Origin of the sequence: Microbispora sp. NPDC046933 (assembly GCF_040644635.1) — a bacterium.
GTDB lineage: Bacteria > Actinomycetota > Actinomycetes > Streptosporangiales > Streptosporangiaceae > Microbispora.
The window spans coordinates 1-55968 of sequence record NZ_JBEYWW010000049.1 but is presented as its reverse complement, the minus strand read 5'-3'; the positions used below and the strand labels follow the sequence as shown (position 1 = coordinate 55968).

The window sequence follows — 55968 nt, the reverse complement described above, 5'->3', positions numbered from 1 at the left end:
CCCGAGCGCCGACGACAGCTCGCGCCGGACGTCCGCCAGCATCGGGAACGGCAGGTCGCGCAGGTCGGGGTGGTTCTTGCGCCAGGCGTGGTGGACGAACTCGGAGTCGACGGAGACGCCGAGCACCTGGGCGTCGCGGTCGGCGAACTCGTCGTTCAGCCGGCCGAACTCCGCGATCTCCGTGGGGCAGACGAAGGTGAAGTCCTTCGGCCAGAAGAACACCACGCGCCACTTGCCGTCGTAGGTCTTGTGGTCGATCGTCTCGAACGCGTTGTCAGGGTCGAGCGAGACGCAGGCCGTGAGCTCGTACTCGGGGAACTTGTCACCCACGGTAAGCATGTCGATCCCCTTCCTCGGGACATCGTCGTCCCGGTCCTGAATCGCTGAATTTGTCCTGCTCAGATTGCCGGACCTACCATTGATCCGAGAAATTGAGCAGTTGGACCAATCTGAGAGGTGATCCCTATCAGTGAGCCCCTGCCGACCATAGCCCAGCTGCGGGCCTTCCTCGCGGTCGCCGACCATCTCCACTTCAGGGAGGCCGCCGCCGCGCTGCGGATGAGCCAGCCCGCGCTGTCCAGCGCGGTCGCCGCGCTGGAGGAGACCCTGCAGGTCCGGCTGCTCGAACGGACGACCAGGAAGGTGCTGCTGACCCCGGCGGGCGAGCGGGTCAGCGTGCACGCGGCACGCGTCCTCGCCGACCTGGACGACCTGGTGAACGACGCCGCGCGGACGCGGGAGCCGTTCAGCGGGCCGGCCCACCTGGGCGTCATCCCGACCGTCGCGCCGTACCTGCTGCCGCTGCTGCTGCCGATGTTCGCCCGGCGCTTCCCCCGTCTGAAGCTCATCGTGCAGGAGGCCAGGACCGAGACCCTGCTGGAGGAGGTCAGGGAGGGGCGGCTCGACATGGCCCTGCTCGCCCTGCCCACCGACGTGACCGGCCTGACCGAGGAACCGCTGTACGACGAGGACTTCCTGCTCGCGCTGCCCGCCGACCACCCGCTCGCGAACGACACCGAGCCGCTGGGCAGGGACGTCCTGCGGGGTCTGGACATCGTGCTGCTCAACCAGGGCCACTGCCTGCGGGAACAGGCCATCGACGTGTGCCGCGAGGTGGGCGCGAGAACCACCATGACCACGTACGCGACGAGCCTGCCGACTCTGGTCCAACTCGTGGCGGGCGGCCTCGGCGTCACGCTCATCCCCGAGATGACGGCCATGGCGGAGACCGGCAAGCCGGTCCCGATCGCGCTGCGGCGCTTCGCCCGGCCGCCCGGCCGCCGCATCGGCCTGACCTACCGCGCGACGGCGGCCAGGTCCGGCGAGTTCGCCCAGCTCGCCTCGGCCCTGCGCGAGGCGGTCCAGGCCGAGGGCCTGCCCGTCCGCGTCGTCTCCTGACCCGGGCGGAGGGCCGGGGGCGTCTGCCAGAATGATCGCGCTGCGCTCCTCTGCATCCCCCCACACCCCCTTCGGATGGAGATCCGCATGGCCACGCCGCAGGTGCGTCCCGGGCTCACCCACGAACGCGTCGGCGTGTTCGCCGACGCGATCTTCGCTATCGCGATCACACTGCTCGCCCTGGAACTCCCCCGCCCGGAGGCTGAGGACTTCGCGCGGCTCGGCTCGTTCCTGGGGGACCACCTCAGCTCCTTCATCGCCTTCGCCATGGCGTTCCTCATGCTGTGGTTCGCGTGGCGGGCCCATCACACCCTGTTCGACCAGATCGAGCGACTGTCCCAGTCCGCGGTCGCCCTGCACATCCCGCTGCTGTTCTTCGTGGCCTTCCTGCCGTACACCACGGCGATGTTCGGCGAGGCCAACCATCTGCCGGCCGGGGCCTCGGGAGGCAGGGCCCTGGTGATCGCCATGTTCGCCGCCAACGAGGCCGTCCTGCTGCTCTGCCAGGGCGCGCTGACCAGCCTGGTGATGGGGCAGCGCCTGTATCGGCCGGACACCGACCTGGCCCGGCTGCGCGTCAACGCCTGGGTCTACTGGGCGATCGGAGGCTACTGGCTGCTGACCGCCGTTGCGGCCGCCTGGACGTCCGACGCGGTCCCCTTCATGTGGCTGGCCACCCCGGTCGTGGCCTCCGGCGTGGTACGGCTGATCAGGAGGCGGTGAAGCCGCGCAGCACGTCGGCGATCTCGTCCACCTCGGTGAGCTTCCCCGACGCCACCGCGATCACGAAGTCGTAGGCGACGTCGTCGTCCCGCGGCTCGATCTCCACTCCGTTCTTCGCGCAGAAGACATACATCGTGAGCCATGCCGCTCGCTTGTTACCGTCCACGAACGGGTGGTTGGAGACGATCGAGTGCAGGATGGCCGCGGCCTTGGTCAGCACATCCGGGTAGGCGTCCCGCCCGAACAACGACGTCCGCGGACGCAGCAGCGCCGCCTCGAGAAGCCCGATGTCACGAACCTCGACCGGCGCTCCCGTCGCATGGCGGGCGATGCGCAGCGCCTGCTCAAGGCTGATGTAGCGGGTCACTCCCCCAGCCTTCGCAGGAGGTCCGCGAAACGCCGGGCCCCCTTCTCGGCCAACATATCGGTGTACTCGTCGTCGGCGACGCGCGCAAGGTAGTCGTCGATCGCGTGCAGGGCGATCTGCTGCATGCTCCGGCCTTCCTTCTCGGCGCGCCGCCGGAGGGCCTCGGTCTGCTCGTCGGTCAGGCGAAGCGTCATGGCCATACCTCCATCGTACGGCGCGGTATCACGCTGATACCATCAACCCAGAGTATAGGAGTGGTAACGCTGCGCTATCAAACTCGTCAGCCGGCGAGGCGGCGCAGGCGGGCGACCGCCTCGTCGATGACCTCGTCCCGTTTGCAGAAGGCGAACCGCAGGAAGTGACGGCCCCGCGCGGGGTGGTCATAGAAGACCTGGGTCGGGATGGCGACCACCCCCGCCAGCTCGGGCAGCCGCCGGGCCAGCTCCAGCCCGTCCTCGAAGCCGAGCGGCCGGATGTCGGTCTGCACGAAATAGGTGCCGGCCGGCCGGAGCACGTCGAACCCGGCCTCCGTCAGGCCCGTCACGAGGCGGTCCCGCTTCGCCTGCAGGGCCGCCCGCTGGGCCGCGACCCAGTCCATCTCCTCCCGCAGGGCGTACGCGACCGCGACCTGCCAGGGGGCGTTCGCGGTGAAGGTGAGGAACTGCTTGACCGCCTGCACGGCGCCCGCGAGCGGCGCGGGAGCGCACACCCAGCCGGTCTTCCAGCCGGTGACGCTGAAGGTCTTGCCTGCGGAGGAGATCATGACCGTGCGCTCGCGCATGCCGGGCAGCGTGGCCAGCGGCACGTGCTCGACGCCGTCGAAGGCGAGGTGCTCGTAGACCTCGTCGGTCACCGCGATCAGGTCGCGCTCACGGCACACGCGTGCCACGCGTTCGAGCTCCTCCCGGGTGAACACGGTCCCGGTCGGGTTGTGCGGCGAGTTCACCAGGATCGCCCGGGTGCGGGGGGTGACCGCGGCCTCCAGCTCGGCGGGGTCGAAGGTGAACCGCCCCGCGTCGACTCGCAGCGTCACCGCCCTGCGCACGGCTCCCGCGAGCGCGACGGCCGCGGCGTAGGAGTCGTAGTACGGCTCGAAGACGATCACCTCGTCACCCGGTTCGCAGAGCGCGAGGATCGCCGCGGCGATGGCCTCGGTGGCGCCGACGGTGACGAGGACCTCCCCGTCGGGGTCGTAGGCGAGGCCGTACCACTGCTTGCGGTGCTCGGCGACCGCCTGGCGCAGCTCGGGAAGGCCCGGCCCGGGCGGGTACTGGTTGAGGCCGCTCCGCACGGCCTCGACCGCCCGCTCCAGCATGCGCTCGGGTCCGTCGGTGTCCGGGAAGCCCTGGCCCAGGTTGATCGAGCCCGTCTCCACGGCCAGCTTCGTCATCGTGGCGAACACGGTCGTGCCGAACTCCCGCATCCGCCGCACCAGCGGCTCGCTCACAGGCGCCACCCTATCCGCCGGTACTCCGACTCTGAGCCCGCCCGGGAAAGACGCCGGACGGCGGGCGGGCGTTTATCGTGATTTCGCAAGAGGCCGAGAAAAGCGGTGCGGCGGCCGCCCGGCTTCCGGAGGGACTGACGGGTGAGCGTGGCGGTGGACAGGATCCGGCGGGTCGACGCGCTGCGCGGGTTCGCCGTGTGCGGGATCATGCTGGTCAACGCCTGGCAGCAGAGGGTGCGGCACGGGCCGACCTCGCTGGACTGGGTGATGGAGAACCTGTTCCAGAGCCGCTTCTACCCGATGTTCGCGTTCCTGTTCGGGTTGTCCTTCGCGCTGTTCCTGCGCTCGGCGCGGCGGCGCACGCGGCGGCCGCGCGTGGTCATGCTCCGGCGCCTGGCCGTGCTCGCCGCGCTGGGCGCGGCGCACATCCTGATCGACCCCGGCGAGGTGCTGCTGCCGTACGCGCTGCTGGGGGCGGTCGTCCTGCTCCCGGCGAGCCTCCTGCCCCGGTGGGCCGTGCTGCTGGTGGGTTGCGGCGCCCTGGTCGCCGCTGTGCTCGACCCCCGTCCGTACGTGCTGATCACGGCGCTGTTCCTGCTCGGCCTGGCCGCCGCCCCGGATGTGGAGGCGCGTGTGGAGGCGAGGAGCGGGCCGGCGCGCCTCGGCGGGGCGGACGGCCTGGGCAGCGGGCCGTTCCTCTGCGTCGTGTGCGTGGCGGCGGCCGTGCTCGCGGCCGGGCTGGGCTGGTGGTGGAACCACGCGCCGCCCGGCGGCGGGGTCTACCAGGCGGCGGCGCTGTGCGGCGCGGCGGCGTACGCGACGGCGTTCCTGCTGCTCGCCCGTCACGCGGCGGTGTTCGAGGCGCTGGGACGGATGACGCTGACCAACTACGTGACGGGCACGACGGTGATCGTGGTGGCGATGCCGCTGCTGGAGGCCGACGGCACGGGGGCAGCCGTCGTGGTGCTCGCCGTCGTCACCGTCGCCGCGCAGGCGGTCTTCTGCAGGTGGTGGCTCGCGCGGCACCGGTACGGCCCGCTGGAGTGGGTGTGGCGCACGCTCACCTGGTGGGGCACCTCGCGGGGCACCTGGTGGGGCGTGGCGACGACCGGGCAGACTGTGATCCGTGACCCGCGTAGCGCTGTGCCAGATCCCCGTCGACCACGATCCGGAGACCAACCTCGCGACCGTGCGTGACGCCCTCGCGCGGGCGCGCGGGGCGGACCTCGCCGTGTTCCCCGAGGCGACGCTCGCCCGGTTCGGCCCGGGGATCGTCGAGACGGCCCAGCCGCTGGACGGCCCGTTCGTCACCGGCCTGGCCGAGGCCGCGCGCGAGCACGGCACGGCCGTCGTCGCGGGCGTCTTCGAGCCCGCCGCGGACGGCAGGGTCTGGAACACCGCCGTCGCCCTGCGGGAGGACGGCTCGCTCGCCGCGGCCTACCGGAAGATCCACCTGTTCGACTCCTTCGGCGCGAAGGAGTCGAAACTGGTCGCGCCGGGGGACGCACCGGTGGTCGTGGAGCTGGCCGGGCTCAGGATCGGCCTGATCACCTGTTACGACGTCCGCTTCCCCGAACTGGCCCGCGCGCTGGTCGACCAGGGCGCGGACACGTTCGCGGTGATCGCCGCCTGGGGCTCGGGGCCGCTGAAGGAGGACCACTGGACGACCCTCGTGAGAGCCAGGGCCATCGAGAACACCACCTGGACCGTCGCGGTCGGCCAGGCGCCCAATCCCGCCATACCGGACGGGTTCGGTGTGGGCCGCAGCATGCTCGTCGATCCGATGGGCGTCGCCCGGCATGACCTGGGCGCGGGCCCCGGCGTGCTCATCGCGGAGATCGACGCCGCGTGGACCGGGACCGCGCGCGCCACCCTCCCCTCGCTCGAACACCGCCGGCTCGGAGTCCACAGATCGTAAACTTGGCCCCATGAGCGAGCCGGGACGCAGGACGCGGATGCAGAAGGTGGTTCCGCCACGGCTGCTCGTGCCGTACCTGTCGGGCCGTCGCACGATCATCTCCGGCTACGTGTACCGCGTGCAGGACTGCGACCGCCTCACCACCCCCGCCGCGCTCGTCGAGGCCCTCGACCTGTGCTTCGACGGATCGGAGCTGACGCCGGACGTGCCCGAGCTGTACATCATGCGCTGGGACGCGCGGGACATCGACACCTACGTCGTCCCGTACGGCCCGCACATGGGCGGTGATTGGAGCGATGCACCGCCCTTCACCGGGAACGGCTTCACCGCCTCGCGCGAGCAGGTGGTGCCGCAGTTCCACACGATGCCCATGCCGATCCCCGCGGGCGCGGAGATCGTCCACCTCACCGCGGCAGGGGAGCGTCCCTTCGCCGGGTACGACGGCCTGACCTGGCGGCCGGCGCGATGAGCGAGATGGAGCCCGCCGGCCTGGGATTCGTCGCCCGCTACCGCGACCGGGACTACGCCGCCGCGGTCGGGCCCGGCGGCGACGACGTGGTGCTGTTCAGCGAGACGCCGCAGGAGGGGTTCACCTCCGCGGGCGGCTACTGGCGGCTGCGGGTGAGCCGGTCAGCGCTGGAGCGGCTCACCCTGCTGCGTACGGTCGGGGCGTTCGGCGGCGAGCCGTGCCTCGTGCTGGACGAGGACGACGGCGGCGACGGCGGGGAGGGCGGCCTGCACATCGCCTACACCGGCCACAACGGCCTGAAGGCCGAGGCGCTCGGCTACTGGCTGGTGGACCACGGCGCGTACGAGGTGGTCGTGCCCCGCGACGAGGTCCACGCGATCCGGGTGGAACGCGTGCCGGTGCCGCTCACTCCTGACCGGGCGGACGGTCACGAGAACCCCTGAGGGACCCGAGTCGAGGCAGCTCGGAGGACGGTTCAGGAGCCGAGCGACCGGTAGCGGGCGAAGCGGGCCGCCATCCGCTCCCCCGCCGGGCGGTCCAGCAGGCCTGCGATCTCGTGTTCGAGCGTCCCGGCGACCCTGCGGCAGAACTCCTCCGGCTCGTACGCCGCGTCCGGCCGTTCCGGCACGATCCGGTCCACGACGCCGTCCCGCCGCAGGTCGGCGGCGCGTACGCCCTGGGCGGCGGCGATCTCGGGGGCGAAGTCGACGGTCCGGTACAGCAACGCCGACGCGCCCTCCGGCGGGAGCGGGGACAGCCAGGCATGCTGCGCGCAGACGACCCGGTCGGCCGGGAGCAGGGCCAGCGCGGCGCCGCCCGCGCCCTCCCCCAGCAGCAGGCACACGGTCGGCGCGTCGAGCATGACGAGGTCGGCCAGGCAGCGGGCGATCTCGGCGGCCAGACCGCCCTCCTCTGCCGCCTTCGACAACTCCGCCCCGCCGGTGTCGACGACCGTGACCAGCGGCAGGCCCAGTTCACCGGCCAGGCGCATGCCGCGCCGGGCCACCCGCAGCCCGGCCGGGCCGAGCGTGCTGCCCGCCCGCTGCCGCCGCCGGTCCTGGCCGAGCACGACGGCGGGCGCGGCGCCGAACCTGGCCAGCGCCAGCAGGAGGCCGGGGTCGCGCTCCCCCGTGCCGGTGCCGTGCAGAGGAGTCACGTCCCGTGCGCCGTATTTGAGCAGGTCGCGCACGCCGGGACGGTCGTCGCGGCGCGAGCGGGTGATGGCCTCCCACGCCGGGACCGGCTCGGCCGCCTCCTCGGGCTCCGGGCCGGGCTCCAGGCCCGCGCGCGGAGCGCAGAGCACGGCCAGCGTCCGGACGGCGATCTCCCGCGCGTCCTCGGCCGAGACCACGGCGTCGACCAGCCCGTGGGCGTAGAGGTTCTCGGCGACCTGCACTCCCCGGGGGAACGGGTAGCCGTGCAGCGACTCGAACACCCGCGGCCCGAGGAAGCCGATGAGCGCGCCCGGCTCCGCGGCCGTCACGTGCCCGAGCGAGCCCCACGACGCGAACACCCCGCCTGTCGTGGGATGGCGCAGGTAGACGACGTACGGCAGGCCGGCGGCGCGGTGGGCTGCGACCGCCGCGGTGATCTTCACCATCTGGGTGAAGGCCAGCGCGCCCTCCTGCATGCGGGTGCCGCCGCTGGCCGGGGCGGCGAGCAGCGGCAGGCGCTCGGCGGTGGCCCGTTCGACGGCGCGGACGAGCCGCTCGGCCGCCGCCACCCCGACCGAGCCGGCCAGGAAGGAGAACTCGCAGGCGGCGACGGCCACCCGGCGGCCGTCGAGCGTGCCCTCGCCGGTGACGACCGACTCGTCGTACCCCGTCCTGGCCCGGACGCGGGCGAGTTCGGCGGCGTACTCCGACCCGGGCGCGGCCCGGTCCCGCAGCGGCTCGTCCCACGACTTCCACGAGTGCGGGTCGAGCACCCGCGCGATCAGCGCCCGCGCGTCCGGCCTGCCCGAGTCGCCTTCGTTCATGGCGAACGCCGCTCCCGTTCGGCCAGCCAGTCGAGCACGGCGTCGTTGTCCTGGCCCAGGCCGGGAGGCGCGACATGCCTGTCATCCGAGGCTCGGCCGTCGAACCGCAGCGGCGGGCCGGGCAGCTCGACCGGGCCCAGCACGGGATGGTCGACGGTGACGAGCAGGCCCTGCGACCTGACCTGGTCCCAGGCGTACACCTCGTCGATCGACCGGATCGCACCCGCGGGCACGCCGACCTCCCGCAGCGCCGCGAGCCAGTGCTCGCGGTCGTGCGCCGCCAGCGCCTTCTCCATCTCGGCGATCAGCTCTTCCCGATGGGCGAACCTATCCCTGTTTGTCGCATATTTCGGCACTTCGGGATCGATGTCCAGTAGCTGCGCGACCTTACGCCACTGCCCGTCGTTGGCCACCGCGATCTGGATCATGCCGTCGGCGCAGCGGAAGGCGCCGTACGGGGCGATGGAGGCGTGGTGGTTGCCGCCCGCCTTCGGCACCGTGCCGCCGACGGTCCAGGCGGTGCCGTGGTAGGAGTGCACGCCCACGACCGACGCGAGCAGGGACGTCCTGACGACCGTCCCGCGCCCGGTGCGCTCGCGCTCGTACAGCGCCGCCACCACGCCGTACGCGCCGTGGATGCCCGCGAGCAGATCGGCGATCGAGGCCCCGACCCGGTATGGCTCGTCGGGCGACGGGCCGGTCAGCGACATCAGCCCGGCCTCCCCCTGGGCGATCTGGTCGTAGCCTGGCCGGCCGCCCTCGGGACCGTCGTGACCGAATCCGGTGATGGACAGGATCACCAGCCGGGGATTGAGCGCTTGGAGGCGCTCGACGGAGAACCCGAGGCGGTCGAGCACGCCCGTGCGGAAGTTCTCCACCAGCACGTCGCTCTGCCGTACGAGCCGCTCGACCAGGTCGCGGCCCTCCTCGGACTTCATGTCCACGGTGATCGACCGCTTGTTGCGGTTGGCCGCGAGGAAGTATGTGGATATGTCGTGGTCCGGGCCGACAAAGGGCGGGCCCCATCCGCGCGACTCGTCCCCCGACGGGTGCTCGACCTTGATCACGTGAGCGCCCAGGTCGCCGAGCATCTGCGCGCAGTGCGGCCCGGCGAGGGCCCGGGACAGATCGAGGACGACGATGCCGCTGAGAGGTCCCTGCACGGCCAGCCTCCACGGGGGTCGCTAAGGAGAACGTCCTTCGGTCTCCACCGGCAAGCCTGCCAGGCCACCCCGTCCGTACGACAGCCCGGCCCGTGCCGTACGGCTCGGCACTTCCGCCGGCCGCCGCCGGCGGCCGCGGACGTCCGGCCCCGGGACGTCAGCGGTGCGTGCGATGGCCGCGCATCTGGTCCACGAACCGGCGCAGCCGCTGCCGGTTCTCCGGATCGCGGGCCATGGTCTTGGCCTTCTCGACGTTCTCGTGGCCCTTGGGGCTCTTCAGGTAGTCCCTGATGCGCTGGACGATAGACGCCATTTGTAACTCACCATCCCGTTTGTGCCGTTACTGAACGGCTACCCACGGACACCGTCGCCAATCACCGGTGCGGAGAACATGCGGAGCGGTACCGTGAAGTCCGGGGACGACGTGCGGTGTCGGTACGCGACCTGGGGGCGAGACGTGGGATCGGATGCGCCGGGCACGGGGCCGTTGTCGCCGGACTTCAGCGGCATATCCCCCGGGCCCATGGATCGTTTCGTCAAGGAACTGGAGCACGCCCGCGGGGTCATCGGGGAACGCGCCGAGGCCGTGCGGAGGGTGTTCGCCGCGAAGGGAGTGCCCGCCACGTCCCTGAGCCCCATCGGCGAGGTCGAACGGTGGATCGACGAACGGCTGCCCGACCTGCGCCGCCGCCACCTGATGGCCGTGGGCCTCGCCCACGCGCCCGGCTGGTCGCCAGGCTCAATGGTGCCGTACGACGAGAAGAACCTCCTCGGCGTGGCCGAGGCCCGGCGGCTGGGCGGCGCGCTCGCCGCGGCGTACAGGGACGTCGACCCGAACGCCCCGTTCGACTTCCACCTCGTCGACAAGTACCGGAAAATCACCGAGGAGCTGGCGGCGCACGCCGACGACTCCGAGTTCACCGCCGCGTTCTTCGCCGGGATCGGCGTGCGCCGGACCATCGAACTGCCCCGGCGGCTGCGCCAGGTGCTGCAGGAGAACGTGGACGAGGCCGTGCGGACCGCGAGCCGGGCCTTCGGCTCGGCGGTGAGCGGAGGGGCCGCGGTCCCCGGCTTCGCGGCCGTCGCCGCCGCCGTACGCACCAGGGCGGACGACGAGGAGGACCGCAGGGACATCGGCGAGCTGCTGTCGGCAGGGCGCCTGCCCACCGAGTGGCTGGCCGAGGTGGTGTCCACACAGGTGTTCCTCCCCGGGGAGGAGACACACGGCGAGACGCTGACGCCGTACCTTGAGGCGCTGGCCGCCGACCCCGCGGCGGCGCGGCTCGCCATCGCGCTGGCGACCAGGAACAGCCCGCTGCCGAGGGACGCCGCCGCCCGCCTGCTCACGCGCCCGGGTCTCGGCCCGCGTGACCGGCGGCCCGACCTGGTGACGTTCCTGCAGGATCTGAACGACCGCGCGGCCGTGGACGCCACGTCCGCCGACGCGTTCGGGCGGATGCTCGCCGCCGCGTCCGGCGCGTACGACGAGAGGGACGGAGCCCACAGCGACGTCGCGGCGCGGTTCGCCTTCGCCGTCGTCACCGGGACCTCGGGGTTCCGCTTCGCCCCGCCCACGCGCGTCCATCTCGCCGAGATCGCGGGCGCGTACGCCACCGAGATCACCGAGGGCGCGAACCTCGGCGACTCCAACCAACTGCTGCCCAGCGCGTTCGGCCCGGTCGAGTCACGGGTGCCGGGCCTGTCGCCGGCGTTCAGGCTGAGCCCCGAGGACACCTACCGGTTCCTGCTCACCTTCGCCGGAAGCGAGGCGGACCGCAGGCCCTTCGACCAGGGAATGGGCGACCTCGCCAAGCGCCTCGTCGGCGTGAACGTGCCACCGATGGTGAAGGCCGCGGACCCCTCCCGGCTGGACGACGTGTTCGCCGCACTGGGCAACGTCCGCGGTTTCGAACTGGCCGCCGCGGAAAAGCACCTCAAGGCGCTCGACGACCTCGCGGAGCGGAACGACATGGCGGACGACATGGCCTGGGACGTCAGTCAACTGGTGCTCGGCAAGGCCCTGCCGCAGGGAGAACTGCTGTGGCTGATGCTCGACCAGGGCCGTGGTCTGCTGGACGAGATCAGCTCCGGCGAGGAGACGAACGTCGAGCGACTGCGCGACAGCGACGACGCCGAGACCCTGGGCCGCCAGCACACCGTGGCCGGGCTTCTCCTCGGTGCCGGGTTCCCCGCGGCCGTTTCGCCCAAGGACTACCAGGCCACATGCCCGCCCGGTGTCGCCATCGCCGACGGCGAGGGCAACCTCCGCCCCTTCCCCGCCATCTCCCGATCAGGCAACCAGGGCCTGCGAGCCCTCGACCAATGGTTCATCGCCAACGGCCTCGGCGGCGACAAGAAGGCGCTGGGAGGCGTCTCTGCTGACCTGGCAGCGCACTTCGAGGGTCAGAAGATTCAGGGACGTGTCCGGGCACTTCAATTCCGGCGCTAGCCGAGTTCTCACTCAGGCTGGAGACACTCGGTCTCACCGCTCACCGCATACCTGCCGTTGCGCGGCGAATCTAGGATTAGAACTGTTCTGGCTGTTTCATCGGCTACCCGGACCGGTTGTTCCATCGTTTCCACCTTCACCACTTTGTACTCCGCCAGGTGCTCAACCGTTCCGAGTAGCATCGAGCGCAGCGTTTCCGGACGCCTCTCAGGGAGGTCCACACCTGTCGCGGCGAAGGTTTGCTTTGCTTTGCCGTCGCCGCACGGGATGTTCTTGCCGCCGGGGTCGGTGATGGTCACGTTCTGGGCGTTACGCTCCTCCAGTAGTTGAAGGACGTGCTTTTTTAGGGTTTGGCCTGCTTGTGCTGCCGTGGGGGAGTTTTCTGTTGTGCAGGCGGTTGAGGTGAGAAGCGCCAGCAGGAGCGCGGCAGTGATGGGACGTAGCCGTACGGAAAGGGGCGCGCCGGGCATCGAATCCGCCTCCGTGTCTCGCCGGAACCATATCCGGCCACATAATCTCAGGGAGTAGCACGGCGCGACCATCTGTCTTTTCTGCCGCTGAAAACGGGAGCCCGAAACGTGCCCACGGACGACGACCTGGTGCCGAACCCGAAGTACGACGACCTGCGGGCCGCGCTCGAGACGGTTCGGGAGCACGTTCACGTCCTGGAGACGGCCCTGGACCGGGCCTGCGCCCAGTTCGGCGGTGAACCGGTATGGGTTGGCCCGGCGGCTCGCGCCTTCGCCGAAGAGCTCAACGGCCGCCGGGCGCGGTTGAGGAGCTCCGTTCAACACGTGATCGCCGAACTCGAGGCGGAGCTGCGCGCCACACCCGCCAAGGTCTCCCGCTCCGCCGCGATGAGCGGTTGAGGCCGAGGCGGGAGAGGTAGCCCAGCCCGGGCGGTGGTTGCCCCGGGTGAGCGCGTAGGGCGTGTCGGGCCGGCTCACGTCCGGTCGGGCCGCGCCACCGGCCGGAGTCGCGCACGCCGGACCCTCGGCTTCCCGTCCCACGGGCGCACCGTCGGGCGCCGAGGCACCGCTCCCGCAGCAGCGGCTCACACGATGTCCACCTCCGCGTGCGGGAGGCCGCCGGAGAGTTTGGGGTAGCCGGGGCCGCGGTCGAAGAAGGCGGCGGGACGCGTCTCGCGCAGCCCCTCCCGCAGGCGCTCGGTCGCCTCCGCGTCCACGACGACCTTGTCGACGGTTCCGGCCTCGTGTGACACGGACAGCACGACGCCGTAGTCCTCGCGCGCGCCCTCGAAGGAGACCTTGCCGTCGCGCACGTCGGCGGCCACCCTCTCCGCCGGCCGGTCGTACGGCGAGCCCCAGCCGCCTCCGCCGGTCGTGCGGATGCGGATGACCTGCCCGGCGCGTACGGGGAAGTCGTCGACCAGGCCCTCCATCTCCACGCCGTCCACGGTGACCTGGAAGGGACGGCCCGCCCGGCCGCCGTTCACGCCCCAGCACGACAGGATCGAGCGGTCGGCGATCGACATGAAGGAGGCGTCCCGCAGCATGCGGATGTGCTTGTCGTAGCCGAGGCCGCCGCGGAACTCCCCCGGCCCGCCGCTGTCCACGGCCAGGCCCAGCCGCTCGACCCGGAACGGCCAGCGCGCCTCGGCGAACTCCACCGGGATGTTGCGGCTGTCGGGCACCACGTGGATGGTGTCCTCCCCGTCGGCGTACCAGCGCCCGCCCGACCCGCCGCCCAGCACCTCGCGCATGAGGTACGGCCCGTCGTCCGACTCGCCGTACACGCCGGTGTAGCGGATGGTCTCCTGGTCGGCGGGCATGCGGCCGCCGGTCGCCTTGGCCAGCACGCCCGCCAGCACGCCGAGCAGGCGCAGGATCACGAACGTACGGGCGTTGGTGGGCGCGGGGAAGATCGGCGTGAGCAGGGTGCCCTTCTCCGGGAAGACCATCCTGATCAGCGGTACGACGCCCTCGTTGACGTCGAGCTCGGCCATCCGCTCGGGCGTGTCGGCGAGGTTGCGCAGGATCGGCGCCAGCCACTTCTTCAGGAACACACCGTCGGCGTAGTCGCCTGCGTGGTTGATCGGCCCCTTGGCCTGCGGCGAGGTGCCGGTGAAGTCGATGGTCAGCGGGGTGTCCGCCGAGTGGTCGACGGTGAGCGTGATCCGCTGGGTGTGCAGGCGCGGCTCGTCCACGCCGTCGTGCTCGGCGTAGTCCTCCCAGACGTGCACGCCCTCGGGGATCTTCGCGAGCAGCTCGCGGCGGAACGTCTCGGTCGTCTTGTCGATGATCGCGTCGAAGCACGCCTCGACCGCATCCCGGCCGTACCGGTCGAACAGCTCGCCGAGCCGCCGGGCGCCCATGAGGCAGGCCGAGCACTCCGCGTCGAGGTCCCCCGCCAGGGAGTCGGGCATCCGGGAGTTGCGCGTCATGATGGTGAGCGCGGCGCGGTTGGGCACGCCCTGGTCCCAGAGCTTGATGGGCGGGACCATCAGGCCCTCCTCGAACGCGCTGCGCGCGTGCGACGGCATCGACCCCGGCACCGCGCCGCCGATGTCGTCGTGGTGGCCGAACGCCTGGACGAACGCGACGACGTCGCCCCCGTGGAAGACCGGCACCGTCACGCACAGGTCGGGCAGGTGGCCGATGCCGCCTTCCGAGAGGTAGACGTCGTTGTGGAAGAAGACGTCGCCGGGCCGCATCGTCTCGATCGGGAAGTCGCGGACGATCGGCTGCACCAGCGCCGAATAGGAGCGCCCGGTCAGCTTGCGCAGCCGCACGTCGTGGATGCCCGCGCGGAAGTCGTGCGCGTCGCGGATCATGGGCGACCGGGCGGTGCGGGCGATCGCGGTCTCCACCTCCATCTCCACGGAGGCGAGCGTGCCCTCCACGATCTCCACGAGCACGGGGTCAACGGTCCTGCCGGTCATCGCTCACCACCACGAGGTTGCCGTAGTCGTCCATGGTCGCCGTGAAGCCGGGGTGCACCGGCAGGGTCGAGCCGTACTCCTCGACGACGGCCGGGCCGCGCACCACGGCGCCGGCGCCGAGGTCGGCCCGGCGGTAGATCACGGTTCTGCCCCACCGCTCGAAGTACACGTCGCGGGTCGCGACCGGGCTCGGCTCGTCCTCCTGGCGGGGCCTGCGCGCGATCCTCGGCCGGGTGATCGGCCCGATGCCGGACACCCGGAGGTTGACCCACTCGACGGCGTGGCGGGGGTCGTCGCGGTAGCCGTACCCGTAGAGCCTCTCGTGCTCGGCGTGGAAGCGTTCGACGACGGTGTCGCGCCAGGCGGCGTCGACGGGCCCGTCGGGGGCGGGCACCCGCACCTCGTACGCCTGGCCGTAGTAACGCAGGTCGGCGCTGCGCGCGTACACGTGCTCGGCGAACCCCTCGCGGTCGAGCGCGGCCGCCGCCTGGGCCTCCAGGTCGGCGAGGATCTCGCCGAGCGCCGCCGGGGAGGGGTCGCGGGCGACGTGCGTGCGGACGTAGTCGTTCTTCACGTCGACCGTGAGCAGGCCGAACGCGGACACGTTCCCGGGGTCGGGCGGGACGATCGCGGCCCGCAGCCCGAGGATGTCGATGAGGCGGCAGGCCAGCAATGGCCCCGAGCCGCCGAAGGCGACCATCGGGAAGTCCCGCACGTCGAGACCGCGCTGGACGGTGATCTGCCTGATCGCGTTCGACTGGTTGAACGCGCTGATCTCCAGGATGCCGGTGGCGCAGCGTTCCGGGGCCAGCCCCAGCCGTCCCGCCAGCGCCTCGACGCCCGCCCGCGCGGCGGCGACGTCGAGGGGGATCTCGCCGCCGAGCAGATGCGGGGGCACCCGCCCGAGGAAGACGTGCGCGTCGGTCACCGTCACCTCGGCGCCGCCCCTGCCGTAGCAGATCGGGCCGGGGTCCGCGCCCGCCGACCTCGGGCCGACCTTCAGCGTCCCCTCGGGGGAGACCCAGGCGATGGACCCGCCGCCCGCCCCGACCGTGACGATGTCGATCATCGGGATCTTGCACGGGTAGCGGCCGATGCTGCCCTCGGTCGTCAGCGACGGCTCGCCGTCCACCACGACGGCCACGTCGGTCGAGGTGCCGCCGCCGTCGAGGGTGATGACGCTCGGGTGCCCGGCGGTCCCCGCGATCAGCGCCGCGCCGAGCGCCCCCGCCGCCGGGCCGGACAGCACGGTCGTGATCGGCTGGTGCACCACCTCGGCCGCCGACAGTACGCCGCCGTTGCTCTTCATGACGGAGAACGGCCGGCCGAGCCGCTCCGACAGGTTGTCGATGTATCGCCGCATGATCGGCTTGACCGCCGCGTCCACCAGCGTGGTCACCGACCGCTCGTACTCCCGGTACTCCCGCAGCACGTCGCTCGACAGCGACACGACCGCCTCGGGGTGCTCGCGCTCCAGCACCTCGCGCATCCGCCGTTCGTGGTCCGGGTTGGCGTAGGAGTGCAGGAAGCACACCCCGATGGCGGTGACTCCCCGCTCCCTGAACCACCGCGCGACGTCCGCGGCCTGCTTCTCGTCGAAGGGCCGGACCTCCCGGCCGAGGTGGTCGAGCCGTCCCCCGACGGTCCGCACCCGATGGACGGGCACGATGCGCGGCGGCTTGACCCAGAAGTAGGAGTTGCCGTACCCGTCCGGCACGCTCTGCCGGGCGATCTCCAGGACGAACTCGAAGCCCTCCGTGGTGACGAAGCCCAGGTGAGACGTGCCGTCCGGGCGGTCCTCCAGCAACTGGTTGGTGGCGACGGTGGTGCCGTGGACGAGGGCGGACACGGCATCGAGGGCGCGGGACCCCGCGTGGGCCTCGAGCACCTTGTGAACGCCTGCCATGAACCCGTCGGCCGGGTTGGCAGGAGTCGAGGGAGTCTTGGTCGTGACGATCTGGCCGGACTCCTCGTCGACGAGCACGACGTCGGTGAAGGTGCCGCCTGTGTCGACCCCGATGCGGACGCTGGACATGCTCCGTGTTTACCGATCGCCGCCGATCGGAAGAACCGGCGCACTCTGCCGAAGAATCGCCGTCCTGTCGTCAGACCCTGCCCGGACGGGTGACTTACACCGCGCAGGTGCCGTCGTCGCAGTCCTCGCCGGCCGGCACGCGTACGGCCTTCTCCTGGGCCGTACGGGCCTCGACCTCCCGCAGGGCGGCCACGAGCGTCTCGACGGGCTGCGCGCCCGAGACGGCGAACTTCTCCTCGAACAGGAACAGCGGGACGGCGCGGACGCCGAGCGCGCGGGCCCGGGCCAGCTCCGCGCGCACCTGCTCGGCCCCCTCGCCGGTGTCCTCGACGCCGGTCTCGGCGGCGAGCATCGCGAGCGTGGCGGGGTCGCCGACGTCGAGGCCGTCGGTGAAGTGCGCCCGGAAGAGCCGGTCGGCCATGTCCGCGTCGCGCCCCGCGCGCCCGGCCAGCCCGACCAGCCGGTGCGCCTCGAACGTGTTGGCGGCGACCGCCCGGTCGAAGCGGAGCTCAAGCCCGTCCTGCGCCGCCACGCCCGTGACGTGACCGGTCATCTGCGCCACCCGGTCGGCGCCGCCGAACTTGCGCTCCAGCGCGCGCAGCAGCGGCTCGCCGCCGGAGACCCCGTCCGGGTCGAGCTGGAACGGACGATGGGTGACCTCGACGTCCCCCTCGTAGAGGCGCACGGCCTGCCGGAGACGGTGGTGACCGATGTAGCACCAGGGACACACGACATCGGAGAAGATCTCGACTTTCACGACATGTCCCAACCAGCGCCTTCGACGGCCGATTCCCCGCCGGCGGCGTTTCCTGGGAGTGGCGGGGACAGTCGACCTCGCGCTCGGCGTTCCTCCTGACTCCGGGATCCGGTCTTGCGGTCGTCAACTCGCATCCGTATATTCGTACGCGAGTAAACACGCACGGGGGTGGTCGTCATGGCGAAGCGGCGCAAGGTGGCGAACCTGCTGGCGTTGGCGGTGCTCTCCGCGCTCGCACATCGGCCCATGCATCCCTACGAGATGGCGGCGGCCCTGCGCGGCTGGAACAAAGAGCACGACATGGGGATCAAGTGGGGGTCCCTCTACACCGTCGTCGGGAACCTGGCCAAGCATGGGCTGATCGAGGAACTGGAGAGCGGCCGCCAGGGGCGCCGCCCGGAACGGACCGTCTACCAGATCACCGAGGCGGGCCGGGAGGAGTTGGTCGACTGGACCCGGGAGCTGCTCAGCGTTCCCCACACGGAGTTCCCGTGGTTTCGAGCCGGTCTGTCGGTCATGGCGGTGCTCCCCCCGGACGACGTGGTCCGGCTGCTCACCGACCGGCTCGCGGCGATCAGGAAGGGGATCGCCGGGCTGGAGGAGCTCTACGAACGTGACGCCGCGCAGGTGCCGCGACTGTTCCTCATCGAAACGGAGTACGACCTGGCGATGCTCAAGGCGGAAGAGGGCTGGGTCGGCGCCCTGCTCGAAGAGCTCACCGCGGGCACCTTCCCCGGGCTGCCGGAGTGGCGGGCCTTCCACGAGAGCGGCGGGCTGTCAGCCGAGATGAAGGAACTGGCGGAAAACAACATCACCGACATTTAGCCCTGGTGGCGGTGCTGCAACACCGCCACCAGGAGAACCTTCGAACCGGCATGCGGTGGCCCGAAGATGCAACGAATCGAGAATAACGGGTCTCCTCCCATGACGGTTCGGCGAGCACGTCAACCGACAGGAGGAGAAATGAAGAACGTCGCGATCATCGGTGGCGGCGTCGCCGGCCCGGTCACCGCGCTGGCGCTGCGCAAGGCGGGCATCGACGCCACCATCTACGAGGCGTACCCGACCGGCGCCGACGGCGTCGGCGGATCGCTGGCCCTCGCCCCCAACGGCATGGCGGCGCTGGAGATCGTCGGGGTGGCCGACGCGGTGCGGGCGGCCGCGCAGCCCAGCACGCGCTCGGTGATGACGCTCGCCGGTCGCACGCGCCTGGAGCTGCCCAGCCTGTCCGAGGCCGGGCCGATGCACGTGGTCCGGCGCGCCGACCTCTACCGGGCGCTTCACGACGAGGCTGTGAAGCAGGGCGTCGGCGTCGAGTACGGCAGACGGCTCACCGGGGTCGAGGGCACCACAGCGGTCTTCGACGACGGCAGCCGGGCCAGGTTCGACGTCCTGGTCGGCGCCGACGGCGTCCACTCCACCGTGCGCCGGCTCATCGACCCGGACGCGCCCGGCCCGAAGTGGACCGGGATGCTCGGCCTGGAAGGCGTGTCCTCGTACGAGGTACCGGAAGATCCGGAGACGATGGTCTTCGCCTTCGGCAGGCGCGGCTACTACCTCTACTGGCGCAACGCCGCGGGCGGCAGCACCTGGGGCGTCAACCTGCCCTACCATCGCCCCCTGTCCCTCACCCAGGCCCGCGAGGTGCCGCGCGAGGAGTGGATGCGCATCCTGCGCGAGACGTACGGCGAGGACGCGCCCGGCGGTGATCTGCTCCGTCACACCCCGGTGACATCGATGCAGGTGACGGGTGCGCTCTCCATCATGCCCAGCGTCCCGCACTGGCACCGGGACCGGATGGTCCTGGTCGGCGACGCCGCCCACGCGCCGTCGAACAGCTCGGGACAGGGCGCGTCGCTCTCCATCGAGAGCGCCGTCCAGCTCGCCCGCTGCCTGCGGGACATCGAGGACGTACCGCGGGCGTTCGCCGCGTACGAGCGGCTCCGCCGTACCCGGGTGGAGAAGGTGGCGGCACGCGCCTCCAAGATCAACCACGCCAAGACGCCGGGCCCGGTCATGCAGAAGCTGATGCCGCTTGTCATGCCGCTGATGATGAAGACGGTCATGAATCCGGACAAGACCGTGGGCCCGGAGCAGCGCTACCGCATCGACTGGGACGCACCCGTCGACGCCCTCTCCTAGGGAGTGTCCCGCAGCCGCGAGCCGAACCACGACAGGCCGGTCCCGCCGAACGGAACCGGCCTGTCCCTGAAGTCGCGAGATGTCGGCGACGGTGCGACGAGAGCACGTTGATCGTGACCCTCGCACTGCTCGCGGCCGCCGGCGCGTGTCCTACCTACGGCGGCGCGTGTCCTACCTACGGCGGCTTTGGCGGCCGAGGAGCCAGCCGATGACGGCGCTGCCGAGCGCGACCCCTGCGCCGGCGCCGAACGCCGCGAGCATCGTCCAGGCCGGCACGCCCTGGCGGGGCGCGACCGGCGGGGCCTCTCGGGTGAACACCCGCGGCGCGGCCTCCCCGGTCACGGCCGTCGCCACCTGCGCGGCCTCGGGGACGGCGGATGCCGCGGATCCGGCCGGCACGGCGGGGGCGGCGGCGGACAGCAGGTGCCGCTCGACGGCGGCGAAGAACTCCCCCGCGGTCTTCTTGGCGACCGAGGCGAGCATCCGCTGCCCCACGCCGCCGATCATGCCGCCGACCACGGCCTCGGCGTCGTAGTCGATCCGAGTGCCGCCCCCGGCGTCGCCGAGCCGTACGACCACGGTCGCCTCGACCGTGCCGGGAGCACCCTGACCGCGCGCGGCGAGGGTGAACCGGTCCGGCTCCTCCTGGTCGCGCAGAGCCACCTCGCCCTGGTAGACGCCCTTGATCGGGGCGACCCCCGCGGTCACCGTCATCGCGTACACGTTCTCGCCGATCGCCTCCAGGCGCTCGCAGCCGGGGATCGTCCGCACCAGGACGCCGGGGTCCTGGAGGGCGTCCCAGACCCGCTTGCGCTCCACCGCGACCAGCGCGCTGCCTGAGACCTTCATGGGCCACCTCCGATGCCGAGCACCCTAGAGAACCACCCGTGCGGCGAGAACGGCAAGATCTGCCCCGGCATGCCGCCGCGCTCGTGCAGACTTCACATGCCCCACGGGCAGGGCCGGCTGCCCATGACGTGGTCACGCGCGTACGTGGCCGGGGTCCCCTCTCCACTGACCGCGCTCTACTACGCCCAGCGCGCCTCGGCGGGCCTGATCGTCACGGAGGGCGTCCAGCCCAGCCCCGCGGGGCAGGGCTACATGAACACGCCGGGGCTGCACACCGACGATCAGGTGGCGGGGTGGCGTGAGGTGACCGGTGCCGTCCACGCGGCGGGCGGCAGGATCGTGGCCCAGATCATGCACACGGGCGGGGTCGGCCACCCGGACAACACCGGCAGGCTCCCGGTCGCCCCCTCGGCCGTACGGCTCGGGGAGCAGATCTTCACGCCGACCGGCCTCCAGGACACGCCGGTCGCCGTGGAGCTGTCCACCGCCGAGGTGGAGGCGACGGTCCGCGACTTCGCCACTGCCGCGCGCCGGGCCGTGGAGGCCGGGTTCGACGGCGTCGAACTGCACGGGGCCAACGGTTACCTCATCCACCAGTTCCTGTCCCAGAACGCCAACCTGCGCGACGACCGGTACGGCGGATCGGTGGCCGGCCGGATCCGCTTCGCCGTGGAGACCGCCAGGGCCGTCGCGGAGGAGATCGGCCCTGACCGGGTGGGCATCCGGCTGTCCCCCGCCCACGGCGCGCAGGGACTGGCCGAGGAGGACGCGCACGAGGTTTACCCCGCGCTGGTGTCCGCGCTCGCCGACCTCGACCTGGTCTACCTGCACCTCCTTGCGACCGGCGGCGACGAGCTCAACGCGCGGATCCGCGGCCTGTGGCCGAACGCCCTGATCGTCAACGACCCCGTGGCGGCCGACCCGGCGTCCGCCGCGGAGAAGCCGCTGGGCTGGGGCGCCGATCTGGTCGCGCTGGGCAGGGCCTTCCTCGCCAACCCCGACCTGCCGTTGCGCCTGCGCGTCGGCGCGCCGCTGAACGAGCCCGACCTGAGCACCGCCTTCGGCGGCGACCACCGCGTGTACACCGACTACCCGACGCTGGCCCTCCACCCCGCCGCCCCCTGCGCGGGTGCGGGACCACGAAGACCTCCGGTCACGGGACCGGAGGTCTTCGCCGTCTCCAGGCCGGCTTCGACGGGGCGCCTCCCGGCAGTCAACCGCGCGGCGTACGGGCGAATCAGCCGCGCGGCGGACGCGGCACTTGTCATCGTTCGTCCATTCTTGATCCCGTGCCTCCCCAGGAGGCGCTCCCGGCGGGGCGGGACCGGCGTCCCTGGCGACCGGGACGATCCGACCGCAATCGTCGGCACTGCAAGCAACGGGGGATCCGGGACCGCGAACCGGGGTCCGGGCGGCACGCCGCCCGGCTGTGACGAAGATCGCATCTCGCGGGGACCTAATGCTCTACAGCTTGTAGTACTACTGGACATAGAACTACAGGCCGTAGAGCTCTGGCGTGAGGGAGACATGGACGCGCTTGACCTGGCACGGTGGCAGTTCGGGGTGACCACCGTGTATCACTTTCTCTTCGTACCCCTGACGATCGGGCTGGGCGTCTACGTCGCCGGGCTCCAGACCGCCTGGCATCTGACGGGCAAGGAGCACTACCTCAGGCTCACGAAGTTCTTCGGCAAGCTCTTCCTGATCAACTTCGCGATGGGCGTGGTCACCGGCATCGTCCAGGAGTTCCAGTTCGGGATGAACTGGAGCGAGTACTCGACCTTCGTCGGCGACGTGTTCGGCGCGCCGCTGGCGCTGGAGGCGCTGCTCGCGTTCTTCCTGGAGTCGACGTTCCTCGGCCTGTGGATCTTCGGCTGGGACCGGCTGCCCAAGCGGATCCACCTCGCCTGCCTGTGGGCGGCCGTCATCGGCTCCAACCTGTCGGCGTACTTCATCCTCGCGGCCAACGCGTGGATGAAGCACCCGGTCGGCTACGAGGTCGTGGACGGCAGGGCCAGGATGACCGACCTGTGGGCGGTGCTGACCAACTCGACGGCCCTCGCCCAGGTGCCGCACGTCGTCGCCGCCTCGTTCGTCGTGGCGGGCGGGTTCGTGATCGCCGTCGCGGGCTACCGCATCCTGCGCGAGCGCGGCCTCGGCCTGCGGCCGGGCCGCCGGGCCCGCATGGCCGCCGGGGACGCCACCACGCCGATGCGTCGCCTGCCGGACATGTGGCGGACCAGCCTGCGCGCCGCGCTCGTCATGACGGCGATCGCGGGGGCCGTCGTCGCCGGCAGCGGCGACCTGTCCGGCCAGTTGCTGCGCGAGCAGCAGCCGATGAAGCTCGCCGCGGCGGAGGGCCTGCGCCACGACACCGCGGGAGCGCCGTTCTCGATCGCCCCCGGCGTCGAGGTGCCCGGCCTGCTCAGCCTGCTCGCCGCGCACGACCCCGGCGCGACGGTCCAGGGCGTCGACGACATCCAGGCGCGGTACGAGAAGACCTTCGGGCCGGCCGACTACACCCCGAACCTCCCGGTCGTCTTCTGGTCGTTCCGCGTGATGATCGGTTTCGGCATGGCCACGGTGGGCCTGTCCGTGCTCGGCCTGTGGCTGACCCGGCGGCCCCGGCGGCGACGTGGCGGCACGGCGAAGCCGGTGCCCGACTGGTTCGCCCGTCTGTGCGTGCTGGCGCTCCCGCTGCCCGCCATCGCGATCATCTCGGGCTGGCTGCTCAGCGAGATCGGCCGCCAGCCGTGGACCGTCCAGGGCGAGCTCATGACGGCCGCCAGCGTGTCGCCCGGCGTCTCGCTCGGCGAGGTCGCGATCACCCTGGCGATCTTCACGGTCCTGTACGGCGTGCTGGCGCTGGCCGAGGGCGTGCTGCTGGTGCGGCACGTCAAGGCGGGCCCGGAACTGCCGCCGGCCGAGAGCGCGCCCGCCGGCGCCGTTCCCGCCCAGCCCGACGAGGCGCGGCTCACGCCGACGCTCATGTACTGAGGAGCCACGAGATGACGACCTTCTGGTTCATCGTGATCGCGTTCCTCTGGACGGGTTACTTCGTCCTGGAGGGGTTCGACTTCGGCGTGGGGGCGCTGCTGCCGCTGCTGTCGCGCTCGGAGGCCGACCGCAGGCAGGTGCTCGGCACCATCGGGCCGGTGTGGGACGGCAACGAGGTGTGGCTGATCACCGCGATCGGGGCGATGTTCGCCGCCTTCCCGGCCTGGTATTCCGGCCTGCTGAGCGGCTTCTACCTGGCGGTCTTCCTCGTCATCGCCGGCCTGATCGTACGCGGGGTGGGCCTGGAGTGGCGGGGCAAGGTCCACTCGCGGCGCGAGGTCGCGCTGTGCGACGCCGGGATCGTCACCGGCAGCGTGCTGCCGGCGTTCCTGTGGGGCGCGATCTTCGGCAACCTGCTGTTCGGCACGGCGCTGGCGACCGTGCTCGGCGGGGCCCTGTCGCTGTCGGTGGCCGTGCTGCACGGCGCGGTGTTCGTGGCGCTCAAGACGACCGGCGGGGTCCGGGCCCGCGCCCGCCGCGCCGCGCTGCTCGCGGCCGTCGGCGCGGTGCCGGTGGCGCTCGCCACGCTGCCGTCCGTGCCCGGCAAGGGGCCGATGTGGACGCTGGGCACGGCCCTGCTCGCCGCCGCGGCGCTGGCGGCCGGGGTGACGCTGGTGTGGGGCCGCCGGGAGGGCTGGGCCTTCACCGCGACCGCGACCGCGATCGCCGCGACGACGGCCACCGTCTTCGGCGTGCTGTGGAACGCTCCCCTGCCCGGGCTCACGCTGGCCGAGGCGGCCTCGGCGCCGTACACGCTGACCGTCCTCACCTGGATCGGCCTGATCGCCCTGCCGGGCGTCATCGCCTACCAGGCCTGGACCTACTGGGTCTTCCGCAAGCGCCTCACCGCCGAGGTCCTCTGATCGCTTCGAAGGCGTAGATCAGTCCAATCCCTGACGCGTGAGACGCAGGGCGTACAGATCGGAGGGGGAGATGGGCATCCGGGTGATGGTGATGCCCTCGGCGTCCTCGACCGCGGAGGCGATGACGGCCGAGACCGGGATGACCCCCGCCTCCCCCGCGCCCTTGATCCCGAGCGGGTTCAGCGGCGAGGGCGTCTCCAGATGGGCCGTCTCGATGCGCGGCACCTCCGTGGCGTACGGCATCAGGAAGTCCATGAACGAGGCGTTCAGCAACTGGCCGTGCTCGTCGTAGACCATCTTCTCGTACAGCGCTCCGCCGACGCCCTGGGCGACCCCGCCGTGGATCTGCCCCTCGACGATCATCGGGTTGATCAGCCTGCCGCAGTCGTGGACGACGGCGTAGCGCAGGATCCTGATCTCCGCGGTGTCCGGGTCGGTCTCCACGATCGCCGCGTGCATGCCGGCCGCGAAGGTGGACCTGACCGGCGAGTAGTAGTCCCGGCCCTCCAGGCCGGGCTCCTCCCCCTCGGCCACCGGCGGCCGGTCGTCGGAGGCGGTCCCGGCGAACTGCGTGGCCCGTTTGGCCTCCTCGTCGAAGGCGTACCGCAGCGGGTTGGACAGCACGGCGACGGTCGCCAGCGGGATCGACGCCGACGGCACGCCGGTGACGTGGACCATCCCGTCGGTGATCTCCAGGTCGCGCGGGTCGGCCTCCAGCGCCTCCGCCGCGATCCGCAGCGCCTTCTCCCTGACCTTCCGGCAGGCCAGCGCGATCGCGTTGCCGCTCATCACCGCCGCCCGTGAGGCGAAGGTGCCCACGGCGTACCCGAAACGCCGGGTGTCGCCGGTGACGACCGACACCTTCTCGATCGGCACGCCCAGCTCGGTGGCCGCGATCTGCGCGAACACGGTCTCGTGCCCCTGCCCCTGTGAGGTCAGGCCGGTCGATACGTGCACCCGGCCGTCGGAGGTGACCTGCACGTGCCCGCCCTCGTACGGGCCGACGCCGGTGCCCTCGACGTAGCAGCCGACGCCGATGCCGATCCTGCGTCCCTCGGCCGCCGCGCAGGCCCTCGTCTCGGGGAAGGAGTCCCAGCCGATCAGTTCCTTGAGCATGCGCAGCGCCTCGGGATAGTCGCCGCTGTCGTAGATCAGCGGGCGCCCGTCCTGGAACGTCATGCCCTGGTCGTACGGGAACTCGTCCGGCTGGATGAAGTTGGCCGCGCGGACCTCCGTACGGTCCCTGCCGAGGTGGGCGGCGATGCGGTCCATCGTCCGCTCCATGCAGAACACGCCCTGCGGGCGGCCCGCGCCCCGGTAGGGCGTGACCTGCACGGTGTTGGTGTAGATCGAGGAGAACTCGACCCGGTAGGCCCCCACCTTGTACGGCCCGAGCAGCTGCGTCGAGGTGATGATCGGCACGATGATCCCGTACGGCGTGTAGGCGCCGTGGTCGTGCAGGATCTCCACCTCCAGGCCGAGGACGCGCCCCTCGTCGTCGAACCCGACCCGCACGTGCTGGACCTGGCCGCGCTCGTGGGAGGACGAGATGAAGTGCTCACGCCGGTCCTCGGTCCACTTCACCTCGCGGTTCAGCAGCCGGGCCGCCCACGGCACGAGGATCTCCTCCGGCCACGGATGGACGATCTTCACGCCGAACCCGCCCCCGACGTCGGGCGCGATGACCTCCACCTTGGGCAGCGGCAGCCCGAGCTTGGCCGCGATCGCCATCCGCACGCTCGTGGAGGTCTGCGTGGAGGAGTAGACGCGCAGCGACCCGTCGTCGGCGTCCCAGCGGGCGTACACGCCCTTCCCCTCCAGAGGCGTGCACGCGCTGCGCTCGACGTCGAGGCGGAACTCCAGCGTGTGCGGGGCGGCCTCGATCGCCTCCCGCGCGGTCACGCCGCCCGGTCCCGGCACCTCCTGGACCAGGTGCGCGCCGATGTTGCCCGGCACGTCCTCGTGCACGAGACGAACCCCGCGCACGGCCTCCTCGATGCCCACGACGGGCTTGAGGATCTCGTAGTCGACCCGGATCAGCGCGCAGGCGTCCTCGGCGAGGTAGCGGTCGCGGGCGACGACCATCACGACCGGCTCGCCGACGTGCCGGACGATCTCCCGGGCCAGCGGGTACGCCGTACGCCCGTGGGTGAGCGCGGGGTGGGGGATCAGCAGCGGCAGCGGCTCGGCCAGGGCGCCCGGCAGGTCCTCCCACGTGTAGATCGCGACCAGGCCCTCGACGTCAAGCGCGTCGGACACGTCGATGTCGAGGATCCGCGCGTGGGCGTGCGGCGACCTGACGAAGGCGGCGGCCAGAGCGCCTCCGCCCAGGTCGTCGAGGTAGCGGCCCTGCCCGGTGATCAGCCGGGGGTCCTCGCGCCGCCGGACCGGCTCGCCGAACAGCTTCGTCGTCACGCCCCGCCCTCCTCCGCCTGGATCTCCGCGGCGCGGTGGACCGCCTTGAGGATGTTCTGGTAGCCGGTGCACCGGCACAGGTTGCCCGCCACGGCCTCCAGCGCCTCCTCCTCGGTCGGTGCGGGGTTGTCCCGCAGGAACGCGGTGACCGTGCACAGGAACCCCGGCGTGCAGAACCCGCACTGCAGGGCGTGGCACTCGGTGAAGGCCCGCTGGACCGGTGACAGCTCGCCGTCGCGCGCCAGCCCCTCCACGGTCGTGATCTCGTGGCCGTCCACCGTGACGGCGAACGTCAGGCACGACCGCACCGGCTCGCCGTCCAGCAGCACCGTGCAGGCGCCGCAGACGCCGTGCTCGCAGCCCACGTGGGTGCCGGTGAGGCCGAGGTCGTGGCGCAGGCAGTCGGACAGCAGCCGCCGCCCGGGCACCGTCGCCTCCCGCACGACCCCGTTGACCGTCAGCGTCACGTGATGGCGTGTCTCGTTCACGATTCCTCCCCGCGGGCCGCGGAGGCGGCGTCCCGCAGCGCCCGTACGGCGAGCACCCCGGTGAGGTGCCGCCGGTAGTCCGCCGTCGCGTGGATGTCGCCCTCCGGTTCGATCCGGTCCCGTACGGCGTCCACCACGGTCTCCCAGCCGACCGAGGCGGCCGGGCGCGGGCCGCAGGCCGCCGTGACGTCCACGACCGCCGGGACCGGTCCCACGCTCACGCAGGCGACCCGGGCGGCGGCGATCCGGAAGTCCTCGTCCAGCGTGACGGCGGCGGCCACCCCGGCCACCGCGTAGTCGCCGTGCCGCCGGGCCACCTCGTGGAAGGCCGTGCCCGACCGCGGGGGCAGCGCCGGGAAGAACGCCGACACGGCCAGTTCGCCGGGCAGCAGCGCCGACTCCATCGGCCCGGTGAAGAACTCCGCGGCCAGCACCTCCCGCTCCCCGCCCCGGCTCGCCAGCCGTACGGACCCGCCGAGCAGGGCGAGCACGGCGGGCATCTCGGCGGCGGGGTCGGCGTGCACGAGGCTGCCCACCACCGTGCCGCGGTTGCGGATCACGGGATGGGCGACCAGCCGCAGCGCCTGCCGCAGCAGCGGCTGCGCGGTGGCGGCCTCCGGCGAGCGCTCCACGGCGGCGTGGCGGGCCAGGGCCCCGACGCGTACGCCGGACGGCCCGGCCTCGATCCCGTCCAGGCCGGGCACGCGGTTCACGTCGACGATGTGGGCGGGCGCGGCCAGCCGCATGTTGAGCAGCGGGATCAGGCTCTGGCCGCCCGCCAGCACCTTCCCGCCGGGCCCGGCCTCGGCGAGGACGTCGAGCGCCTCGCCGAGGGTGGCCGGGCCGTGGTAGCCGAACGGGGGCGGCTTCACCGCGTCTTCCGCCGTGTCCGCGTCGCCGCCCCCGGGACCGCCCGGCCGGCGCGTGCCGGCCGGAGCGGCGCCGCCGCGTCCCGCCGTGCGCGCCGTTCAGACGGCGGGGTCGCGTTCGAGCCCGATCTCCCCACCCGTGACCTCCTTCGCTGGTCTGCCCGCGATGGCGCGGAGCAGGTGATAGCCGGCGAGCACCACGATCGTGCCGAGCGCGATCCCGGCGAGCGAGAAGTCGCCGGCGATGTGCTGGGTGACCGGCCCGATCGCGAGGATGATCCCCGCGCCGATCGGCACCATGTTGACCGGGTCGGCGAAGTCCACCCGGTTCTCCACCCAGATCTTCGCGCCGAGCAGACCGATCATGCCGTACAGGATGACCGTGACGCCGCCGAGCACGCCGCCGGGCGTGGCGGCGACCAGCGCGCCGAACTTGGGACACAGGCCGAACAGGATCGCGATGACCGCGGCGATGTAGTAGGCGGCCGTCGAGTAGACCCGGGTCGCCGCCATGACGCCGATGTTCTCGGCGTACGTCGTGGTGGGCGAGCCGCCGACGGCGGTCGCGACGGCGGTGCCGACGCCGTCGGCGATGATCGCCTTGCCCATCTGGGGGTCGACGTCGGCGCCGGTCATCTGGCCCACCGCCTTGACGTGGCCGACGTTCTCCGCGATCAGGGCGATCACGGCGGGCAGCACGACCAGCACGGCCGACGCGTGGAACGACGGCGCGTGGAAGTGGGGCAGCCCGATCCAGTCGGCGGCGGCGACGTCCTTGAAGCTCACCCGGGGATGGGTGTCGACCTTCCCCGTGACGGAGTTGTAGGCGGTGATGTTCCCCAGGACCTTGTCGGCGAGCCAGGACACGACGAACCCGAAGACCAGCCCGAGCAGCACGCCGATCCGGCCGAGGAAGCCGCGGAACAGCACGATGAACACGAACGTCGCGATCATCGTGATCAGCGCGATCCACGGGTCCTGCGGCCAGTAGACGTCCGCCACCACATACGCGAGGCCGAAGCCGATCAGCATGACGACCGCGCCGGTCACGACGGGCGGGAAGACGCGGTGGATGATCTGCACGCCGAGCACGTGGATCGCCACGCCGCACAGGGCGAGCACCAGGCCGGCGACGAGGATGGCGCCGGTCACGGCCTTGTCGGCCGCCGGGACGTCGTCGCCGAACATCGCGCGCACCGCGACCACGCCGCCGACGAACGACGCCGACGTGCCCAGATAGCTGGGGATCCGGCCCTGCGTGAAGAGCAGGAACAGGATCGTCGCGACGCCCGACATCATCACGGCCGTGTTCGGGTCCAGCCCCATGACGACGGGGAACACGAAGGTCGCGCCGAACATCGCGATCACGTGCTGGGCACCGATGCCGACCATGCGCGGCCAGCTCAGCCGCTCGTCCGGTTTGACGACCTCCCCGGGGGCCAGGCCTCTCCCGTCGCCGTGCACTGTCCATCTGAAAGCCATTTACGCCCCTCTTGCTACTGGGCCGTGGGCCGGTCGGCCACCCCGCAGGCGTCCCTCCGCGGCGTTCTAGACCGTTTGGGGCACTTTAGGACTGGCGTGCGCGACAGACATGGGCATGATCTGCCAAACCGGCGAGCTCCGGGGCGTCATACCACACGGATCGTGTAGTCGTCGCCGGTGACGACCTGGCCCGCCCGGATTTTGCAGGCCTTGCGCAGCTCCACGCGTCCGTCGACACGCACCCGGCCCTCCGCGACGAGGTGCTTGGCCGCGCCGCCGCTGTCGGTGATCTGGCAGAACTTGAGGAGATCGCAGAGCGGGATGTAGTCACCGTCCAGCTCGAAGATGATGGCTGGGGCCTTCGCGTCGTTCACGCCGCCAGCTTAGGTAGTCAGATACCCCTCATGCGCAGCACGTGCAGGGCGAGGGTGAGGTTGAGCCGCAGGTGCGCGTCCTCGGTGAAGTTGCCCAGCATGCGCTCCAGCTTCCCGATCCGGTAGCGCAGGGTGTTGTAGTGGAAGTGCAGCCGGCGCGCGGTCTCGGCGACGTTGAGGTTGGTCTCGAGCAGCGCCTGCAGGGTGCGGCGCAGGTCGGCGTTCTCCGCGTCGTCGTCCCCCGCGAGCGGGCCCAGGGTCTCGCGGACGAAGGCGTGCAGCTCGTCGGTGTCGTTCACCAGCGACAGCAGCCGGTAGACACCCAGCTCGTCGAAGTGGGCGACCGCGCCCGCCCCGTGGAGCTGGCGGCCCACCCGGGCGGCCTTCAGCGCCTGGCCGTACGCGCCGGGCAGCGCGTCCACGCCGGAGGCGACCCGGCTGAGGCCGGTGGAGAACGTGCCGTCGGAGACGGCGGCGAGGGCGTCCCTGGCCACCCTGGCCGGGTCGGCCGCCGCCCCGACGACCGCCACGACCTCGTGGGAGAAGCCGGCGACCGCGCCGCGCGGGTCGTGCTTGCGCACCGACGCCTGCCACGCCGCCAGCATGCGGTCCTGGAGAGGTCGCTCCTCGGCGTCCGGGTCGATCTCGGCCACCAGCACGCTCACCGGGCGCTCCAGATCCCAGCCGAACGCCTGGGCACGCTCGGCCACCCGCAGCCCGCCCCGGCCGGTGAGCACGTCGCGCAGGAAGTCGGCGCGGTATTTGCTCTCGACGGCGGTGACCGCCTCCTGCTTCGTGATCACCAGTGCGGCGACGGTCGCGGCGCGCTCCAGGATGCCGATGTCGCTGGAGGTCAGCGTGCCGTGGGCGCTGTAGGCCGCGATCCTCCCGTGGTGGTGCCCGCCCGCGACGATCGGCACCGCCGCGTAGTGCCCGTCGCCGGCCGCGGGCGGGGCCGCCGGCGTCCGCGCGAGGGCCCCGTTGATCTCCCGCAGCCGCGCCACCTGCGCGGACTCCCCAGCGGCCGCGAGAAAGTGGCCGGCGGCGTCGGTCGCCCCCACGGCCACCTGCAGCAGCCCGGCCACCTCCGCCGTGACCTCCCGCATCCCGCCCCCGGCCAGCACGATCTGTACGAGCGCCCGGTGCGCCTCCTCCGTACGGGCGAGGATCGCCGCCTGCCGGTTGAGGATGTCGGTGAGCACCTGATTGAGGATGTCGTCGAAGCCCACGTCGTTGGGCAGCAGGATCAGCGGGAAGCCCAGCCGGTCGGCCTGCTCGACCATCTCCCCGGGAAGCTCGTCCAGGTAGCGGCCCAGCTTGATCGCCAGGGCGGCGAGGCCGCGCTCGTCCAGGTCGGCCACGAGCCGATCGAGCGACTGCGGCGTGTTGCGCAGCGGGTAGCCCGTGGTGAGCAGCAGCTCGTGCGGCTTCACCCAGGCGAGGATGTCGGGCACCTCCATCACGTTGAGGCGCTGCACGATGCGGTCGAGGCCGCCCCGCCCGGCGATGAGGCGGGCGTCCGCAAGCGTCGAGACCCCGAGCACCTCGCCCACCGACACGCCGTGGAGGATCGTTCCAGTGCTCGCCAGGCGCATGGCGGGCGGAGCCGGGTCGTTCTTCAATGCCGTCTCCGGTCCTGCTCTCCGAACGGGGGGCGACGTCCCCGGGTCATTGGTCGCTCACCACTCCTCGTTCGCTACGCGGCCCGCTCGTACCTCGCGGACCACTCCACTCACTGCGTCGGGTTCGCTCCGGGGACATCTCAGGCTGATTGTGCCCGACCACCGGTCCTGTCAGGAAGAGCCAAGCATTCGGCCGACTGTTGGCATCTTTCTCCGTACGGAGGGGGGAGACCGGGCCTTAGCGTCGGCAACGACTGGCTTCGGGAGGTCCGGTGAGTGTTGGCACGCGCCCGAGAGGGCGGCGGGCGGCGACGCCCGCGTCCCGCCCCCCGGCGGCCCCCGCCTATCTGAGCGGCGCCGCGAGCGTGGCCGTACGGCCCGCGCTGGAGGCGCCCCGCCGCCCGGCCAGGGTGCTCGCGGCCTTCCCCCTCGCGCTCTACCTGGAGATCAGGAGCGAGGCCGAGCCGCACGTCGTCGCCGTGGTGACGGGCGAGGCGACCCGCCTGCCCAACGCCGTGCTGCTCGCCGAGCGCCTCGACGGGGTGTCGGCGGGCGACGACGCCTGGGTGGGCGAGGGCTCCGTCGAGGTCGGCGGCGTGTCGATCCGCGTGCGCCGCTGGTGGGATCCCGCTCCCCCGCTCGGCCCCGCCGACCCCGTACGGCTCGCGCCCGCCCTCGGCCTGCTCGGCCGTGCCCGCGCGGCCTCGCCCCGGCGGCCGGGGCTGGACCCGGACGGCGCCCCGGCACTGCTGGAACGCGGCTGCCGGGCCGGTTCGCTGGTGGAGAGCATCACCGCGGCCGAGCGGCTGATCGGCCTCGGCCCCGGGCTGACGCCGAGCGGCGACGACATGCTCGCCGGCCTGCTGGTCGCGCTGCGGCACCTCGGCGCGGCGGCGGGGGTGCCGCGCGCCGTCTGGCTGGCCGACTGGCTCGCCGCGGCGGTCACCTACGACGCACGCACCCGGACCACTCCCATCTCGGCCACCCTGCTGCACTGCGCCGCGCGGGGCGAGGCGAGCCCGGAGGTCACCGGGGTCCTGCGCGGCGTGGCCGGGCACCAGCCGCTGGAGCCGGCCGTGCACCGCCTGCTCCGCCTCGGCCACACCTCGGGCGCCGACCTGGCGTGGGGGGTGCAGATCGGCCTGTCCGCCGTCCTCGCCCACCGGGAGGGCCAGTGAACGACCCTGTGAACGACCTGGTCGAGGTGCGCCCCGGGGTCTACCGCGACTCGGTGACGCTGATGCGGGTGAGCCGGTCGCTCACCGACCGCCCCGGAGTGACCGTCGCCGTCGTCGCGATGGCCACCGAGCTCAACCTGGGTCTCGCGCGCGATCTCGGCTTCGCGGTGCCGCCCGCGACGCCCGGCGACCTGCTGGTGGCGGTCCGGGCCGCCTCGCCCGAGGAACTGAAGGCCGCCGCCGCCGAACTGGAGCGACAGCTCGCCGCACGGGCGCCGGCGAGCGGGGCGCGGGGTGAGGCGGCCCCGCCGCGCACCACCCGGTCGGCGGCGCGGGCCTTCGAGGCGAGCCTGGCGCTGGTGAGCGTGCCGGGCGAGCACGCCTTCGCCGAGGCGCTCGACGCCGTGGAGGCCGGGCTCTCCGTGATGATCTTCAGCGACAACATGCCGGTGGAGCAGGAGATCCTGCTCAAGGACCGGGCACGGGACAAGGGCGTGCTCGTGATGGGGCCCGACTGCGGCACGGCGGTCGTGGGCGGGGCGGGTCTGGGCTTCGCCAACGTCCTGCGCCCCGGGCCTGTCGGCGTCGTGGCCGCCTCGGGGACCGGCGCCCAGCAGGTGACGAGCCTGCTCGACCTCGCCGGCGTCGGCGTGTCCCACGTGCTCGGCGTGGGCGGCAGGGACCTGTCGGCCGAGGTGGGCGGGCGTTCGGCCGTGCGGGCACTGCGGGCCCTCGACGAGGACCCGGCGACCGGGCTGATCGTGCTGGTCTCCAAGCCCCCCGCCCCCGAGGTGGCCCGTGCCGTACGGGACCTCGACCCGGCGACGCCGGTCGTCGCCGCGCTGCTCGGCCCGGGGCAGGACGACCTGACCACCGCCGCGGAGAAGGTGCTGCGGGCCCTCGGCCGCGACGTGCCCGAGTGGCCCTCCTGGCCCGCCCCGGCGAACCGGGCGGACGCGGCCGATGCTTCCGCGCCGCGGCACGCGAAGCCCTCCGGCGGCGAACGCGGCGGCACGGCGGCCCGTGGCGGAGCCGGCGGAGCCCTGCGGGGGCTGTACGCCGGCGGCACGCTGTGCGCGGAGGCGGCCCTCGTCGCAGGCGCCGGCGAGTTCACCGACTTCGGCGACGACTCCTACACCCGGGGCCGGGCCCATCCGATGATCGACCCGGCGCTGCGCCTGGAGGCGCTGCGCGGCGTCGCCTCCGGCGTCGTGCTGATGGACGTCGTCCTCGGGCACGGCGCCGACCCCGACCCGTCCTCCTGGCTCGCGCCCGCGATCCGCGAGGCCGTGGCCCGGGGCGTGGACGTGGTCGTGGCCGTCGTCGGCACCGACGGCGACCCGCAGGGGCTGCGCGCCCAGGCCGCCCGGCTGAACGAGGCCGGGGCGGCGGTCTTCACCTCCAACGCCGCGGCCGCCCGGCACGCCCGCCTCCTGGCGGGCCCGTGACGGGCGTGGCCGCGCCGACCCCGATCGGAGCCCGATGACCCTCTCCATGCTGTACGGCGAGCCGCGCGTCATCACCGTGGGCGCGCAGGTGCTGGGCGAGGCGCTGGACCGGCAGGCCGTGCCGCGGCGGGAGGTCGACTGGCGGCCGCCGATGGCGGGCAGCTCCGCGGCCCTGGCCCGGGTGCTCGCCGACCCCCGGCGCGAGAGCGCCAACGCCACCGCCGTGGGGAGGATGCTGTCGGCCCGGCCCATGCTGACCGCCGTACGTCCGGCGCGCGAGGTCCTCGGCCTGCGGGCCGGGGAGTTCTTCCACGCCGGTCCGCCGATCACCTGGGAGCGCGCCTCCGGGCCGATGCGGGGGGCGCTCGTGGGGGCGTCGCTGTTCGAGGGCCTGGCGGCCACCCCCGAGGAGGCGGAGGAGCGCCTGGCCTCCGGCGCGGGGATCACCCTCGACTCCTGCCACCACCACCGCACGGTCGGCCCCATGGCGGGGGTGGTCAGCCCGTCGATGTGGATGCTGGAGGTCGCCGACGCCGAGCGCGGGGGCACGGCCTACTGCTCCCTGAACGAGGGACTGGGCAAGGTCCTGCGCTACGGCGCGTACGGGCCCGAGGTGATCGAGCGGCTGCGCTGGATGGGAGAGGTGCTCGGGCCGGTGCTGGCGGCGGCGCTGGAACGGTGCGGACCCCTCGACCTGCGCGCGCTCGTCGCCCAGGCGCTGCAGATGGGCGACGAACTGCACAACCGCAACCGCGCGGCGACGTCCCTACTCGTGCGCGAGATCGCGCCCGCGGTCGTGGAGGCGGCCCCGGACCGCGCGGCCGAGGTGCTGCGATTCATCAATGGAAATGATCATTTCTTCCTGAACGCGGGAATGGCGGCGGCGAAAGTCAGCGCCGACGCGGCGCGCGGGGTGCCGGGGTCGAGCCTGGTCGTGGCGATGGCGCGCAACGGAACCGATTTCGGAATACAGGTGTCGGGCCTCGGCGACCGCTGGTTCACCGGCCCCGCCGGTGTGCCCGACGGTCTGTACCTCGGCGGGTACGGCCCGGACGACGCCAACCCCGACATCGGCGACTCCACGATCACCGAGACGACGGGCCTGGGCGGCTTCGCCATGGCGGCGGCCCCGGCGATCGTCCGGTTCGTCGGCGGCGAGGTGTCCGACGCGGTGGCGGCCACGACCTCGATGTACGAGATCACGATGGCCGAGCACCCGGCGTACCAGATCCCGGGGCTGGGCTTCCGCGGCACGCCGGCCGGCATCGACGTCGCGCTCGTGGCCAGGACCGGTCTGCTGCCCGTCGTGAACACCGGAATCGCGGGCAGGATCGCCGGAACCGGGCAGGTGGGAGCGGGTTTGGTCAGCCCGCCGGCCGAGGCGTTCACGGCCGCCCTCGACGCGCTGGCCGACGGATGAATTCCCTTTGACCGTCATCAGACCGTAATATCGTCGTCAACCTCAGATATCCGATGCAATTCGCACGGTCCGTTCGGGGGATCTTGCGGAGCGAGCGTGAATTGGGGACCTTATCTATGACGACCGATCGCCTGCTCGGTATGGTCCCCCCTATGCCAGAGGGTCAGGGACCTGTGGGCCGCGTCCCCACGGGGGGCGCCCCCGAAGGGCAGGGACGTCTCGTCGGCCGGCGCTACCGGCTGCTGTCCCCGGTGGGCCGCGGCGGCATGGGGATGGTCTGGCACGCCCACGACGTGCTGCTGGACCGGGACGTCGCGGTCAAGGAGCTGCTCCTTCCGTTCGGGCTCGACAACGCCGGCGCGCAGACCGCCCACCGGCGCATGCTGCGCGAGGCGCGCTCGGCCGCCCGGCTCAGCCACCCCGGCATCGTCACCGTCCACGACGTCGTCGAGGAGGACGGGCGGCCGTGGATCGTCATGGAGCTCGTCCGCGCCTGGTCCCTGGAGCAGGCCGTACGGCAGAGCGGCCCGCTGCCGGTCGTGCAGGCCGCCGAGATCGGCATCCGGGTGCTCGACGCGCTGCGTCACGCCCACGCCGCGGGCATCCTCCACCGGGACGTGAAGCCCGGCAACGTGCTGCTCACCGCCGACCGCGTGGTGCTCACCGACTTCGGCATCGCCGCCATCGAGGGTGACGTCACGATCACCCAGACCGGGCTGCTCATGGGCTCGCCCGCCTACATCCCGCCGGAGCGCCTGCAGGGCCGCCCGATCACCCACGCCGCCGACCTGTGGTCCTTCGGCGCGACGCTGTACGCCGCCGTGGAGGGCCGCCCGCCGTACGAGGGACCGGACGCGGTCGCCGTGCTCGGCGCGGTGCTGACGCAGGAGCCCAACCGGCCGCGCCGGGCGGGCGCGCTGCTGCCGGTCATCGAGGGCCTGCTCCGCAAGAACCCGGCCGACCGCCTTCCGGCCGCGCAGGTCGCGGAGATGCTGGAGCGGGTGCTGCACAACCACGGCGCGGGGCTGCCGGGACGGGCCGGAACGCCGTCCTCGGTGCCGACGCCGCAGGACTCCACGCCCGCGGGGCTGCTGCCGCCGCTCGACATCCCCTCGGGGCCGCTGCCCTCGCGCATCATCGAGACGCCTTCGGGCCCGGTCCGCGTGCCGCTCACGGCGGAGAACCTGCCCGGCGGCGCCGCGGCGTCGCGCTCCATGGACCCTCACCCCATGGAACCCCGCCCCGGGGAGCCCCGTGCCGGGGAGCCGCGGCCCGCAGAGCCCGCGTACGAGCCTCCGGGCGCGTTCGGGCCCGTGGCCGCCTTCGGGCAGACCCCTGCCTTCGACACGGGCTTCGACCCGCTGTCGTCCCCGTCGGGCTCGACACACGCGCCGGAGCGGCCGAAGGAGGCCATGTGGCCGACGCCCGCGCCGGGCGACATGCCCGGCGACCTGGGCGGGACGCCGCAGCAGCCGCACCGGCCCGGGCAGCACGCGGCACCGCAGCACGCGGCGCACCAGGAGCAGGCCGCCACCGCGCGCGCCGTCTCCGCGCAGGCGGCCGGATCCGGGCCGGTCGCCGACGCCACGGGCCCGCACCGGCCCCGGGTGGGGCGCAGGCGCAAGGAGCGGGCCGACGAGGTCCCCGACCGCGAGGGCCGGTCGAAGGTCCTGCCGATCGTGGCCGGCGTGGCCGTCGTCGCGGTGATCGTCGCGATCGTGCTCGTGCTGCTGCCGAGCGGCCCGGACGACGACGAGGCCGCGGTCACGCGGGAGGAGACCACGGCTGCCGCGGCGGACCCCTCCGCCGGAACGGGCGGCTCCAACGCGCCGACCGGGCGCCCGTCGGCGGCCGTACGCGTGCCCCAGGGCTACCGCATGGTGACCGAGGGCGGCGTGTCGTTGGCGGTGCCGAAGGACTGGAGCGCCGCGGCCGACGACGGGGCCGTCAGGCTCACGGGCCCGAAGGACAGCGGGCAGAGCATCACGATCAAGAGGATCCCGGACGGCAGCCTCGCGGCCCTGCGGTCCGCCGAGCAGAACCTCGACATCAAGGACTTCACCGACTACACCCAGGTCCAGCTGCGTCAGGTCGACTACCGCTACCCCGCCGCCGACTGGGAGTACACCTACACCAACACCAGCGAGGTCACCGTTCACGCGGTCATCCGCTACCTGGAGACCGGCGGGCGCGCCTATGCGATCATGTTCGCCTCGCCCGACTTCGACTGGAACGAGTCCGCCGCACCGGTACGGCAGGCCCTCTGGAGCACCTTCCGTCCCGCCTGACGGCCGCGGCCTGTCCCCACACATTCGGTCGCTCGTCGGAGCGCTGCCGGTGGTCGTGCCGGAGGCGCGCCAGGAACATCGCCCCGGCCCGCGCCGGACACGGACCGGACACGGACCGGGCGGCGGGGTCACTTGGCGTCGGCGTAGCAGGTGACGGCCACCGCCTCCATCGGGAAGCGGACCGTGGTGTCGCCGAACAGCAGCCGGGTCGCCTCGTCCGCCGCGTGGCCCACGGCCTCGCGGACCTCGCCCGCCAGGTCGAGCGGGCAGTGCACCATCACCTCGTCGTGCTGGAAGAACACCAGCCGCGCGGGATCGGGCAGCAGCCCCCGCAGCACCGCGAGGAGCGTCAGCGCCCATTCGGCCGCGGTGGCCTGCACGACGAAGTTGCGGGTGAACCTCCCCCGGTCCCTGGCCGCCCGACCGCCCTCCGGCCCCGCCACCAGGCGCCGCCACCGCTCGGACGGGGGCGGGCAGGTGCGGCCCAGCCACGAGCGGACGAGCCGCCCCTCCTCCCCCGCGCGGGCCGCGTCCTCCACGAACGCGTACGCCTTGGGGAACCGCTGCCGCATCACGGCCAGCAGTTTGGAGGCGTCGCCGCTGGTCCCGCCGTACATCGCGGACAGCATGGCGATCTTGGCCGACTCGCGGACCCCGCCGAACGCCTGGGCCAGCGCGGCGTACAGGTCGATCTCCCCGGCCGCCCGCGCGAGCCCCCGGTCGCCGGACAGCGCGGCCAGCACCCGGGGTTCGAGCTGCGCGGCGTCGGCGACCACGAGTGTCCAGCCGTCGTCGGCCACCACGACCCTGCGCATGACCTTGGGGATCTGCAGCGCGCCGCCGCCGCTGGTGGCCCACCGGCCGCTCACCACCCCGCCCGCGACGTACTCGGGACGGAAGCGGTCGCCGCTGACCCACTGCGCGGCCCAGGTCCAGCCGTGGAAGCTGTGCAGACGGGCCAGTTCCTTGTACGCCAGCAGCGGCGCGACGGCCGGATGATCGACGGTCTTCAGCACGTGGGAGCGGGTGGACGGGATCTCGATCCCCGCGGTCTTGAACGCCCGGACGATCTGCTGCGGGGAGTCGGGGTTGACGAGGTGGCCGAAGGCGGCCGACACCTCGTCGGCCAGGGCCTGGAGCTTCGCGGGCCGCATGCCGTGGGCGGGACGGGGCCCGAGCAGGTCGGTCAGCAGCGCGTCGTGGACGTCCTCGCGCCACGGCATGCCGTCGTGGCCCATCTCGGCGGCGATCAGCGCACCGGCCGACTCGGCGGCGACGAGCAGGCGGAACCGCCCGGGATCGGGAGTGCGCGCGACGCGGCGGCGCTGGTCCTCGAACACTTCGGCGACCATGTCGGCCTCGGGGACGCCCGGCCCGGGCGGCGCGGGGTCGAACAGACTCGCCTGCGTGCCGCCCGCCTGGTGCGCGTCAGACGCCTCGTGCGGGTCGTCGGGCACCGGGAGGCCGCGCAGGCGCGCGTAGGCCGCCTGGGCCTGTCTGGGCTCCCCGTAACGCCCGTCGGCCGCGAGCAGCAGGCCCTCGGTCAGCGCGACGTCGTGGCAGCGCGACAACCGTACGCCGGCGGACAGGAGAGCCGGGTAGACGCGGCGCGCGTCGGCCCACACCCAGCGCGGCCGCTCGGCGGCCTCCAGCGAGCGCACGGCCGTCGCGAGATCGGAGACCCGGCTCGCCGGCCCGCCGAGAGGCTTCACGGTGCCGCCCCCCTCGGCGTCGGCCGCCACCACAACGTGCACCCCACCAGCGTGCCAGGCCAGACCGACAATTCACCCGCCGGGCCGCTGAGCCGCCGGGCCGGGACGTTCGCGGCGCGACTCGCGGGCCGCCTGACGCGGTGCCCACGATCGAGCACCCCTCGGGCGACGGTCAGAGCGGGATCTCGACCTCGTCCTCCAGCGGCGGCTCCTCCTCCTGGGGCAGGCAGCCCGTGGCGGCGAAGCAGCGCAGCCGGAGCGTGTCCCCGGTGACCGACAGGTGGAGGAAGCTCTTGAAGAAGGGCGGGGTGTCCCAGTCGGACAGTTCGGAGATGTACCGGTGGAAGACCCGTCCCACCGGCAGGCGGAACGGCATGGGCCAGCCGCCGAGCAGCCGGGCGGCCCACTTCACCCGGGCGCCGATCGGCGCCCCGGGCGTGGGCCGGGGAGGGGTGTTGCCGATCCGCCGGGACATCAGGGCCAGCCCCTCCTCGGGGGTGATGTAGAGCCCGCGCAGCCGCAGTCTCCTGCTGTAGAGCAGGCTGTAAAACGACAGCGAGTCCCCGCGCAGCGGGTAGCACTTGAAGTCGTCCTCGTGGACGCCGCCCGCGTCCACCCGGGGGATCGTGTGGGTGGCGTGCATGAACGCCCCGCCGCCCCCGGACACGACGTACTGGATGAGCCGCCCCTCCACCCTGACCGGGTAGCGCTGGTAGTTGTGCACGTCGCCGCCGATGGCCGCGACGTAGTTGTGCGCCGGGTCGCGGACCACGTCGTCCACCGTGCCGCCGCCCTCGATGTCGCACGGATGGTAGGCGTTGTTGACGTAGATCGGCTTGCCGGTGATCAGAATCTTGGGCCGGGGATCGGCGGAGACCCGGCGCAGCCAGTCGCCCTGCTCGCGGTCGAGGGTGCCCTTGATCCCGGTGTCGATGCCGACGAGCAGCAGGCGGCCGGTGTCGATCACCCAGTACGGTCCCGGCAGCGCCGGGCCCGGGTTGGGCCGCATCCTCCTGGCCTCGGCGAGGGCGTCCTCGTCGATCGTCTCCGGCCTCTTCCACAGGAGCCCGCGCAGCCCGTCCGGCGAGAGCCGGAAACCCCGTTGTTCCGCGGACAGGGGGTGGGCGTCGCAGAAGACCCGCATGAAGCCGCCGAGCCCGTCGTACCAGTCGTGGTTGCCGGGCACGGCGAAGATCGGGGCCGGGTAGTCCTTGTACGGCCGGAAGAACTTGTCGCCGTACTCGTTGCCCGAGCCGGTCGGGTAGATCACGTCGCTCGCGATGACGGCGAACGAGGTGTCCGCGCCGAGCTTGAGCAGCCCGGGCACCACCGCGTACTGCGAGGCGTCGCCCTCGCCGGTGTCGCCGAGCACCAGGAACGAGAACTCCTCGCCCAGGTCGAGCCTGATCCGGAAGTCCGGGTCGGCGCCGCGCTCGCGCTGGGCCGCCACCCAGCGGCGGCGCACCTGCGGCGAGGGGTCGCCGAGCAACTGGGCGAGGACCTCGTTGCGGGACCGCCACAGCGTCGCGGGGTTCAGCCAGGTGAAGGAGTTCCGGTTGGGCCGCAGCGCGTCGAACGTGCCGATCTGCGAGCAGTCCCAGCCCGCTCCGGACTGCGACACCCGTGACGAGACCTGCTTCCCCCGCGCGGCGGCCGCGCCCACATCGACCATGGGAACAATCTTGGCGTTTCTACGGGATCAGCACACCCGGGTTGAGGATCCCGGCGGGATCGAGGCGTTCCTTGATCCCCCGCAGGATCTCGCCGCCCAGGTCGCCGATCTCCGCGGCGTACGCCTCGCGGTGGTCGCGGCCGACGCCGTGGTGGTGCGAGATCGTCCCGCCCGCCTGCACGATCGCCTCGTTCGCCGCGCGCTTGGCCGCCGCCCACTGCCCGAGCGGGTCGCCGGTCTGCGCGGTGACCACGGTGAAGTACAGCGAGGCCCCCGTGGCGTAGACGTGGGAGATGTGGCACATGACCAGCGGTGACCCGAGCGCGCCGAGCAGGGCCAGCCGTACGGCGTCGTACAGGCGCGGCAGGTTGGACCAGAAGCAGGCGGTCTCCAGCGTCTCCACCGTCGCCCCGGCGGCCAGCAGGGAGTCGCGCAGGTAGGGGGCGGAGAACCGGCCCTGCGCCCACTTGTCCCCCGGCTCCGGCCCGAGGTGCACGCCGCCCGCCTCGACCAGCACGGCGGCGGCCCGGTCCCGCCGGTACGCCACGTCGCCCGGGGAGCCCTCGAAGCCCGCCACCAGCAGGCAGCCGGAGTCGCGCCCCGCCGCGCCGAGGTCGGTGGGCTTCGCGAGCCCGACCATGGTCTCGGTCTCGTCCGACAGCCGCAGCACGGTGGGCGGCGGGCCCTCCTGCTGCGCGAGCCGCCGCATCGCGGCCGTGCCCTCGGCGAAGGTGGCGAACCGCCAGCCCTCGTACGTCCGGACGGCGGGGGCCCGGCGGACGCGCAGCCGCAGCGAGGTGATCACCCCGAAGGCGCCCTCGGAGCCCAGGAACACCTGGCGCAGGTCCGGCCCGGCGGCCGACCTGGGCGCTCGGCCGATCTCCAGCGTGCCCCGGGGCGTCGCCACGGTCATGCCGGCGACCATGTCGTCGAACCTGCCGTACCCGGCCGAGGCCTGCCCGCTGGACCTCGCCGCCGCGAACCCGCCCAGCGTCGCGTACTCGTACGACTGGGGGAAGTGCCCGAGCGTCAGCCCGTGCGCGGCGAGGAGCTGCTCGGCCTGCGGCGCGCGCAGGCCCGGCTCCAGCTCGGCGACCATGGACACGGAATCGACGGAGACGAGCCGGTTGAGCCGGGCCAGGTCGAGCGCGACCACGCCCGCGAAGCCCGGCCGGGCCGCCACGAGCCCGCCGACGACCGAGGTGCCCCCGCCGAACGGCACCACGGCCACCCGGTGCTCCGCGCACAGGCGCAGCGCGGCGGCCACCTCGTCGTGAGAGCCGGGGAGCACGACGGCGTCGGGCGCGTCCGAGGCGTCCCCCGCGCGCATGAGCAGCAGGTCGGGGGTGGACTTGCCCCGGGTGTGGCGGATGCGGGCGTCGTCGTCGGCCCGCACGTGCTCGTCCCCGACGATCGCGGCCAGCGCGGCCAGGACGGGCGGCGGCAGCGCCGCGGGCGGCAGCCGCACCTCGCCGAACGTCGCCGCCGGGGCGGCGGGCGCCCGGACGCCGAGGAGCTCCGCCAGCAGGTCGCGCACCGGCGCGGGCAGCTCGGCGGCCTTGGCGGGATCGCCCCAGCCCGACCAGAGCATGGGTTCCGCCGGAGTGAGAGGGGTTTCCATAGCCGTCGCGCCTCCAGGTAGGTTACTCAAGAGTAATGCGCAAGTAGTGGAGGGGACATGAACTCCTCACTGAACGCGGCCAGGCGCCGATGGGAGCTCGACGAGGCGCGTACGGACGTCGTCGACGTGCTCGTGGTCGGCCTGGGCGCGACGGGGGCCGGAGCCGCGCTCGACGCCGCCTCACGCGGGCTGTCGGTGGCCGCCGTGGACGCCCACGACCTGGCGTTCGGCACCTCCCGGTGGAGCTCCAAGCTGATCCACGGCGGGCTGCGCTACCTCGCGAGCGGACAGGTCGGCGTGGCGTGGGAGAGCGCGGTGGAGCGCGACGCCCTGCTGCGCTTCACGGCGCCCCATCTGGTCGCCGCCCACCCGTACCTGCTGCCGCTGACGCCGGACGTCGCCCGGGGTCAGGCCGCGACCCTCATGGCCGGCTACCGCCTGGGCGACGCGCTGCGGGCCGCCGCGGGCACGCCGCGGCGCCTGTTGCCCGGCCCCTCCCGGCTCGCGGCCGGCCGGGCGCTCACGCTCGCCCCGTCGCTGCGCGCGGACGGCCTGCGCGGGGCGCTGCTGTCGTGGGACGGCCGGGTGGTGGACGACGCCCGCCTGGTCGTGGCGCTGGCGCGTACGGCCGCCGCCCACGGCGCGCGGATCCTCACCCGGTGCCGGGCGCTGGCGCTCACGAGGGACGGCGCCCGGGTGCGCGACGAGCTGACCGGCGACGAGTTCGACATCCGGGCCCGTGCGGTGATCAACGCGACCGGCGTGTGGGCCGGAGAGCTGACGCCGTCGGTGGCGCTGCGTCCCTCGCGGGGCACGCACCTCGTCCTGCGCCCCGGCGCCCTCGGCGCGCTGCGCGCGGGGCTGCACGTGCCGATCCCCGGCGAGCGCGCCCGCTTCGCGCTGGTGCTCCCCCAGGCCGACGGGCGGGTCTACGCCGGGCTGACCGACGAGCCGCTCGGCGGCCCGATCCCGGACGTCCCCGAGGCTCCCGAGAGCGACGTGACGTTCCTGCTGGAGGTCGTCGGGACGGCACTGGACCGGCCGCTGTCCCGCGCGGACGTCGCCGGCGCCTTCGCCGGGTTGCGGCCCCTGGTCGGCACGGCAGACGCGGTCGACGCGCCGGCCTCCCCTGACGGCCGGACGGCCGACCTGTCCCGCCGCCACGCCGTGCTGCGCTCGCCGGACGGCGTCGTGACGGTCGTGGGCGGGAAGCTCACCACGTATCGGCGGATGGCCGAGGACGCCGTCGACGCCGCCTGCCCCCACGCCCGCCCGAGCCGTACGGCGCGGCTGCCCCTCGTCGGGGCCGGGCCGGTGCGGCCGGGCACGCCCGGGCGGCTGGCCCGCAGGTACGGCTCGGAGGCCTGGGCGGTGCGCGACCTGATGCGCGCGGATCCGGCGCTGGCCGAGCCGGTGGCGCTGGGGATCACCCGGGCCGAACTGGTGTGGGCCGTGCGCCACGAGGGCGCCCTGGACGCCGGCGACCTGCTGGACCGGCGGACCAGGATCGGCCTGGTGCCCGAGGACCGGGCGGCGGCCCTTCCCGCCGCCGAGGCCGCCCTCGCCTACTCCTGACCGGCGCCCGCCTTCGCCGTCAACGCCGGCCCGCCTGCCCCGATCGGGCGCCCGCCTTCGCCGCCGGGCCGGCCCGGTCTGGTTCTGATCGGCGCTCACCCTCGGCGTCGCCTGTGCCTGAGCGCGCTCGGCCCCTCGTCGCGGCGGCGCGATGCACATACTGCGAGTATCCGGACATTTACGGATTTAATGTGGATTTACGGCCCCACTCCCGCGACCTCCGGCTCAATTGGATAAGGTTAGTCTTACCTAAGAAACACGAGAGAAGGACGGGACCGGATGGCCAACGGGTGCGAGCACCCCGCCGCCTGCCACGCGGGGGAGGCGCCGATCCTGGCGAGCGCGACCAAGAAGGGCCGGTTCTGGCTGCTCATCGAGCACGCGGGGCCCTGGGCCGCGGAACTGGAGGAGTGCCGGCTGCCGGACGACGTCCACCGGCTGATCTCCCGTGCCCGGGCACTTGACATCCGGCCGCAGCTGATCCGCCGCCCCGGCCGCCGCGAGGCCCTCACGGGCCCCCTGCACGTCTACGTGGCCGCGTCCGCGGTGGACGATCCGTGGCTCGCGGAGGGCCTCGTGGAGCGTCCCGACGATCTTGACCTGGGCGCACTCGTGCACGGAGTGGTTCCGGAGTCCTGCATACTGGTGAACGAGCCGATGTACCTGGTCTGCACGCACGGCCGGCACAACGCGTGCTGTGCGCGTCTGGGGCTCCCGCTGGCGCGGTTCCTGGACGAGAACCTGCCCGGCGAAGTGTGGGAAACCACACATGTCGGCGGCGATCGATACGCCGCCAACCTCGTATGCTTGCCACACGGGCTTTACTACGGCAGCATGTCTCAGGCTGCTGCGATCGCGGCGGCAAACGCGTACCGGCACGGCGAGGTCGTCCTCGACCGTTTCCGGGGACGCGCGGGTATCCCTGAGCCACTGCAGGCCGCCGAGCACTTCGTCCGGGCGCATACCGGCGAGATCTCGGTCGGCGGGGTGGCCGTGGAATCCTCCCGGTCGGTGGACGACACCACGATCTGCGTCGTGCGGCGCACGACGGAGCGTGGGACGTCGCGGTTTCGGGTCGTGGTCGAACCCACGGTGTTCACGGCACCGTGCGGGATGACCTGCGCCGACGGAATCCCGACCTACAGGTTGGCCGAGCTGAGCGAGCTCACGCCGGCATTGACCTGAGGGCTCCGCCCCGGAGCCGGGAACACCACGGCCTGTCCCGGCGTTGGCACAAGGGACGCCACAAGCGTCCAATGCGGCACAAACACTGAAATACCTCTCACCAAAGGTGGTTTCTCATGTCTCAGGTACGTCGGCAGCTCGCCCGCCCGCGCCCCAGCTGGGGTTGGCAGGATGATGCCGCGTGCCGGGGAGAGGACCTGGTGCTGTTCTTCGGTCCTGACGGTGAGCGTCAGCCCGAGCGCGACATCCGGGAGCGCAAGGCCAAGGCCATCTGCGCTCAGTGTCCTGTGCGAGCGGAGTGCCTCGACTACGCGCTCTCCCGGCCGGAGAAGTACGGCACGTGGGGCGGCCTCAACGAGGACGAGCGCGCGTCCGAGCGTCGCCGCCGTATGCGCCGCGCCGCCAGTGCCGGCATCAGCGCCGTCGCCTGAGCGATTCCCCCTTCCCCGACACGCGTCACCGCTGGGCGCTCCGCGTCCCGTCCCCCTTGGGCGACGGCGCACGCGGGGCGCCCTTCAGGTCTCATCCGCCCCTCCACACCCCGCCGCGGCCAGCAGGCCCAGCACGTCGTCATCGGTGAGCTGGTCGAACCGCAGGTACCACTGGCCCACCGCGCGGAAGTTCTCCGGTGTCGCCGGCACGACGACCTCGTCCGCCTCGCCCCGCATCGCCTCCACCGTCTCCGGAGCGGCGACCGGCACCGCCAGCGTCACCCGGCCCCGCCCCGCCTGGATCGTCCGTACAGCCCGCAGCGCCGCGCGCGCCGTGCCTCCGGTCGCCAGGCCGTCGTCCACCACGATCACGTCACGGCCGCGCAGGTCCGGTAGCGGCCGCTCTCCCCGGTAGACCCGCACCCGCCTGGCCAGCTCGCGCCGCTCCCGCCCGGTCACCTCCGCGACGTCCTCCGGCTCAAGGCCGAGCCGGTCGAGCATCTCGGCGTCGAACACGGGCCGCCCGCCCTCCGCGATGGCGCCGACCCCGAGCTCGGGCCGCGCCGGATGCCCGATCTTCCGGGTCACCAGCACGTCGAGCGGGGCGCGCAGCCGCTCCGCGATCGGCGCGGCCACCGCCACGCCGCCGCGCGGCAGCGCGAGCACCACCGGGTCCCGCGGGTCCGTGTCCCGCAGGACCTCGGCGAGCAGCGCCCCCGCCTCCGCGCGGTCGGCGTACGGCAGCCGCACCCGCGTCGTCCTCATGCCCCGGTCATACCCAGCCCCGGCGCGGGAGGCACCCCGGGCGGCCCGGCGAACAGGGACCGGCCACGGCGGACGAGGACACGCGTGAGCTCCCTCGTCCGCCGGGCTCGTCACGGGCGGCTCATGCCCCGCATCTGCTTGTGGATGGTCTTCCACTTGCGGGTCTCCTCGGCGCGCAGCCGCGCGTCGGTGCGGCGGGCCATCCAGGCGGCCTCGCGCTGGAGCCTGTTCCAGCTCTCCAGCCGCCGCTCGGGCAGCTCGCCCGACTCGACCGCCGCGAGCACCGCGCAGCCCGGCTCCTCCCGGTGCCGGCAGTCGGAGAACCGGCAGCCCTCGGCCAGCTCCTCGATGTCGGAGAAGACCAGGTCGACGCCCTCGCTCATCTCGTACAGCCCGACCCGGCGGATGCCGGGGGTGTCGATGACGAGCCCGCCGCCGGGCAGCGGGATGAGCTGCCGGTGGACGGTCGTGTGCCTGCCCCGCCCGTCGGCGGCCCTGACCTGCTGGGTCTCCATGACCTCCGCGGCGGCGAGGGCGTTGACGAGCGTCGACTTGCCCGCGCCCGATGGGCCGAGGACCACCGCGGTCCCGGAGGCGCCGAGGTGGGCGCGCACCAGGTCCACCCCGTCTCCGGTGAGCGAGCAGACCGGGTGGACGTCGACGCCCGGCGCCGCCGCCTCCACGTCGGCGAGGAGATCGCCGAGCCCCTGTTCGAAGAGATCGGCCTTGGTGACGAGCACGACCGGCCGGGCGCCGCTCTCCCAGGCCAGCGCCACGAGGCGCTCGATCCTGCCGAGATCCGCGAAGTCCGTAGCGTGCATGGACGGCTCGGCCACGAAGACCACGTCGACGTTCGCGGCCAGGACCTGGCCCTGGCCGTCGCCGGACAGACCTCCGCGCGAGTCGCGGCTCACGCCGCCCCGGACGAAGGCCGTGCGGCGGGGCAGCACCTCGGCCAGCTCGTAGCGGCCCCCATGGGAGGAGGACATGTCGAGCCGGGTGAGCGCGACCCAGTCCCCCACGCACGGAAGCGCGAGCGGGTCGGCCGCCGCGGCCCTGCGTACGCGGGCGCCGAACCGCGCCTGGTGGGTTCCGTCGGCGGCGATGACCTCGGCGGCGCCCCGGTCGACCCGCGCCACTCGCGCGGGAACGGCGCCGCCGGGCAGGTCGGGGAGCTGCTCCGCGAGCCCGTCGTGCCAGCCGAGAAGAGAAAGATCGTTGAACACTGCTGGTGAACACCCTTCGGAGACCGGGTGTCCCAGCGAGAAGAGACTAGGCGGACACCCGGGAGTTGACGGACGGCATGGTCGTCAGAAAGACCCGCATAGTCCTCACCTCCCTGGTCCTGGCCGCACCCTGTGGCGGCGATGGGGGGAACACTAGCAGCACCCCCACGGCGCCGTGCAACCCATTAAAACCGCGCAACCCACTAAAACCGCGCAACCGATCAAGCCGCGCAACCGATCAAGCCGCGCAGCCGAATAGATCCGTCCTGAGCCGCGCGCACCGGCCGTACGGAACCGCCCACGGCCCGCACGAAAACGGCTCCCCACGGCCTCAGGAGGCCGCGGGGAGCCGTCGCTCGTCGAGTTGGGGCGATCAGGACAGGCCGGGCGCGGGGAACCGGCTCGTCAGCTCGGTGACCTCGCCGTGCACCCGTGCGATCACGTCCTCCGCGTCGCCCTTGGCCACGGCGGTGACGACCTCGTCCATCCACGCGGCGATCTGACGCATCTCGGCCTCGCCCATGCCGCGTGAGGTGACGGACGGCGTGCCGATGCGGATGCCGGACGGATCGAACGGCTTGCGCGGGTCGAAGGGCACGGTGTTGTAGTTGGTCTCCAGGCCCGCCCGGTCGAGGGCCTGCGCGGCCGGCTTGCCCCCGACGCCCTTGGACGTGAGGTCCATCAGGATCAGGTGGTTGTCCGTGCCGCCGGAGACCAGGTCGAACCCGCGGGCGAGCAGTTCGTCGGCGAGCGCCTGGGCGTTCTTGACGATCTGCGCGGCGTACGCCTTGAACTCCGGCTGGGCCGCCTCGTGCAGGGCGACGGCGATGGCGGCGGTGGTGTGGTTGTGCGGGCCGCCCTGCAGGCCGGGGAACACGGCCTTGTCGAGCGCCTTGGCGACCTCGTCGGAGTTCGCCATGAGCATCGCGCCGCGCGGGCCGCGCAGGGTCTTGTGGGTGGTCGTGGAGATCACGTCCGCGTGCCCGACCGGCGAGGGGTGGGCGCCGCCGGCGACGAGGCCCGCGATGTGGGCGATGTCGGCCGCCAGCACCGCGCCGACCTCCCTGGCGACCTCGGCGAAGGCCGGGAAGTCGATCGTGCGCGGGATCGCGGTGCCGCCACAGAAGATCAGCTTGGGCCGGTGCTCCAGCGCCAGCGCGCGCACCTCGTCCATGTCGATGCGGCCGGTGTCGCGGCGCACGCCGTACCTGACCGAGTTGAACCACTTGCCGGTGGCGGACACCGACCAGCCGTGGGTGAGGTGGCCGCCGAACGGCAGGCCCATGCCGAGCACGGTGTCGCCCGGGTTCAGGAACGCCAGGTAGACGGCGAGGTTGGCGGGCGAGCCCGAGTAGGGCTGGACGTTGGCGTGGCTCACGCCGAAGACCGACCTGGCCCGCTCGATCGCCAGCGTCTCGATCTTGTCGATGACCTGCTGGCCCTCGTAGTAGCGCTTGCCCGGGTATCCCTCGGAGTATTTGTTGGTGAGGACGGTCCCGGTCGCCTCCAGGACGGCCCTGGACACGTAGTTCTCGGACGCGATCAGTTTGACGGTGTCGGCCTGCCGGCGCTCCTCCGCCCTGATCAGTTCGGCGATCTCGGGATCGACGACGTTCAGCGAGTTCTCAGCCATGGCGCCTTCCTTCTCCACGTCGACGGCGGCGGCGACCCAGGCGCACGGCCTCCGCGAATTCGCTCCCCGGTGGTGCCCCACCTAGCGACGCGCCACAGGAGCACGTCAGCGCCAGTCGCGACCTCCCCACTTTATCGGAGCGGGACGACCCCCTCAGTCCGACGAGACGGGCAGGTCGGCGAAGAGCCCTAACCCGGGAGCATCCACGCCGACCGTCTCCAGATCCTCCGGCACTCCGGTGTACGTCGCGTAGAGAGGGAGCACGTCACCCTGATGAAAGATCTGCGCCGGTAGCTTGCTGCACAGGCAGGCGCCGTCCTTGCGAGCGGGCATGATCTTCGACCCGCTGGGCGGGTCCACGAGGGCGGCCCCGGAGAACTCCTGGCCGAACAGGCCTATCGGCCACCACTGGTCTCCGCCGGTCACCTTGATCGTCCACTGCACGCTCACGGACGTGCCACGCCGCCGCACGGAGTCGACCGTCACGTGCAGCGACTCACCGCCTATCTTCACGTCCCGGGCCGCCAGCGGGCCCTTCGGCGTCGATCCGCCGCCGAAGGGGCGAAGCACCAGGAGCAGGACCGCGGCGGCCACCGCGAGCGCCCCGCCGGCCGCCGCGACCGGCACCCAGCGGCGGGCGCGCCGCCCGCCCTCCGCGCCGTCCAACCCCGCGCCGTCCCGTGCCGCGCCGTCCCGTGCCGCGCCGTCCCGTGCCGCGCTGGCCGGCGTCGCACCCGCGTGGAGGGTCGTCTCGGTGGGGGTCGCCCAGATGTCGCCGACGATCCTCGTGGCGGCCTCGACCGCCACCTCCTCGCGGCCGAGCAGCCGGTCGAGGAGCCGCTGGGCGCTCGGCCGCCGGGCCGGGTCCTTGTCCAGCGCCTGCTCGACCAGCGGACGCAGGCGCTCGTCCATCCCTGTCAGGTACGGCACGTGGTGCGCGACCCGGTAGAGGACCTCCGGCGCCGCGCCGCCGCCGAACGGCGGCCTTCCGGTGGCGGCGTACGCGACCACGCAGCCCCACGCGAAGACGTCGGCCGCGGAGGTCACCGGCTCCCCGCGCGCCTGCTCGGGCGACATGTAACTGGGCGTCCCGATCACGGTCCCGGTCCGCTCGGCCAGCGTGTCGGCGAGGTGGGCCACGCCGAAGTCGATCACTCGCGGTCCGAGGGGCGAGAGCAGGATGTTGGACGGCTTGAGGTCGCGGTGCACGATCCCCGCCTCGTGGATGGCGGCGAGGGCGGTCGCGACGCCGACGGCGAGCGCGTCGAGGTTCGAGCCGGAGAGCGGGCCCTGCGCGTCGATCACCGACGACAGGTCGGGACCGTCGACGTACTCGGTGACGAGATAGTGCCGGTCGCCGTCCCGCCCGGCGTCGATGAGCGGCGCGGTGCAGAACCTGGCGACCCGCTTGGCGGCCTCCGCCTCCTTGCGGAACCGGGCCCGGAACTCCTCCTGGGCGGCCAGCTCCGGCCGCATGACCTTGAGCGCCACCTGGCGGCCCCGCGGGTCGCGGGCGAGATAGACGATGCCCATGCCGCCCTCCCCCAGGCGGCGTACGGGGACGTAGGGGCCGATCGTGCGCCGGTGGGTCGTGGTGGGGTCGCCGGCGGAAGGCTGTGCGTCCATCGACGCCATCCTTCCACCGCTATCGGGATGGATCAGCCTTTACCGGACTTGCGGTGGTGGTGCTCGTGCCGGGTGGCGCCGCCCAGCGGCCACAGCCGGTCCACCTCCGCGTTCAGCGTCGCCCCGATGAGCACGGCCAGCGCGGTGATGTAGAGCCACAGCAGCACGGCGATCGGCGCCGCGAGCGAGCCGTAGATCGACAGCGGGGTGAACCAGGCCGCCAGCACCTCGCGCAGGAACGCGGCGCACACGATCCAGATCACCAGCGCCAGCACGGCCCCCGGAACCTCGCGCCACCAGCGCGTCCGGTGCGGCACGCTCACGTGGTAGAGCAGCGTGAGCATCAGCACCGAGCCGATCACGACCACGGGCCAGTACAGGACGCCCACGAGCACGGCGTACCTGGGCAGGGCGTTGGACATCAGGGTAGGCCCGATGACCAGGATCGGCATGACGACCAGCCCGATCAGCAGCGCCGCGAGGTACAGGCCGAACGACAGGACCCGGGTGCGGATGATCCCCCTGCTCTCCCCCAGGCCGTACGCGATGGATATCAGGTCCACGTAGACGAACAGGGCCCGCGAGCCCGACCACAGCGAGAGCAGGAAGCCGACGGAGATCAGCGACACCTGGCCGCCGCTCAGCACGTCGGCGAGCAGCGGCTTGACGACCCGCTGGACGGTGTTGTCGGTGAACAGCAGCTCGGACTGGTTGACGACCCAGCGCCTGATCTCGCCGATGGCGGCCGGGCCGAGCAGCCCGCTCAGGTGGCCCATGACGCCGAGCAGCCCGAGCACGAACGGCGGCAGCGACAGCAGCGCGAAGAACGCCGCCTCGCCCGCGAGGCCCGTCACCCGGTAGTTGACGCCCGCCATCGTGGTCGCCTTGACCAGGGCCCAGACGTTCGTGTCGCGCAGCCAGGTGAGACGCGCGCGGGCGAGCGCCATGCCCTTGCGCGTGATGTGCCGCGGCCTGCGCGACGGCGCGTCCGTGGAGGTCATGGCACCCAACCGGTCATGAGAACTGGGCTCTACCCGCTGCCGCGGCGGTTAGTACGTGATCTGCGGGCGGATTGTCGCCGCCCAGAATAGGGGCCCCCGCCCCCTGCTCGCGAGGACCCCTCACGAACTTGTCGGCGGGTACCCCTGTCATCTGTCCGTGACACGGCGTGAACAATGGAGACATGATCTGCCCAGCGTGCAGGGAGCACCGGCACGAGGAGTGCCGCGGCGGGTCCTGGTGCGACTGCCAGCATCAGGAGCCGTCCGAGAGGGATCGCGAGGCCGAGCCGCCGGAGAACTGGATCCGCAAGGGCTGACGACCATCCGTCACATTGCCGTGACGATCCCGCATCCTGGACAGGAACTTGGACATCCAGGATCTCAGAGGTATCGTTTGGGACATGCCAGCGGACCCGTTGCTCGTCGTGCGACGCCACGTCGATCTCCTGCGTGTCCGTAGCGCGATCTGTATCGACGCCGGCTGACCGTCGCCCTCCGCTGATCCATCCGGGCGCTCGGCCAGGCGTCTTTTTCGTATGCCCTCACACTCGACGGCGAGGTGAGAGGCCGCCTGCGCCGACGTCCGCCGAATACCGATCTCAGACCGAGCCTCGGAGAAGGACGTGTGCCCATGAGCACCCCGGCCCGCCCGGCGAACCGCCACCACAAGCGCCCGCGCGGCGAAGGTCAGTGGGCTCTCGGTTACCGTGAGCCGCTGAACAAGAACGAGGAGAACAAGAAGAACGACGACGGGCTCAACGTCCGTCAGCGGATCATCGACATCTACTCGAAGGCGGGCTTCGACTCGATCGACCCCGCCGACCTGCGCGGCCGGTTCCGCTGGTTCGGCCTCTACACGCAGCGCAAGCCCGGGATCGACGGCGGCAAGACCGCGATCCTGCCGGACGAGGAGCTGGACGACCGCTACTTCATGCTGCGCGTCCGCATCGACGGCGGGCAGCTCAGCCTGGAGCAGCTCCGGGTGATCGCCGGCATCTCCAACGAGTTCGGCAGGGGCACCGCCGACGTCACCGACCGGCAGAACATCCAGCTCCACTGGATCGAGATCGAGTCGGTGCCGGAGATCTGGCGGCGGCTGGAGGCGGTCGGCCTGTCCACCACCGAGGCGTGCGGCGACACTCCCCGTGTCATCCTCGGCTGCCCGCTGGCGGGGATCGACGCCGACGAGGTGATCGACGGCACCCCGCAGATCCGTGAGATCTACGACCGGTACGTCGGGGACAAGGCGTTCTCCAACCTGCCGCGCAAGTTCAAGACGGCGATCAGCGGCTGCACGGCCCACTGCACCGTCCACGAGATCAACGACGTCGCGTTCGTCGGCGTGGTGAACGAGCAGGGCGAGCACGGCTTCGACGTCTGGGTGGGCGGCGGCCTGTCGACCAACCCGATGTTCGCCAAGCGGCTCGGCGCGTTCGTCCGGCCCGAGCAGGTCCACGAGGTGTGGGCCGGGGTCACCGGCATCTTCCGCGACTACGGCTACCGCCGCCTGCGCCACCGGGCGCGGATCAAGTTCCTCGTCAGCGACTGGGGCGCGGAGAAGTTCCGCCAGGTCCTGGAGACCGAGTACCTGAAGTACGCGCTGCCCGACGGCCCGGCTCCGCAGGCGCCGCGCGGCGGCCGGCGCGACCACGTCGGGGTCCACCCCCAGCGGGACGGCAACTTCTACGTCGGCTTCGCCCCGCGGGTGGGCCGGCTGGACGGCGACACGCTGCACCGCATCGCCGACATCGCCGAACGGCACGGGTCGACCCGGGTCCGTACGACGGTCGAGCAGAAGATGGTCATCCTCGACGTCGCCCCCGACCAGGTGGAGTCGATCGTCCGCGAGCTGGAGGCAGCCGACCTCCAGGTCAACCCGTCCACCTTCCGCCGCCACACCATGGCCTGCACCGGCATCGAGTACTGCAAGATCGCGATCGTCGAGACCAAGGCCACCGCGTCGGCCCTGATCGACGAGCTGGAGCGGCGTCTGCCGGACTTCGCCGAGCCGCTCACGATCAACGTCAACGGCTGCCCGAACTCCTGCGCCCGCATCCAGGTGGCCGACATCGGCCTCAAGGGCCAGCTCGTGTCCAACGACAAGGGTGAGCAGGTCGAGGGCTTCCAGGTGCACCTGGGCGGCTCCGTCGGCCTCAACCCGACCTTCGGCCGCAAGGTGCGCGGGCTCAAGGCCACCGCCGAGGAGCTGCCCGACTACATCGAGCGGGTCGTGCGCAACTTCGAGAAGCAGAAGAACGAGGGCGAGACCTTCGCCGAATGGGTCCAGCGCGCCGACGAGGCCGACCTCAAATGAGCGAGCGGAGCGAGCGAATCAGTAGGCACAGCGCGTTTCGCGAATGCGACCCCGAGCCGCCAGGCGAGGGGGTGGCATGAGTGAGCGAGCGGCGCCGTTCTACTGCCCGTACTGCGGCGAGGAGGACCTGGAGCCCTACGTGACCGAGGAGGAGAGCCACGGATGGTACTGCAGATCCTGCGCCCGTGCCTTCCGGGTGAAATTCCTCGGCCTCGGCGTGCGTTCGTGATACCCGAAGGCTTTTCGTCCCATCATCCGATGAATCAAAGAACGACGTGTGAGGAGTAACGATGTCGGTGGCGGAGATAGAGGCAGGGCTGGAGCGGCAGCGGGTGACGCTGGACCTCCAGGGCATCGTGGAGTCCGCGGCGCGCTTCCTTGAGGACGCGCCCGCCCGGGAGATCATCCGGTGGGCCGCGGCCACCTTCGGCGACCGCCTCTGTCTCACGTCGTCGATGAGCGACGCCCTGCTGATCGACCTGGTCAGCAGGGTCAAGCCCGGCGTCGACGTGCTGTTCATCGACACCGGCTACCACTTCGCCGAGACCATCGGCACGCGGGACGCGGTCGAGGCGGTCTACCAGGTCAACGTGATCAACGTGAAGCCGTCCAGGACCGTCGAGGAGCAGGACCGCGACCTGGGGCCGCGCCTGTACGGGCGCAACCCCGACCTGTGCTGCTACCTGCGCAAGGTCGAGCCGCTGAACCGGGCGCTGGAGCCGTACCTCGCCTGGGTGTCGGGCATCCGCCGTGACGAGTCGCCCACCAGGGCGAACACCAAGGTCGTGGAGTGGGACGCCAAGCGGCAGATGGTGAAGATCAACCCCATCGCCCGGTGGACCCAGGAGGACGTCGACAACTACATCGCCGACAACGGCGTGCTGATCAACCCGCTGCACTACGACGACTACCCCTCGATCGGCTGCGCCCCCTGCACCCGCCGGGTGGCGCCGGGCGAGGACCCGCGCAGCGGCCGCTGGGCCGGCCTCGGCAAGATCGAGTGCGGCATCCACTTGTGACGACCGTCCCGCACGGAGACGCGCCGCTGATCGCGGTGGGGGGGGGGGGGCGCGCGCCCCGCCGGGGCGGCGGGGGGGGGGGGGGGG

The 55968-nt window shown here is 72.5% G+C and carries 50 protein-coding genes, 1 pseudogene and 1 riboswitch (1 of these 52 only partly in view); of the genes and pseudogenes, 25 read left to right on the top strand and 26 right to left on the bottom strand.

Annotation, left to right across the window (positions count from 1 at the left end):
• A protein-coding gene (locus tag ABZ857_RS40035; protein WP_357054744.1) for a peroxiredoxin crosses the window boundary here: on the bottom strand, window positions 1–339 show its 5' portion. Its footprint begins 216 nt before the window's first position; 339 of the gene's 555 nt are visible here — the first part of the coding sequence; its start codon is at window positions 337–339; its stop codon lies off the left edge, out of view.
• Window positions 340–456: 117 nt separating this feature from the next.
• Here ABZ857_RS40035 and ABZ857_RS40030 point away from each other — a divergent pair, with 117 nt between their 5' ends.
• Together ABZ857_RS40030 and ABZ857_RS40025 are read left to right on the top strand one after the other, a co-directional pair.
• Window positions 457–1398 (top strand): LysR substrate-binding domain-containing protein, encoded by a 942-nt coding sequence (locus tag ABZ857_RS40030; protein ID WP_357054741.1) that lies wholly within the window; start codon window positions 457–459, stop codon window positions 1396–1398.
• Window positions 1399–1485: 87 nt separating this feature from the next.
• Window positions 1486–2121 carry a TMEM175 family protein gene (locus ABZ857_RS40025; protein ID WP_357054738.1) on the top strand — a complete coding sequence of 212 codons (636 nt, stop codon included), beginning with the start codon at window positions 1486–1488 and terminating at the stop codon, window positions 2119–2121.
• Here ABZ857_RS40025 and ABZ857_RS40020 read toward each other — a convergent pair.
• From ABZ857_RS40020 to ABZ857_RS40010, 3 genes are all read right to left on the bottom strand, one after another.
• Window positions 2108–2488: a type II toxin-antitoxin system death-on-curing family toxin gene (locus tag ABZ857_RS40020; RefSeq protein WP_357054735.1), complete on the bottom strand. Its 381-nt coding sequence runs from the start codon at window positions 2486–2488 to the stop codon at window positions 2108–2110. The two genes, ABZ857_RS40025 and ABZ857_RS40020, sit on opposite strands and share 14 nt — an antisense overlap.
• Window positions 2485–2688, bottom strand: coding sequence for a CopG family transcriptional regulator (locus ABZ857_RS40015; RefSeq protein WP_357054733.1), 204 nt, complete (start codon window positions 2686–2688; stop codon window positions 2485–2487). Before ABZ857_RS40015 ends, ABZ857_RS40020 begins: the two co-directional genes overlap by 4 nt.
• An 80-nt stretch (window positions 2689–2768) precedes the next feature.
• Window positions 2769–3935, bottom strand: a complete 1167-nt coding sequence (locus tag ABZ857_RS40010) for a pyridoxal phosphate-dependent aminotransferase (protein WP_357054730.1) — start codon at window positions 3933–3935, stop codon at window positions 2769–2771.
• A gap of 141 nt (window positions 3936–4076) precedes the next feature.
• Between ABZ857_RS40010 and ABZ857_RS40005 the strand changes: the two genes are divergently transcribed.
• From ABZ857_RS40005 to ABZ857_RS39990, 4 genes are read left to right on the top strand one after another with little or no spacing between them, the layout of a single operon-like run.
• Window positions 4077–5132 carry a DUF418 domain-containing protein gene (locus ABZ857_RS40005; RefSeq protein ID WP_357054727.1) on the top strand — a complete coding sequence of 352 codons (1056 nt, stop codon included), beginning with the start codon at window positions 4077–4079 and terminating at the stop codon, window positions 5130–5132.
• Window positions 5062–5853, top strand: coding sequence for a carbon-nitrogen hydrolase family protein (locus ABZ857_RS40000; protein WP_357054724.1), 792 nt, complete (start codon window positions 5062–5064; stop codon window positions 5851–5853). The genes ABZ857_RS40005 and ABZ857_RS40000 overlap by 71 nt, the downstream gene beginning before the upstream one ends.
• 10 nt (window positions 5854–5863) lie before the next feature.
• A complete protein-coding gene (locus ABZ857_RS39995) occupies window positions 5864–6322 on the top strand; it encodes a hypothetical protein (RefSeq protein WP_225898026.1) in 459 nt (152 codons plus the stop codon).
• The gene (locus ABZ857_RS39990) at window positions 6319–6765 is read left to right on the top strand and encodes a hypothetical protein (protein ID WP_357054721.1); all 447 of its coding nucleotides are present in this window, start codon (window positions 6319–6321) and stop codon (window positions 6763–6765) included. Before ABZ857_RS39995 ends, ABZ857_RS39990 begins: the two co-directional genes overlap by 4 nt.
• Window positions 6766–6797: 32 nt before the next feature.
• On the opposite strand, the gene ABZ857_RS39985 is transcribed toward ABZ857_RS39990, so the two are convergent.
• The 3 genes from ABZ857_RS39985 to ABZ857_RS39975 form a co-directional block, all read right to left on the bottom strand.
• Window positions 6798–8300: a carboxyl transferase domain-containing protein gene (locus ABZ857_RS39985; protein WP_357054718.1), complete on the bottom strand. Its 1503-nt coding sequence runs from the start codon at window positions 8298–8300 to the stop codon at window positions 6798–6800.
• On the bottom strand, window positions 8297–9463 hold the full coding sequence (locus ABZ857_RS39980; protein WP_357054715.1) for a CoA transferase: 1167 nt from the start codon (window positions 9461–9463) through the stop codon (window positions 8297–8299). Before ABZ857_RS39980 ends, ABZ857_RS39985 begins: the two co-directional genes overlap by 4 nt.
• A 157-nt stretch (window positions 9464–9620) precedes the next feature.
• Window positions 9621–9776 carry a hypothetical protein gene (locus ABZ857_RS39975; RefSeq protein WP_357054712.1) on the bottom strand — a complete coding sequence of 52 codons (156 nt, stop codon included), beginning with the start codon at window positions 9774–9776 and terminating at the stop codon, window positions 9621–9623.
• 210 nt (window positions 9777–9986) lie between these two features.
• On the opposite strand from ABZ857_RS39975, the gene ABZ857_RS39970 reads away from it, so the two are divergent.
• Window positions 9987–11912, top strand: coding sequence for a hypothetical protein (locus ABZ857_RS39970; protein WP_357054709.1), 1926 nt, complete (start codon window positions 9987–9989; stop codon window positions 11910–11912).
• A gap of 8 nt (window positions 11913–11920) precedes the next feature.
• On the opposite strand, the gene ABZ857_RS39965 is transcribed toward ABZ857_RS39970, so the two are convergent.
• The gene (locus tag ABZ857_RS39965; protein ID WP_357054706.1) at window positions 11921–12382 is read right to left on the bottom strand and encodes a hypothetical protein; all 462 of its coding nucleotides are present in this window, start codon (window positions 12380–12382) and stop codon (window positions 11921–11923) included.
• 108 nt (window positions 12383–12490) lie between these two features.
• Here ABZ857_RS39965 and ABZ857_RS39960 point away from each other — a divergent pair, with 108 nt between their 5' ends.
• Complete coding sequence (locus ABZ857_RS39960; protein ID WP_357054703.1) at window positions 12491–12781, top strand: hypothetical protein; 291 nt, start codon at window positions 12491–12493, stop codon at window positions 12779–12781.
• Window positions 12782–12966: 185 nt separating this feature from the next.
• Here the strand turns inward: ABZ857_RS39960 and ABZ857_RS39955 are convergent, their stop codons facing one another.
• From ABZ857_RS39955 to ABZ857_RS39945, 3 genes are all read right to left on the bottom strand, one after another.
• Window positions 12967–14814, bottom strand: coding sequence for a hydantoinase B/oxoprolinase family protein (locus tag ABZ857_RS39955; protein WP_357054700.1), 1848 nt, complete (start codon window positions 14812–14814; stop codon window positions 12967–12969).
• On the bottom strand, window positions 14795–16849 hold the full coding sequence (locus ABZ857_RS39950; protein ID WP_357054697.1) for a hydantoinase/oxoprolinase family protein: 2055 nt from the start codon (window positions 16847–16849) through the stop codon (window positions 14795–14797). The genes ABZ857_RS39955 and ABZ857_RS39950 overlap by 20 nt, the downstream gene beginning before the upstream one ends.
• A 94-nt stretch (window positions 16850–16943) precedes the next feature.
• Window positions 16944–17606 carry a DsbA family oxidoreductase gene (locus ABZ857_RS39945; RefSeq protein WP_357054694.1) on the bottom strand — a complete coding sequence of 221 codons (663 nt, stop codon included), beginning with the start codon at window positions 17604–17606 and terminating at the stop codon, window positions 16944–16946.
• A gap of 177 nt (window positions 17607–17783) precedes the next feature.
• Here ABZ857_RS39945 and ABZ857_RS39940 point away from each other — a divergent pair, with 177 nt between their 5' ends.
• Together ABZ857_RS39940 and ABZ857_RS39935 are read left to right on the top strand one after the other, a co-directional pair.
• On the top strand, window positions 17784–18431 hold the full coding sequence (locus ABZ857_RS39940) for a PadR family transcriptional regulator (protein WP_357054691.1): 648 nt from the start codon (window positions 17784–17786) through the stop codon (window positions 18429–18431).
• Window positions 18432–18569: 138 nt separating this feature from the next.
• Window positions 18570–19748 carry an NAD(P)/FAD-dependent oxidoreductase gene (locus ABZ857_RS39935; RefSeq protein WP_357054689.1) on the top strand — a complete coding sequence of 393 codons (1179 nt, stop codon included), beginning with the start codon at window positions 18570–18572 and terminating at the stop codon, window positions 19746–19748.
• Window positions 19749–19919: 171 nt separating this feature from the next.
• On the opposite strand, the gene ABZ857_RS39930 is transcribed toward ABZ857_RS39935, so the two are convergent.
• Entirely contained in the window at window positions 19920–20597 is a 678-nt protein-coding gene (locus ABZ857_RS39930) for a carbon monoxide dehydrogenase subunit G (protein ID WP_357054686.1), read from the bottom strand.
• A gap of 12 nt (window positions 20598–20609) precedes the next feature.
• Here ABZ857_RS39930 and ABZ857_RS39925 point away from each other — a divergent pair.
• The 3 genes and pseudogenes from ABZ857_RS39925 to cydB form a co-directional block, all read left to right on the top strand.
• Window positions 20610–21620, top strand: a pseudogene (locus ABZ857_RS39925) (alkene reductase); the annotation flags it as partial.
• A 504-nt stretch (window positions 21621–22124) separates the two neighbouring features.
• Window positions 22125–23594, top strand: a complete 1470-nt coding sequence (locus ABZ857_RS39920) for a cytochrome ubiquinol oxidase subunit I (RefSeq protein ID WP_357054755.1) — start codon at window positions 22125–22127, stop codon at window positions 23592–23594.
• Between the two features lie 11 nt (window positions 23595–23605).
• The gene (cydB, locus tag ABZ857_RS39915) at window positions 23606–24517 is read left to right on the top strand and encodes a cytochrome d ubiquinol oxidase subunit II (RefSeq protein WP_357054683.1); all 912 of its coding nucleotides are present in this window, start codon (window positions 23606–23608) and stop codon (window positions 24515–24517) included.
• 18 nt (window positions 24518–24535) lie between these two features.
• Here the strand turns inward: cydB and cutA are convergent, their stop codons facing one another.
• From cutA to ABZ857_RS39885, 6 genes are all read right to left on the bottom strand, one after another.
• A complete protein-coding gene (gene cutA / locus ABZ857_RS39910; protein ID WP_357054680.1) occupies window positions 24536–26932 on the bottom strand; it encodes an aerobic carbon-monoxide dehydrogenase large subunit in 2397 nt (798 codons plus the stop codon).
• Window positions 26929–27420: a (2Fe-2S)-binding protein gene (locus ABZ857_RS39905; RefSeq protein WP_357054677.1), complete on the bottom strand. Its 492-nt coding sequence runs from the start codon at window positions 27418–27420 to the stop codon at window positions 26929–26931. Before ABZ857_RS39905 ends, cutA begins: the two co-directional genes overlap by 4 nt.
• Window positions 27417–28292 (bottom strand): FAD binding domain-containing protein, encoded by an 876-nt coding sequence (locus ABZ857_RS39900; RefSeq protein ID WP_357054674.1) that lies wholly within the window; start codon window positions 28290–28292, stop codon window positions 27417–27419. Before ABZ857_RS39900 ends, ABZ857_RS39905 begins: the two co-directional genes overlap by 4 nt.
• 96 nt (window positions 28293–28388) lie before the next feature.
• On the bottom strand, window positions 28389–29771 hold the full coding sequence (locus ABZ857_RS39895) for a solute carrier family 23 protein (RefSeq protein ID WP_357054671.1): 1383 nt from the start codon (window positions 29769–29771) through the stop codon (window positions 28389–28391).
• Window positions 29772–29917: 146 nt separating this feature from the next.
• The gene (locus tag ABZ857_RS39890) at window positions 29918–30145 is read right to left on the bottom strand and encodes an RNA-binding S4 domain-containing protein (RefSeq protein ID WP_357054668.1); all 228 of its coding nucleotides are present in this window, start codon (window positions 30143–30145) and stop codon (window positions 29918–29920) included.
• 17 nt (window positions 30146–30162) lie between these two features.
• Window positions 30163–31740, bottom strand: coding sequence for a PucR family transcriptional regulator ligand-binding domain-containing protein (locus ABZ857_RS39885; protein WP_357054752.1), 1578 nt, complete (start codon window positions 31738–31740; stop codon window positions 30163–30165).
• A gap of 299 nt (window positions 31741–32039) precedes the next feature.
• Here ABZ857_RS39885 and ABZ857_RS39880 point away from each other — a divergent pair, with 299 nt between their 5' ends.
• The 4 genes from ABZ857_RS39880 to ABZ857_RS39865 all read left to right on the top strand — a co-directional run bounded on the left by ABZ857_RS39880 (window position 32040) and on the right by ABZ857_RS39865 (window position 38101).
• The gene (locus ABZ857_RS39880; RefSeq protein WP_357054665.1) at window positions 32040–32945 is read left to right on the top strand and encodes a DUF2877 domain-containing protein; all 906 of its coding nucleotides are present in this window, start codon (window positions 32040–32042) and stop codon (window positions 32943–32945) included.
• The gene (locus ABZ857_RS39875) at window positions 32942–34393 is read left to right on the top strand and encodes an FdrA family protein (RefSeq protein WP_357054662.1); all 1452 of its coding nucleotides are present in this window, start codon (window positions 32942–32944) and stop codon (window positions 34391–34393) included. Before ABZ857_RS39880 ends, ABZ857_RS39875 begins: the two co-directional genes overlap by 4 nt.
• Before the next feature lie 34 nt (window positions 34394–34427).
• Window positions 34428–35813, top strand: coding sequence for a DUF1116 domain-containing protein (locus ABZ857_RS39870; RefSeq protein WP_357054659.1), 1386 nt, complete (start codon window positions 34428–34430; stop codon window positions 35811–35813).
• A 152-nt stretch (window positions 35814–35965) separates the two neighbouring features.
• A complete protein-coding gene (locus tag ABZ857_RS39865; protein WP_357054656.1) occupies window positions 35966–38101 on the top strand; it encodes a protein kinase in 2136 nt (711 codons plus the stop codon).
• Between the two features lie 128 nt (window positions 38102–38229).
• Here ABZ857_RS39865 and ABZ857_RS39860 read toward each other — a convergent pair whose 3' ends face one another.
• The 3 genes from ABZ857_RS39860 to ABZ857_RS39850 form a co-directional block, all read right to left on the bottom strand.
• Window positions 38230–39855 (bottom strand): bifunctional 3'-5' exonuclease/DNA polymerase, encoded by a 1626-nt coding sequence (locus tag ABZ857_RS39860; protein WP_357054653.1) that lies wholly within the window; start codon window positions 39853–39855, stop codon window positions 38230–38232.
• Window positions 39856–39985: 130 nt separating this feature from the next.
• Window positions 39986–41485, bottom strand: coding sequence for a metallophosphoesterase (locus tag ABZ857_RS39855; RefSeq protein WP_357054650.1), 1500 nt, complete (start codon window positions 41483–41485; stop codon window positions 39986–39988).
• 19 nt (window positions 41486–41504) lie between these two features.
• On the bottom strand, window positions 41505–43106 hold the full coding sequence (locus tag ABZ857_RS39850; RefSeq protein ID WP_357054647.1) for an FAD-binding oxidoreductase: 1602 nt from the start codon (window positions 43104–43106) through the stop codon (window positions 41505–41507).
• 57 nt (window positions 43107–43163) lie between these two features.
• On the opposite strand from ABZ857_RS39850, the gene ABZ857_RS39845 reads away from it, so the two are divergent.
• The 3 genes from ABZ857_RS39845 to ABZ857_RS39835 all read left to right on the top strand — a co-directional run bounded on the left by ABZ857_RS39845 (window position 43164) and on the right by ABZ857_RS39835 (window position 46297).
• Entirely contained in the window at window positions 43164–44681 is a 1518-nt protein-coding gene (locus ABZ857_RS39845) for a glycerol-3-phosphate dehydrogenase/oxidase (RefSeq protein ID WP_357054644.1), read from the top strand.
• A gap of 279 nt (window positions 44682–44960) precedes the next feature.
• Window positions 44961–45866, top strand: a complete 906-nt coding sequence (locus ABZ857_RS39840; RefSeq protein WP_357054641.1) for a sucrase ferredoxin — start codon at window positions 44961–44963, stop codon at window positions 45864–45866.
• A 116-nt stretch (window positions 45867–45982) separates the two neighbouring features.
• The gene (locus ABZ857_RS39835; RefSeq protein ID WP_076434697.1) at window positions 45983–46297 is read left to right on the top strand and encodes a WhiB family transcriptional regulator; all 315 of its coding nucleotides are present in this window, start codon (window positions 45983–45985) and stop codon (window positions 46295–46297) included.
• Window positions 46298–46381: 84 nt separating this feature from the next.
• Here the strand turns inward: ABZ857_RS39835 and ABZ857_RS39830 are convergent, their stop codons facing one another.
• From ABZ857_RS39830 to ABZ857_RS39810, 5 genes are all read right to left on the bottom strand, one after another.
• Entirely contained in the window at window positions 46382–47062 is a 681-nt protein-coding gene (locus ABZ857_RS39830; protein ID WP_357054638.1) for a phosphoribosyltransferase family protein, read from the bottom strand.
• A 110-nt stretch (window positions 47063–47172) separates the two neighbouring features.
• Window positions 47173–48288 carry a ribosome small subunit-dependent GTPase A gene (gene rsgA, locus ABZ857_RS39825; protein ID WP_357054635.1) on the bottom strand — a complete coding sequence of 372 codons (1116 nt, stop codon included), beginning with the start codon at window positions 48286–48288 and terminating at the stop codon, window positions 47173–47175.
• Between the two features lie 373 nt (window positions 48289–48661).
• Window positions 48662–49921, bottom strand: a complete 1260-nt coding sequence (gene glyA / locus ABZ857_RS39820; RefSeq protein ID WP_357054632.1) for a serine hydroxymethyltransferase — start codon at window positions 49919–49921, stop codon at window positions 48662–48664.
• Window positions 49922–49948: 27 nt separating this feature from the next.
• Window positions 49949–50050, bottom strand: a riboswitch (ZMP/ZTP riboswitch).
• A 24-nt stretch (window positions 50051–50074) separates the two neighbouring features.
• Complete coding sequence (locus ABZ857_RS39815) at window positions 50075–51547, bottom strand: serine/threonine-protein kinase (protein WP_357054629.1); 1473 nt, start codon at window positions 51545–51547, stop codon at window positions 50075–50077.
• A 32-nt stretch (window positions 51548–51579) separates the two neighbouring features.
• Window positions 51580–52548: a YihY/virulence factor BrkB family protein gene (locus tag ABZ857_RS39810; protein WP_357054626.1), complete on the bottom strand. Its 969-nt coding sequence runs from the start codon at window positions 52546–52548 to the stop codon at window positions 51580–51582.
• 182 nt (window positions 52549–52730) lie between these two features.
• On the opposite strand from ABZ857_RS39810, the gene ABZ857_RS39805 reads away from it, so the two are divergent.
• From ABZ857_RS39805 to ABZ857_RS39785, 5 genes are all read left to right on the top strand, one after another.
• Window positions 52731–52865, top strand: coding sequence for a hypothetical protein (locus tag ABZ857_RS39805; RefSeq protein ID WP_357054623.1), 135 nt, complete (start codon window positions 52731–52733; stop codon window positions 52863–52865).
• A gap of 84 nt (window positions 52866–52949) precedes the next feature.
• On the top strand, window positions 52950–53033 hold the full coding sequence (locus ABZ857_RS39800; RefSeq protein WP_357054749.1) for a putative leader peptide: 84 nt from the start codon (window positions 52950–52952) through the stop codon (window positions 53031–53033).
• 146 nt (window positions 53034–53179) lie between these two features.
• Complete coding sequence (locus ABZ857_RS39795; RefSeq protein WP_357054620.1) at window positions 53180–54862, top strand: nitrite/sulfite reductase; 1683 nt, start codon at window positions 53180–53182, stop codon at window positions 54860–54862.
• 76 nt (window positions 54863–54938) lie between these two features.
• Window positions 54939–55091 carry an Insertion element protein gene (locus ABZ857_RS39790; RefSeq protein WP_076434694.1) on the top strand — a complete coding sequence of 51 codons (153 nt, stop codon included), beginning with the start codon at window positions 54939–54941 and terminating at the stop codon, window positions 55089–55091.
• A 61-nt stretch (window positions 55092–55152) separates the two neighbouring features.
• Window positions 55153–55881 (top strand): phosphoadenylyl-sulfate reductase, encoded by a 729-nt coding sequence (locus tag ABZ857_RS39785; protein WP_079314141.1) that lies wholly within the window; start codon window positions 55153–55155, stop codon window positions 55879–55881.
• Window positions 55882–55968 lie beyond the last annotated feature (87 nt).

What these genes read in the sequence shown, in the direction of transcription:
- ABZ857_RS40025 (WP_357054738.1), top strand. Translation starts at nt 1,486, where the DNA reads ATGGCCACGCCGCAGGTGCGTCCCGGGCTCACCCACGAACGCGTCGGC.
- ABZ857_RS40015 (WP_357054733.1), bottom strand. Translation starts at nt 2,688, where the DNA reads ATGGCCATGACGCTTCGCCTGACCGACGAGCAGACCGAGGCCCTCCGG.
- ABZ857_RS39995 (WP_225898026.1), top strand. Translation starts at nt 5,864, where the DNA reads ATGAGCGAGCCGGGACGCAGGACGCGGATGCAGAAGGTGGTTCCGCCA.
- ABZ857_RS39990 (WP_357054721.1), top strand. Translation starts at nt 6,319, where the DNA reads ATGAGCGAGATGGAGCCCGCCGGCCTGGGATTCGTCGCCCGCTACCGC.
- ABZ857_RS39985 (WP_357054718.1), bottom strand. Translation starts at nt 8,300, where the DNA reads ATGAACGAAGGCGACTCGGGCAGGCCGGACGCGCGGGCGCTGATCGCG.
- ABZ857_RS39975 (WP_357054712.1), bottom strand. Translation starts at nt 9,776, where the DNA reads ATGGCGTCTATCGTCCAGCGCATCAGGGACTACCTGAAGAGCCCCAAG.
- ABZ857_RS39970 (WP_357054709.1), top strand. Translation starts at nt 9,987, where the DNA reads ATGGATCGTTTCGTCAAGGAACTGGAGCACGCCCGCGGGGTCATCGGG.
- ABZ857_RS39965 (WP_357054706.1), bottom strand. Translation starts at nt 12,382, where the DNA reads ATGCCCGGCGCGCCCCTTTCCGTACGGCTACGTCCCATCACTGCCGCG.
- ABZ857_RS39955 (WP_357054700.1), bottom strand. Translation starts at nt 14,814, where the DNA reads ATGACCGGCAGGACCGTTGACCCCGTGCTCGTGGAGATCGTGGAGGGC.
- ABZ857_RS39950 (WP_357054697.1), bottom strand. Translation starts at nt 16,849, where the DNA reads ATGTCCAGCGTCCGCATCGGGGTCGACACAGGCGGCACCTTCACCGAC.
- ABZ857_RS39940 (WP_357054691.1), top strand. Translation starts at nt 17,784, where the DNA reads ATGGCGAAGCGGCGCAAGGTGGCGAACCTGCTGGCGTTGGCGGTGCTC.
- ABZ857_RS39935 (WP_357054689.1), top strand. Translation starts at nt 18,570, where the DNA reads ATGAAGAACGTCGCGATCATCGGTGGCGGCGTCGCCGGCCCGGTCACC.
- ABZ857_RS39930 (WP_357054686.1), bottom strand. Translation starts at nt 20,597, where the DNA reads ATGAAGGTCTCAGGCAGCGCGCTGGTCGCGGTGGAGCGCAAGCGGGTC.
- ABZ857_RS39920 (WP_357054755.1), top strand. Translation starts at nt 22,125, where the DNA reads ATGGACGCGCTTGACCTGGCACGGTGGCAGTTCGGGGTGACCACCGTG.
- cydB (WP_357054683.1), top strand. Translation starts at nt 23,606, where the DNA reads ATGACGACCTTCTGGTTCATCGTGATCGCGTTCCTCTGGACGGGTTAC.
- ABZ857_RS39895 (WP_357054671.1), bottom strand. Translation starts at nt 29,771, where the DNA reads ATGGCTTTCAGATGGACAGTGCACGGCGACGGGAGAGGCCTGGCCCCC.
- ABZ857_RS39885 (WP_357054752.1), bottom strand. Translation starts at nt 31,740, where the DNA reads ATGCGCCTGGCGAGCACTGGAACGATCCTCCACGGCGTGTCGGTGGGC.
- ABZ857_RS39870 (WP_357054659.1), top strand. Translation starts at nt 34,428, where the DNA reads ATGACCCTCTCCATGCTGTACGGCGAGCCGCGCGTCATCACCGTGGGC.
- ABZ857_RS39865 (WP_357054656.1), top strand. Translation starts at nt 35,966, where the DNA reads ATGCCAGAGGGTCAGGGACCTGTGGGCCGCGTCCCCACGGGGGGCGCC.
- ABZ857_RS39855 (WP_357054650.1), bottom strand. Translation starts at nt 41,485, where the DNA reads ATGGTCGATGTGGGCGCGGCCGCCGCGCGGGGGAAGCAGGTCTCGTCA.
- ABZ857_RS39850 (WP_357054647.1), bottom strand. Translation starts at nt 43,106, where the DNA reads ATGGAAACCCCTCTCACTCCGGCGGAACCCATGCTCTGGTCGGGCTGG.
- ABZ857_RS39845 (WP_357054644.1), top strand. Translation starts at nt 43,164, where the DNA reads ATGAACTCCTCACTGAACGCGGCCAGGCGCCGATGGGAGCTCGACGAG.
- ABZ857_RS39840 (WP_357054641.1), top strand. Translation starts at nt 44,961, where the DNA reads ATGGCCAACGGGTGCGAGCACCCCGCCGCCTGCCACGCGGGGGAGGCG.
- ABZ857_RS39835 (WP_076434697.1), top strand. Translation starts at nt 45,983, where the DNA reads ATGTCTCAGGTACGTCGGCAGCTCGCCCGCCCGCGCCCCAGCTGGGGT.
- ABZ857_RS39830 (WP_357054638.1), bottom strand. Translation starts at nt 47,062, where the DNA reads ATGAGGACGACGCGGGTGCGGCTGCCGTACGCCGACCGCGCGGAGGCG.
- glyA (WP_357054632.1), bottom strand. Translation starts at nt 49,921, where the DNA reads ATGGCTGAGAACTCGCTGAACGTCGTCGATCCCGAGATCGCCGAACTG.
- ABZ857_RS39815 (WP_357054629.1), bottom strand. Translation starts at nt 51,547, where the DNA reads ATGGACGCACAGCCTTCCGCCGGCGACCCCACCACGACCCACCGGCGC.
- ABZ857_RS39810 (WP_357054626.1), bottom strand. Translation starts at nt 52,548, where the DNA reads ATGACCTCCACGGACGCGCCGTCGCGCAGGCCGCGGCACATCACGCGC.
- ABZ857_RS39805 (WP_357054623.1), top strand. Translation starts at nt 52,731, where the DNA reads ATGATCTGCCCAGCGTGCAGGGAGCACCGGCACGAGGAGTGCCGCGGC.
- ABZ857_RS39800 (WP_357054749.1), top strand. Translation starts at nt 52,950, where the DNA reads ATGCCAGCGGACCCGTTGCTCGTCGTGCGACGCCACGTCGATCTCCTG.
- ABZ857_RS39795 (WP_357054620.1), top strand. Translation starts at nt 53,180, where the DNA reads ATGAGCACCCCGGCCCGCCCGGCGAACCGCCACCACAAGCGCCCGCGC.
- ABZ857_RS39790 (WP_076434694.1), top strand. Translation starts at nt 54,939, where the DNA reads ATGAGTGAGCGAGCGGCGCCGTTCTACTGCCCGTACTGCGGCGAGGAG.
- ABZ857_RS39785 (WP_079314141.1), top strand. Translation starts at nt 55,153, where the DNA reads ATGTCGGTGGCGGAGATAGAGGCAGGGCTGGAGCGGCAGCGGGTGACG.